This is a genomic window from Halalkalibaculum sp. DA384 (genome assembly GCF_043951955.1).
Taxonomy (GTDB): Bacteria; Bacteroidota; Rhodothermia; order Balneolales; family Balneolaceae; genus JAMQKA01.
In genome coordinates this window covers 1-57,671 of the sequence record NZ_JBINJE010000018.1, presented here as the reverse complement: position 1 = coordinate 57,671, position 57,671 = coordinate 1, and the positions used below count along the sequence as shown (strand labels likewise).

The window sequence follows — 57,671 nt, the reverse complement described above, 5'->3', positions numbered from 1 at the left end:
AGGGCGAATACACCATTAGCCGGCATATCTACGGCCAGTTTTCAGAACACCTCGGCCGTGGAATATATGAAGGTATTTGGGTTGGGGAGGATTCAGATATCCCGAATACTGAGGGGTATCGTACCGATGTGTTGAAAGCACTACAGGAGCTGGAAATCCCCAATATCCGCTGGCCGGGCGGCTGTTTTGCAGATGAATATGACTGGAGAGATGGCATCGGTCCCCGTTCGGAACGGCCCAAAACCGTGAACACTCACTGGGGCATGGTTACCGAAGATAACAGTTTCGGAACCCACGAGTTTCTTCGACTGACCGAACTGCTGGGAGCCGAGCCCTACATATCGGCGAATGTAGGCAGCGGCACGCCGGCACAGATGCAGGACTGGGTTGAATACATGACCTACGCCGGGGAGAGCGATCTGGCGAACCTTCGCCGGCAGAATGGCCGCGAGGAGCCGTGGAAGATCAAATTTTTCGGGATCGGGAATGAAAGCTGGGGATGCGGAGGCAACATGACGGCCGACTATTACGCAGACTTGTATCGCCGGTATCAGACCTACGCCAAGGACTACAGTGGAAATGAGCTGTATAAAATTGCCAGCGGCTGGTCGAATGCTGAATATGACTGGACGGAGACGGTGATGCGCGAAGCCAATGATATGATGGATGCGATTTCCCTGCACTATTATACCGTTCCCGGACCCAGCTGGGAAAACAAGGGCCCTTCCACCGGGTTTGGGGAAGAGCTGTACTTTGAAGGGCTGAAAGCCTCCCTGGAGCTGGATCGATATATTGAAGGGCACGCTACCCGGATGGATAAATATGACCCCGAAAAAAGAGTGGCCTTGGCGGTTGACGAATGGGGCGTGTGGACGGATCCGCTTCCCGGTTCCAGGTCCGGGTTTCTCTATCAGCAGAATTCCATGCGCGACGCGCTGATCGCCTCGCTCAGCCTGGATATTCTCAATGCTCACTCCGACCGGGTGCGCATCGCCAATATTGCACAAACCGTCAATGTACTGCAGGCGATGATTCTGACGGACGGTCCCCGAATGATAAAAACACCGACCTATCACGTATTTCACATGTACAAAGTGCATCATGACGCCACGCTGTTACCGGTCAAGGTAACCTCTGCCGATTACCGCTACGACGGGGAGAGCATACCTGCGATCAGCACCACGGTCTCCCGCAATAAAGAAGGGGTAATTCATATCACGGCCAGCAACACGCATGCCAGCGAATCCCAGGAGATAACATTTGATCTGCGGGGAACAGATATTGATCGAATTATTCCCGGACGCCTGCTAACGGCAGACCAAATCAATGCGGTCAACACGTTTGAGGACCCCGACAATGTATCGCCGGTGATGTTTGACGATGCGACAATAAGCAACGGCACAGTTAGTATGACACTTCCTCCCCGTTCAATTGTGGTGTTTGGCCTGCAGTAAGTGCATCAAAATACAAAAGGAGAGGCCGGGTTGACAGGTAATGTGAATTCGGCCTTTTTATTTTTTTGGAACTGTTGAGAGTCTGCAACACCGTAGGCACTAACCTGGATTTCACCACGAAATTTGTTCTTCAGCAAGGCAAAGGGGGAATGGCAGCGAAGACGCAGCTATGTACGTTGAGCCGGTGATGTTCCCTTTAACGCAGTTGAAGGGCAAATCTCGCAGCGCTTTACACCCTGTCAACTAAAAAGTTCGGTAATACATATGATGTTAGATACTGCCTGCCATCAGGGGACATGATTTTTGCATACATTATTGTGAGGGTTATTGCCAGAGCGCTCTTGCAGACGGTCGTTTACTGCAGTGGTGACTCATTTATGCATCCGAAAACCGGATTTTGTTAAAGACTACAGGCGTCTTTCAATGCGCCAGCGCTGGATATGTGGATAACATTCCCGTGATTTCAAATTTGCTATAAAAAATCGATCTAATTAAGTCAGACTATTTGCTCTTTTATTTGTTGTGTACTTAATTGCGTAAAGACTTAACAATTAATGGGATAAACGCCCTTCTGGCATGTTTTGTAATTGAAGTGTTAAAAAAAGAAAGCCTTATGAGTAAAGATAAAACTACTCCGGGCGAACCGGAAAAACAGCAAGGCACTGATGCGGGAGAGATTGGGAATCCAGAAATTGAACGGGAGATCTCCCTCGAGGAGTTTCAGCCTACCGGAACCCTTACGCTGGTCCTCCTGTATTTTGTCATCATCGTGCTTATGTGGATCTTCATGTATTTTGTGGAATTCGCAGGGAACAGCCCGTCCATCATGAATTAACAAATCATCAATATCTATGCATATACACAAGTTTGAACGGTTTTGGATTAAACTGTCGTTTGTGGTGATCGCTTTTTTCATAGCAACGGTGGTCTATGGATTTGTAGTCATGGACCTGAAAGTTATCGGTGCCAGTGAGACGCTGGATCCCCAGGATCTCGGAGGCACACCGTTTGACAACCCCGGTGTCAGGGAAGTGACCAAGAACGGGGTTACGGAGTATGAAGTATATGTGCAAACCATACAGTTTGCCTTTATACCGGGGACCAGCGAGCCGATCACAGTTCCGGCCAACGCCAAAGTTACCTTCTATATTACCAGCCCGGATGTACTTCATGGATTCGAGGTGGCAGGGACAAATTTAAATACGATGACCATTCCCGGCCAGGTGGCAAGGTTTACTACTATTTTCCCTGAACCCGCGTCCTATGGTATCGTCTGCAACGAGTACTGCGGGCCGGCTCACCATGTAATGGAAGGTAAGATCAACGTAGTTCCTCAATCTGAGTTTGACGAAAATTATCTTGTACAATGACATTCTTACAACAGTATCCCAAGGCAGCAAAGGTTGCGAAGGCAAATTTCATTGTAGCATTTATTGCACTGGCGATCGGGGGCTTTTTCGGTTTTGTACAGGCCCTTCACCGTACCAATATGTTCAGGGGCTTTTTTAATTCTGGTGAATATTATACGCTGTTGACCGGCCATGGTGTGCTTCTGGCCATCATCTTTACCACCTTTTTTATTGCCGGTCTTTTTGTCTGGGGTGTCACGCGAAGCCTGGAGCGAGAGCCTGAGAATATGGCGTTTACCTGGTCCTGGTTCTGGCTGATGGTCGTTGGGCTGGTGATGGCCACAGTTGCAATTTTGGGGGGACTCGTACCCGGCAGCTCAATCCGTGCAGCCGTGCTTTATACCTTTTACCCGCCGTTGCAGGCACATCCGCTCTTTTATTTCGGCCTGGTTTTCGTGATTGTTGGATCCTGGATGGCGGGAGCCGACTGGTTCCGGTCGTATCTAAAATGGAGAAAAGGCCACCCTTCAGAACGAATTCCCATTCTCACCTTTATGGCACTGTTTACCATGCTGATGTGGTATGTATGCACCATCGGGGTGGCGCTGGAAGTGTTGGTCCTTTTAATTCCATGGTCGTTGGGCTGGGTTACCGAGATTGATCCCCTGCTGCCCCGTACATTGTTCTGGTATTTTGGTCACGCTGTGGTTTATTTTTGGCTGCTTCCGGCCTACTACGTCTGGTATGCCATACTGCCAAAACTGTCGGGGGGACGCCTGTTTAGTGACTCCATGACGCGGGTTGTGTTTGTCATCTTCCTGATCCTGTCGACGCCGGTGGGATATCACCACCAGTATGCGGATCCCGGTATTTCAGTGGGATTTAAGTTTTATGCCATGGCTACCACGCTGCTTCTGCTCCTTCCGAGCCTTATAACCCTGTTTACCGTGGTTGCGAGCATGGAGCACGGCGCACGACAGCGCGGGGGGAAGGGCTACCTGGCATGGATCGGTAAACTGCCGTGGGACAGTCCGGCCTTCGCGGGATGCGCACTGGCAGGCATCATGTTTGCCGCCGGTGGCTTCAGCGGGATGATCAATGCCTCCATGAATATCAACCTGCTTATTCACAACACGCTCTGGGTGCCCGGTCATTTTCATCTGACGGTCGGTACGGCGGTGGCGCTCACCTTTATGGCGATCAGTTACTGGCTGATACCCCAGCTGACAGGCCGAAAGCTGAAGTTTAAAACACTCGCCTTGATTCAACCCTATACATGGTTTTTGGGAATGACGCTAATGTCGAATGCGATGCACCGGGCGGGTCTGGCCGGCATCCCGCGCCGCACTGCCGAACCGGAATACACCGGGTTTGAGTTTGAAGCCGTATTTGGGACGATTGCAGAAATGAAGTGGCAGATTGGCATTGGAGGTACCATTCTCTTTATCTCGCTGATCCTCTTCCTGTGGGTGATCACCGCTTCCTGGATGGCCGGCGAAAAGTCGGATCAACCGGTGAACGATCATATCCCGGAACCGCTTTCGGGTCCCGAGCACACGCCGGCGGTGCTGGATAATATAAAGCTTTGGCTGGGATTGGCTATTCTGCTGGTTATTCTGGCGTACTCATTCCCATTGTTCGAAATGGTTCAGGATGGGCTCTTTTCGCCGGGTGCCCTGCCCCGGCCGTCTTGATCCCGGTCATGAGAGTGATCGTTTTCTCACGGCAACAACAGGAAGAACTGGAGGAATTCCATTTGTTTGGAAAGGGCTCTGCCTATCGTAAAATCTGTGTTTGGGATGTGAATATAAAAAAGCTCTTTCCGGCTTGTGGTTTTTTTTAAAATGGCTTCCGTTCTTGAGTCGGCATTTGATGGGATAGGAGCAAAGGCGAAGTGCGGCTCCGTTCAACCTGTCAGCGTTGTCACTTTTTGCTTCGATAGATGGAATTCCAACATGCAGAATCCGGTTAAAGATAGTCTATGCAAGATGCCTCTTCCTCAAATAATGAATCGGGTCGTTCTAAAAAAGTGTGGTTGCGCGTGCTTATTGTCGTAGCCGTCGGCATTCCCGTCCTGATTGAACTTTCAACGCTTTTCAATTTATTAAAAGTTCAATTTTGGGGCGCCGAGGAACCGGCAGAAGCGCAGGTTCAAACGACAGAATCGGCTAAGGAATATGTAGAAGGCGACACCCTTTTTGTCGGGGCTGATTCCCTGTATGCCCTGCACCTCAAGGAGATGCGTGTCGATGTCAGCCCGGCAAGCTGGGAGTTCAGCTTAATCTTGAGTGCTTCAACATCTGCGGAAGCTGAAAAATACCAGGTTGAGCTTGACAGCCTGCTGCTGAGAAGTGGACAGGTGCTGGCAGGCCGGGGCGTGCTGGAGTGGAGCAGCCTTCGCGAAGGGGAGGTGTCGGAGGTAACTGAAAGATGGGAGGTCCCCAACGGGGATATCCCGGATCGCCTGTTTTTGAGAGTCTCGCAGAGGTCAGATTCGGCCGGGACTGAAGAGCATCTCAGTCTGAATCTCGGGCCGATCCCGGTACGCTATGACCAGTGATGTGGCCTGCTCAAAATTGAGGCTTCGGGTGGATAATCTTGCTTAAGTCGTGGTGTCGCCACGGCGGCTCTGCCCTTCCCAATCTCCTCTCAGTTTCATGCTGCGCGATGAGTTCGTCACTACCAGCAAGCTGCTGGCTGCCATTGCAAGTGCGGCAAAAAGCGGGTTGATTAGCCCGGCTACGGCAAGAGGAATAGTCGTGATGTTATAGAGAAACGCCCATCCCAGGTTTTGCCGAATTCGCCGTTTGGTCAGGGTTATAGCCATAAAGGCGGAAAAAATATGTTCCAGGCGATCTCCCGGAATTACGATTTGAGCTGATTCGGCAGCGATAGCTGTAAGATCACCAAATGCGATGCCGAGGTCGGCTTCAGCCAGGGCCAGGGCATCGTTGCTGCCATCTCCCACCATGGCCACGGTCCCGAAACTGGATAACTTCCGGACAATTTCTGTTTTGGATTCGGGACGCGCACCTGTAAATAAAAAGTCGGGATCCAGCTTTTGCCTGAGGGGACGAGCAGCTTCCTCGCTGTCGCCCGTAATGATTGCGAGGTCAATGCCCGCCGCTTTTATGGTGGCTGCCAGTGAAGGCGCCTCCGCGCGCAGTTGATCTCCTACAACCAGGATGCTCCGTATACGTCCCTCCCAGGCAACGGCAACCGGTACGTAGCCGTTTTTGCGGGCCCTGGTTATTTTCTCCCAATTTTCCACAGAAATATGTACCGACTGCTCCCGGAGCCATTCCGGCTTGCCAATATGTACTGCCCGGTTTTCGACAATGCCGCTTACGCCCGAAGAGTAGCTGCGAAAGTGATCCACCGGAAGGTCGATTTTCCCGGCCTGGCCGGCGATTGCCTTGGCCAGCGGGTGCGAGGAGTACTGTTCAATGGCCTGCGCGTACCGGAGAGCGGCGGGTTCGGTGCCTTTATCGAGGAGTTGCATCTGGCCGGTCGTCAGCGTTCCGGTTTTATCCAGCGCAAGGATGCGGGGCATTTCCCGGCCTTCAAAAACGGAGCCCGTTTTAATGATTATTTTTTCATTTAGCGCCTCCCTGAGGCCTGATGCCACCGCCAGCGGGGTTGCCAGGCCCAGGGCACAGGGACAGGATACAACCAGTACAGCCAGGGCAGAAAGAAGGGAGGCGGTCGATCCCATTCCCATCGAAAGGTGGTATGCAAAGGTGAGGGCCCCCAGTACCAGTACGCCAGGCACAAAATACGCAGCAATGCGGTCGGCAATTCGCTGTTTCCCGGACCGGCCGGCCTGTATATCCCACATCAGGCGAATCATCTGTTCGATAGTGCTCTTTACGGTGGAACCCGGCTCAATAGTGAGTGCGTTCTGGGTCAGGATGGTACCGCTGAGCACGTCATCCCCGGTATGTTTGGAGACCGGCTTTGACTCTCCGGTAATAAGTGCTTCATTTACCACTCCTTGTCCCTCAACCACCACGCCATCCAGCGGAATCCGTTCCCCGGCCTTTACGATGATTTGATCCTGCGGGCGGACTTCCTGGATGGCGACCGAGGCAATGGTCCCGTTTCGCCGGACCCGGGCCCGCCTGATTCTCTTTTCCATCAACTGGGACAGCAGCTTGTTTTTACTCCTTTTTATCTGGTTTTCGTAATGCTGCCCGATTGACACCACCATAACGATCGCCATTGTCACGTCAAAATATACTTCTGTTGTTCCGGTCAGCAGTGCCCCGGTACTGTACAGGTAGGCACTGAGAGCAGCAATGGCAACAAGCAGATCCATATTCGGCTTCGCAACCGAAAGCGATACCCATGCCCCACGCAATATGGGAAACCCGGTATAGAAGAGTACAAAAGAGCTCATCACAAAAATATTCGATACGAAGAACAGCTTTTCTGCCGTGGTCAGGGGCATGATGCTTTCTCCGTTGAGGTAGGTGGGATACAGGAAAAGTACATAAATCACTAGCCCAATAATGCTGAAAAATCCGCCGATCACCAGGCTTGCAATCGTGTTTAGCTCATCTTCCCGGTGTTCACTTTCCACCGGGCGCGCCCGGTATCCCATTCGGCTGAAGAGAGGGGGGAGGTCCTCCCCGGTCAGCATGTCGGGATCGTAATAAATTTTAACCAGTTCGGTAGCGTAGCTGGCCTCACATTTGTAAACCCCGGGTTGGCGTTTTGCCAGGGTCTCGATAAAAGACTCGCACGTTGTACAGTGCATGCCGCTGACTTTTAGAAACGCCTCCCGGCAGGAGTCGGGTGGTGCTTCTGCATAACGCTCCTTTTTTTTGCGCCGGGCGGCCTCTTCCCGCACCTTCTGCGCCTGCTCGGTATCCAGATCCCGCAAAAGTTGCTGAACCCTGAGACATCCTGAACAGCAAAATCGCCCCTCGACCTCTTTATCCGTAAAAGGAGATTCGGGCAGGGGAAGATCGCAAAGCGTACAATGATTATTCATGCATGACGGTATTGAAAATTGGGACTTTTACAAAAATAAAGGCTTTGATCATCACATCCATTCCTGAATTTGTAGATGACCAATGATATAGTTACTGTTAACCGAATCAAATGTTAATAAAAATGTATGAGGATGGATTTCAAAAAAATATCGGGCATAGCGGGATGGATAATGCTGCTGGCTTTTTGGGTGGTTGCTTCTCCGGTAACAGCGCAGGACGGTGCTGATGAAACGTTGATGTTGTGGCCCGGGGGCGTACCCAATGCCGAAGGGGAAACCGACCAGGATAACCCCACCCTGACGGTCTTTCTTCCAGAAAAATCGAGTGCAAACGGAACCGGGGTTGTGATCTTTCCGGGTGGAGGGTACGCGCACCTTGCGATGGAAAAGGAGGGATATAAAGTGGCCCGCTGGCTGAATGAGCAGGGAGTGGCGGCCTTTGTCGTAAAATACCGGCTTGGAATGCGCTATCACCATCCATCCCCACTCAATGATGCACAGCGAGTCATCCGAACGGTTCGCGCCCATGCTGATAAATGGGGCGTACAGAAAGATAAGTTGGGTATTCTCGGGTTTTCGGCCGGGGGACACCTGGCATCTACTGCCGGCACGCATTTTGACATGGGGGATCCCCGTGCCGCGGATTCGGTCGAGCGCCAGTCCTCTCGCCCCGATTTCATGGTCCTTGTTTATCCCGTTGTGACGATGCAGATGGACTACACGCACCAGGGTTCTCGCCGGCACCTTCTGGGCAACGACCCGGACCGTCAACTGGTGGAGTACCTTTCCAATGAAAAACAGGTGACCGGGCAAACCCCGCCCGCCTTTATCATCCACGGCACGAACGACACCGCGGTGCCGGTGCAGAACAGCCTGCAGTTTTATGAGGCACTGCTGGAACATGAGGTACCGGCGGAAATGCACCTGTTTGAGGACGGTCCCCACGGTTTCGGACTGGCCCCGGACGACCCGGAACTGTCGACGTGGACCACCCTTTGCGAGAACTGGATGCGAAGCAGGGAGCTCATAGATTGAATTATTGAATTGTTGAATTGTTGAATTGTTGAATTATTGAATTGTTGAATTATTGAATTGTTGAATTATTGAATTGTTGAATTATTGAATTGTTGAATTATTGAATTGTTGAATTATTGAATTGTTGAGAGAAGTGGGAATGTTGGTTGAAGTCTCCTTGTTTTCTGCTCAACATTCTAAATTCTAATAGATCCTGGTACTTCAAATTCAATGGAAAATCTTAAAAAAGTTTCTCGTGCTGATATTGATGGCATGCAGAAAGTGCCGCGCCTGAAGCTGGTCAATTCGCTTTCCGGGTTCAAGAGTGCGAACCTGGTGGGAACGCTAAGCGGTGAAGGGGTTGAAAATCTGGCCATTTTCAGTTCTGTCATTCACGTGGGATCGAACCCGCCGCTGCTGGGGTTTATGCTGCGCCCTGTGACGGTGCCCCGGCATACCTACGACAATATCAACGCCGGCGATGGATGGTACACTATTAATCATGTGAACAGGGATATTTACGAGCAGGCGCATCAGACTTCGGGAAACTACAGGGAGGATATTTCCGAATTTGACTGTTCGGGCCTGACGCCCTGGTATTCAGATAGCTGTCCCGCCCCGTATGTACAGGAGGCGCGTATTCGAATCGGGCTGAAGCTGGTGGAGGAACATCTGGTTGAGGCCAATAAAACCCGCCTGTTGATCGGTTCGGTAGAGGAGGTCTGGTTCCCGGAATCATCATTGGATCAGGATCACAACCTCAACATTGAGGAGGCGGGTACCATCGCGCTCAGCGGAGTAGACGGGTATCATACAACATCCCGCCTGCAGAGACTGGACTATGTGCGGCTGGAGCCCGGACAGAAACGCCCGGGAAAATAAATTATCTCCATCCTGGGTCTCTGGTGTTATGATGATTAACATCAGCTCGGGAAAAGAAATAATATCCATGCTGTTTATATAGTCGTTGGATACTTTGCTGATAGGGTTCGTTTTATCAACGATGAAAAAACGAACCCGCAACAATCACCGGCGGGTGAAATTTTCCTCGCGTTTTCTCCGCCACAGTTAAAATCATTGAACTCGATCCTAATACTGCTGCGACTGTCCGCTCCGTACCACCCAGACCTGGTTCACCTGAGGCACAAGCGAGACGCTTGCGCCAGAACACCGGTATTAAGGGTTTCTTAATGCTCCGGCTGTGGTCACTTACCGACAAAATTTTTGAGGCCGGCAAAAAACCTCTTCTCGTTCTTGTGGTATTATATTTCTTAACCCGGGTTCACGTATTATTAAGATTGTTGCGTCCCTGTTTTCCAGGTTGAAGCAGGTCGTCACCCCTGGACATCGAGGAGAGATACTCATATTCAGTCACCAAAGATCCGACCTGGCCCTGCGTTCCATACGCTTCCGGGTGACTGATTTTACCGCCTTCGTACGCGGTATAGGTCAGGGTTCCCAGTGCAATAAGCGCGGAAAGCAGGATCGCCCCCGTCAGCGTTTTTTGGTATCGCGGGTTAAGATTGGGGTTAAACAGGCAGACAAGACTCAGCACACCGGTGATGATGGTAAACCAGAACGCAATTTCAGCCGCTTCTTCATGCTCGTGGATCAGGTCGTGCGAGGCGATCGACTGCTCTTCCACAATATCTTCAGCGCTTTCGCCCGTTTCCATGGCAACATAGCCGGAGATCGCCCCGACAACCAGTAAAATATACGCTATGTTTTTTATCGATGGGTTGGCCCTGAAAATTCCCCACAGTAAAATAAGGAGTCCGAAAAGCGTACTGAAAATGGGCAGGTGATTGACGATTAAGTGATAGTGCGCAGCATTCATAGGGATAGCTCCGTTTCAGTTAAAAGTATCTTCTTCCTTTTCCAGGGTTTTGCCCTTCTCCATCCAGTGGTAGATGGTGGGCAGCACCAGCAGCGTAAGCATGGTTGAGGTGATGAGTCCCCCGATAACGACCGAGGCAAGGGGGCGCTGGACTTCCGAGCCCGGTCCGACATTAAACGCCATCGGGATAAATCCGAGGCTGGCGACAAGCGCCGTCATCAATACCGGCCGCAGCCGGTCACTTGCACCCTGTATGACCGCCGTTTTCAGGGATTCGCCCTCTTTTCGCAGGTCATTCAGGTGAGAAACAAGTACAATGCCGTTGAGGACCGCCACCCCGAACAGCGCCACGAACCCGATACTTGCGGAGACCGAAAGGTAGAGTCCCCGCAGCCACAGGATGAAAATTCCGCCGGAGAGGGCGATCGGCAGGTTCAGGAAGATGAGCATTGTAAAACGGAACTTGCCAAACATCATATACAACAGGCCCACAATAATGAGCAGGGAAATCGGCACTACGATCAGCAGGTGGTTCATTGCCCGTTGCTGGTCTTCGAAAGTACCGCCGTACTGGATGAAATATCCCGCCGGGATATGAATATTGGCATCAATAGCCTCCATCAGGTTTCCTACGTAGGTGCCGGTATCGACACCCCTGATATTGATCCCAAGGATTGTGCGGCGCCAGCCGTTTTCGCGTGCTATCTCGCGGGGTCCTTCTTCTGCATAAATGTGGGCCACCTGTTTCAGGGGAATATATCCGCCGTCCGGCAGCTGCAGGGGGACGTCCATGATATCCTGGAAATTATCCCTGAGATCTTCCGGCAGCCGTACAATAATATCGAAACGGCGCTGGCCCTCAAATATCTCCCCCGCGGTACTTCCCCCGATGCCGGTTTCAATGACATGCTGAACATTATTGACATTCAACCCGTAGGAAGCGACCGCCTCACGGTCGATCTCAACATTGAAGTAGGGTTGACCACTGCTTTGTTCCAGGTAGTGGTTGTCGGTCCCTTCAATGGTACTGAGTATGCCGGAAATCTGTTGGCCGACCGCCTTCAGCGTGTCCAGGTTTTCTCCAAAAATTTTGACCGCGAGGTCCGACTTTACTCCACTTGTCAACTCATCCACGCGCATGGCGATCGGCTGGGTAAAATTGTAGGAGAGTCCCGGTTCGGTTTCCAGGTAGGGCCTGATCTGGCTGATGATATCCTGCTTGGTTATACCTCCGCGCCACTCCTCCCTGGGTTTGAGTACAACCCACACGTCGGTCTGGTGGACGCCCATCCAGTCGTTGGCCAGGTCGGAGCGGCCTGTTTTGGGTACTACCGTTTTAATTTCGGGAATATTTTCGGTGAGTTGTCCCGCCAGCCAGTTGGCATTGGTCACCGATTCATCAAGAGTGACGGAAGGCATCCGGACCTGTTCAATCAGGATGGATCCCTCATCCAGCTCGGGCAGAAACTCCGTTCCCAGGAACGGCATCAACGCCACTGACGCGGCAAAAACGGCAACCGCCGCCCCCACCGTAATTCCCTTTTGGTTGAGGCTCATTTCAAGAAATTTCTGGTAGCGCGGGCGCAGCCAGTTGATGACATAGTTTTTGCGGACTTTGACTCCCTTGCGAAAGAATATTGCCGTTAACGCCGGGACGTAAACCAATGCAAGAATGAGGGAGCCGAACACCGCTGTGGCTACCGTAATAGCCATCGGCCGGTAGAGGATGCCCTCCATGCCTGAGAATGTCATTACAGGTACATACACCATCAGGATAATCAGCACGCCGAAAAAGATGGGGCGGGCCACTTCATGTGCTGCCTCCCGTATCACCTGGAGACGCGACTTTTCAGCTCGGTCTTTATTCAATTTGTGCACGATATTTTCCACCATCACCACCGACCCGTCTACCACCATCCCAAAGTCGATAGCACCGAGACTCATCAGGTTGGCCGCCAGCCCGAGCTGCTCCATGCCGATAAACGCAAAGAGCATCGACAGGGGAATTACGGAAGCCACAATCAGGGCCCCGGTAATTTCGCCCAGCAGAAGCAGCAGCACGGCGATGACAAAAAACCCGCCCTCCACCAGGTTGGTGACAATCGTGTCGGTCGTGCGGTCGACGAGCTCAGACTGGTCGTAAAACTTTTCAATATATACACCTTCGGGCAGGCTTCTGTTGACCTCCTCGATTTTTTCATCGATATCGCTTATTACTTCCCGCCCGTTGCCCCCGCGCAGCATCATGACGATGCCGGTCACTATTTCTCCATGTCCATCCTGGGTTACGGCCCCCTGGCGCAGTTGGCGGCCAAGCTGCACGTCGGCTATATCTTTAACAAATATCGGCCGGTTGTCGAGCTCTTTTACGATGATATCCTCAATGTCTTTCGGATCCCCGATCTGGCCAAATCCGCGTATGATATACTGCTCCCGGTTGTGCTCCAGGTAATTGCCCCCCGATACACTGTTGTTATTTTCGATGGCGCCGGTCAAATCCTTCAGCCCGATGCCGAAATTCCTGAGTTTGTCGGGATCTACCGTCACTTCATACTGTTTTACAAAACCGCCGAAGGAGTTAATTTCAGTAACGCCATGTACCGTTTTCAGCTGGGGAGCAATAAGCCAGTCCTGGATGGTTCGGAGTTCAGTCAGGGAGTGCTGGTCGCCCCGAACGACATACTGCACGATCTCCCCGAGAGCCGTTGAAATGGGACCCAGCTGGGGCGAAGAGACTCCTGCGGGGAGTTCGCCTGCAACACTCTGCATGCGCTGGCTGACCTGCTGCCGTGCGAAGTAGATATCCGTACCCTCCTCAAATTCAATGGTGACCGCTGAAAGTCCAAACTGAGAAATGGAGCGCACTTCTTTAATATCCGGCAGACCGTTCATGGCCGTTTCGATGGGATAGCTTACCAGCCGTTCCACATCGTATGGGGAATAACGACCGGCCTTTGTAATGACAAGCACCTGTACCGGGGTGACGTCAGGCTGGGAGTTGATCGGGATGTTGGATAACGAAAAGATCCCCCCGGTGGCCATCAGCACCACCAGCGACAGGGCAACAAATTTTTGTCGAAGGCTGAAATCGATAACTCGGTTTAACATAATGGCAGACAATAAAAGTTAGTCGGCAAACTGTTCAAAACGCTCCAGTGCCTTGAGACTGAATACCTGCGTAACGGCAATATTTTCCCCCGCTTCCAGTCCGGAACCGATGATTGCGTGGTCCTGGGTCATCCGCTGTATTGAGACCACCCGTTTTTCATACTCGAGGGCCGATCGCTGCACGTAAACGGTGGCATCAGAACCGTCAAACTGGATCGCTGACATCGGGATGCTAATGGCATCATTCCCGGGTTGGGCCGAGTACCGGAGGCGAACATTTTGTCCCACAATCGGCCACCCGTTTTCTGTTTTTACGATGGAGTTTAAAACGATCGATTTGTTGGTCTCGTCCAGCGCGGGATTGATACTGGTGACGGTGGCGTCCAGCATGTGCGACTGGGGAATACCGTCCGCGGATCGTTCAGTAATGACCAGTTGGCTGCCCACTTTCAGGAACGGCGCGTCGGCAGGAGATACAAATCCCCGTACCAAAACCTCGGTGTTGTCAATAATATCCAGTAACTCTTCATAGGCATTAACCGATTCTCCAAGCTCTATCAGGTGCTGGTTCAGCACGCCGCCTATGGGAGCGTAGATAGTGAGCCGGGCGACGGGGTCGGGCGTGGCGGGATCCCACTGACGGATCGTCTGCTCCGTTATGCCCACTGCCCGCAGGCGGGCCTGGGCGGCACTCTGTTTTGCCTGGGCTCTAAAAAGATCGGCCTGGGCGCGTTCCAGCGTCCGCCGTGGACTAATATTTTCTTCGGTCAGCACTTTCAGCCGTTCTACCTGCTGTTGCTGGTAGGTTATCTCGGCCCTCGCTTCAAGGTAGTCGGCTGCGAGATTGGCAAATTCCAGGCTTTCCAAGTCCAGCAGGGGATCTCCGCGTTCAACGCGTTCTCCTTCATGCACGTAAATGTTGGAGATGCGACCGTTGATGGGAGCGCTGACAACAGAAATTCGCTGGGGGGCGGCAAACACCTGGCCGGGCGCATCGATGGTAAAGGTGATCTCTTCCTGCTCAACGGAGTAGGTCCGGATATTGAGATTTTCGGCCTGCTGCTCCGAAAGCCGTACTACCTCCGCCTGATGGGAGGACAAGGAGGGAGGGGTGGCCGAAACTTCACTCCCCTGTTCTGTCTCCGTTCCACCACCGCAGCTGGACCAGAGCATGGCGGCCAGCAAAACAGCGGCTAAATGGAGCGGGCGCGGTACTTTTGTTAATAAAACATTCATAATGATATTGGTGGTTATTTACTCATTAAATATGATATCGGTCTGGAGGTACTGCTCTAGTTCAATAATTCTCAGGTAATAGTTGCGGAGCGTTTGATAGTAGGCTTCCTGGGTTCTCAGATAGGTGCGCTGGGCTTCCAGCAGCGTGAGAAGATCCAGTTCTCCCATGCGGTATCCTCGCTGCGTCATGTTAACCAGCTCAATCGATTCGTCCCGGATGTTTTCGCGGAACCGGATGATATTGGTACGGCTCGTTTCATAACCGTGCCATGCTTGTTCAGCCTGTTTTTTGATCAGCAGGTAGTTGTCCTCGAATTTCCAGCCGACCGTGCGGTACTGGGCTTGGGCCTGCTTAACTCTTTTGGACGTATTGGCCCCGAACCAGAGCGGAATGCTTACTCCCACTTCAAAGCCGTAGAAATCGTAGTTTCCACCGAAATCCTGCCGGTAATAGCTCACGCTCAAATCGGGAAAATAGGTGCTTTTAGCGGCCTTGGTCAGATAGGCTGCAGCCCGTTGTTCCCGGTTGATTTGTTTCAGTTGTGGATGGCTTTCCAGCCGTTGTAAAATCTCTTGCTGGGTAACGTTGATCTCTACATATTGAAGGGTATCTGGGAAACTGATATCGTAGGTTTGGGCTTCCGGGTCGAGTCCGATGGTTTGAAAAAGATCGTACCGGGCCTCCATAATCTGGTTGTCGGCCAGTTCAAGGCTGTTTTGTGCCTCCCTGAGCTGCAGGTTTGCCTGCATGGCATCGATCCCGGATGATTCCCCGAGATCGGCGCGCGCCCGTGCCGCCTTGTTCAGGCTCTCAAAAAGCTCGACCCGTTCCTGTGCCAGGTTGTCCTGCCGAATGGCGTACGCCAGGGTGGTATAAGCCGATTTCACCTGTCTCTTGACTTGCAGCTTCAATGCCTCAAGCTGCAACTCCAGTGAATGGGTGGTGGCCTGCTCGCTTTTATACCGGTAGTAACTGGTCAGCGGAAAATCCAGCTGTTGCGAGACCGACCACCGCTGTTCTGAAAATGTTCCTTCGCCAATCCCTTCCCGGAAGTAGGATATTTCAGGATTGCGAATGCCGAGGCCCAGGGTCTCCTGCTGGCGCTGGGCTTCAATCTGGTGCGTAAGCTGGTTTATTTTGGGATTATGCTCGTACGCAATTTGAAGGGCCTTTTCGACTCCCAAATCAGAGAGCGCCACACTGTCCGGAGGACTTATGGGTAAAGAGAAAAGAAGCGCAAAAATGACCGAAACGACCATCGGTTTTCAGCTTTGAGTGTTATCGTTTACCAATTCAAAACTAAAAACCAAATCTGTAGAGAAAATGGATTTAACCGGTATTTCGCAGCGATTAACCTATGGATGAAATTTGGCCATCCTTTAGGCAGGCTAACTATTTATTTGTCAATAGCACATCGGAAATACCCGGTGTATTTTGCCGTCTTTCGTCGAGAGAAGAATCTTCCGGTTGTAATTTGATGCTATATCCCGTTTATACAACCCGGTCCAGGTTTAACAATCGCTCGTGAGTTGACACAAAACAGACGCCGCTGTTTTTAAGGATCAGAACTGAATTCCAATTTCGGCCCCTCCCTCTACCAAGTTGCCGGCGGTACAGGTAAACCCGTGCAGCTGGCAGATACTCTGTGCGATGGAGAGTCCGAGGCCGGGACTGCTCTCCTCATCCAGTTCACTAAAGTGGTTGGATCCCTTTTTAAACCTGTCAAAAAGAGAATCCAGGAGGGGAGGTGGAATTCCCGGTCCCTGGTCTCGAATGGAAAGCCGGGGATGCCCGTCGTTCCGACCTGTAGCAATCGTTATGGTAGCGTGCTCCGGCGAAAATTTTACTGCGTTTTGGATGATGTTGTAGATAGCCGAATGAATCAGCTCCCTGTTGCCCTCAACGGTAATTTGGGTATTGAACTGCTTGTCCAGGGAAATATTTTTCAGGTTGATGAACTCGCACAGCTCCTCGAGCACCTCGTGGGTCACTTCCTGGATATTAACCTGCTCATCCAGGGTGTATTGCTTGTTTTCCACCCGGCTTATCAGCAGAAGGGCGTTGCTCAGACGGCTCAAGCGTATAGCGGTCTGCTGTATTTCGCTGGCAGACTCTACAATATTTTGGTCCAGTTCATTCGACTGGGAAAGAATTTTTTCGGACTTTTGCCGGATGATCGAAAGGGGCGTGAGCAGCTCGTGAGACGCGTTCTGAATAAACTTTTTCTGGTCTTCAAATGATGAACGGATCTGCGCCATCATGGTATTCAGCGCCTGGTTGAGGACGTTGATTTCATAGGTTGTGGTTTGTGGGAAGGAGTCCCCGAAGTCTGTCGGATCAGAAATTTTTTCCAGGGTTTCCACTGTGTTGTAAAACGGGGTGAGGATCTTGTCGAACACCACCTGGTTGACGATATAGAGAACCAGTATCCAGATAAGGAGTCCGGCAAGGAGGGTGAACAGGATAGTCATGCTGATGCGCTCCCAGGCGGCCACTTCTTCATAGATACTCACCGTGTAATGGACTCCGCTTACCGAAACGGTGGTTTTCAGCCGTCGATAGGTCTGGGGTGCTGCTTGTTTACCAGCGAAGCGCAGGGTGTCGACCGAGGTAAATGAATTGCTGTTTGGTTCCACCGATCCATCGTAGGGAACAATGTCGATCCACTCGTATGAGCCCAGTCCTCCGAGATCCTGGATATGAGAAAGGCTGGAGGGATCTTTTTGCAGCTGGTTCATAAGATCCACCTTGTGCCGCAGCAGGTGGTTGTCCAGCTCCTCGTAGATCGTCTCATTAACCAGGTAGTACATGCCGACACTGGTGAGCAGTATTATGATGGTGGTGAGCACAATATTGCTGATCAGAATTTTATTATTCAGCTTCATGTGCCTCCAGTTTGTATCCCACCCCATAGACGGTTTCTATAATATCGGAAGCACCGGCCCCAGACAGTTTTTTCCGGATATTTTTCATGTGAGAGTTGATGAAGTCCAGAGAAAAACGGTCATCAATACTGCTGCCCCAAATATGTTCTGCCAGGGCAATCCGGGTGATTGTTTTATTTTTGTTGAGCACCAGGTAGCGCAAAATTTTGTATTCCGTTTCGGTCATATCCAGCGGCTGCTGCTCATAGCGGACCTGCAGGTGATCGAGGTTTACCGTCAGGGCCCCGGCAGATATCTCATTGTCGTTGATCTTGAACCTTCGCCGCAAGACTGCGTGAATACGGGCCCGGAGTTCAGACATGGAAAACGGTTTGGCCAGGTAGTCGTCGCTGCCCAGTTCCAGGCCTTTTACCTTGTCCTCCACTTCACCCCGGGCCGTCAGGATAACGATAGCGGTATCGCTGTAAAAACGTTTGACCATCTGCAGGAGATCAAGTCCATCTCCGTCGGGCAGGCCGAGATCAAGCAGCACCAGGTCATACTCATCGGCCGCAACCAGATTCCTGGCCTCCTGCAGGGTTTCAGAAACGTCAACATTGAACTGTTCTTCGAGAAGTTGGTCTTCCAGCTCGTCATGCAACAGGGGTTCGTCTTCGACAATAAGAGCTCTCATTGTATCTTGCTTAAGTTTTTTTCATCAGATAAAGACTCCAAACTACAAAGGAGAAAACTATTTATTCCATTTTGCTGTACCTTTTTGTGAGTAGTGGAATCACTCGGAAGTTTGTGGGGGAAAAGCTTAACCTGCTATTTTCACCAGGAAATTGGTTCGTATGCAAGGTACGGTGGAAATCGGGATCGAAAGGTTTCGCTGTACGTCGAGCGAGTGATTTCCACCATCAACGCGGCTGGTGGGCCAGTTTCGCCACCTGCTACACACTGTTATAGTTATTGCAGTCTTAATATCAATGTAACTAATTGCGTATCATGGTCTTGTGTAAATTCAGACTGAAATCGTGTGAGGCACTTGAATGTCTGGCACCGAACCTGATGATGCCTGGACACATACGGTACGCTATCTGTACCGGCTTATAGTTCTACAGCTTAATCTGCGACTGGCTGGCGACGTGGGTAAGGAAATTTTGGAGCAGCATTGATCCCACATCTCCCGATTTTTCCGGGTGGAACTGGACGCCCAGATAGTTGTCGCGCTCCACCACGGCTGCAAAAGTGTTGATGTAGGAGCATTCGGCGAGCGTAAATTCATTCACCGGGGCGTAAAAGCTGTGCACGTAGTAGAAGAAATGGTCGGTTGAAATTCCCTTTAACAGTGGATGAGGCTCGACCGATGAAAACGTGTTCCATCCCATGTGGGGTACTTTTGCTTGGGAGGCATCAAATTTCTGGAGTCTTCCCGGGATTACGCCCAGCCCGCGGGTGTCTCCCTCTTCCGACGATTCATACAGCAGCTGCATCCCCAGGCAGATTCCGAGAACAGGCTTGCCCGTCTCTTTCAGCCAGGAGGTGAGCCCGTTTTCCCGCAGTGATTCCATGGCGGAATATGCGTGACCAACACCGGGAAAAATAACGGCTTCCGCTGCATTCAGCTCGCTGGTGTTACTGGTAATAACGAAGTCGGCTCCCAGCCGGTCGAGTGCGTTACTGACGGAAGCCAGGTTCCCCGCTTTGTAGTTGATAATAGCGATCATTGTTACAGGGTGTTTTTAGTGCTGGGTAGAATATTGTATTGTCGTTCACTCCGGCTTACAGAGGCGCGCAGGCAGCGGGCCAGTCCCTTGAAGCAGGCTTCAATCTTGTGATGATCGTTGGCGCCCGAAACCGAAATATGCAGTGTGGCTTTCAGGTTCATCGCCAGTGAATAGAAAAAATGTTCGGTCATTTCGGTGGGGAAATCTCCAACCATTTCGCGTTTAAAATCAGCCTCAAACACCAAGTAGGGTCTCCCGGACAGATCCAGCGCCACTTCAGCCTTTGTTTCATCCATCGGCAGCACAAAGCTGTACCGCTGAATCCCTATTTTGTGGTCCAGGGCCTCGGCGATAGCCTCTCCAAGGGCGATTGCCACATCTTCAATGGTGTGGTGCTCATCAACCTCCAGGTCTCCGTCACAGTGTATGCGCAGGTCGATAAGCCCGTGCTTTGCGATCTGCTCAAGCATGTGATCAAAAAAGTTGAGACCGGTTTGAATATCGGCATGCCCTGTTCCGTCAAGGTTCAGCGCAATCTGGATGTCGGTTTCGGCGGTTTCCCGGTTGATTTCTGCGGTGCGTTCCGGGAAACACAATATATGTGACAGTTTCAGCCAGTCGTTGACTTCGGCAACCGTTGAATCGGACGTTTCGGCCTGTAGGTGCATGCCATCCCCGGAAGAAACGGAAAGATCAGCCTCCCCGGGAGCGTTAAACTGCGATTCTATCCGTTCATTCTCCAGCAGCTGCTGTTGTGCATCGGTAAGCAGGTCAACGTCAAAGCCGATTTCATGATTCAGCTTCTGCAGGTAATGGAGGCCAAAGAGTGCTCCTGGCCACAGCAGGTTTTCCCGTCCTGCTCCCAGTGCTTCGTTGTGGATCCAAATTTTCATGCGGTTACCTCTTTGAGAGTAGAAAGGAACAGGTCGTTTTCATCGGGCGTTCCCACCGTTACGCGCAGGCAGTTGTCGCATCGCGGTTCATTGCCGCGGTATCGAACAATGACTCCCTGCTCAGCCAGCTTTTGGTAGACTGCACGGGCGTGTTCAATTTTGAAGAGCAAGAAGTTGGCATCCGAAGGATACACCTTCTTTACGAAGGGCTGCATGGAGAGAGCCTTGGCCAGCCGATCTCGTTCTTCTTTTATCTTCTCAATGTTAAAACGGACAGTCTCCAGGTTGTCAAACGCCTTGCGCGCGTAGTAGGAGGTCAGCGAGTTTACGTTGTAGGGCGCTTTGACCTTCAGCATATACCGGATGATATCTTCGGCTGCTATGGCTATCCCCAGGCGTATCCCCGCCAGTCCAAAAGCTTTGGAAAGGGTTTGCAGAACCACCAGGTTGGGGTATTGGGCGACCTCGCCGGCCAGGCTTTCCCGGTCACTGAAATCGACATACGCCTCGTCGATAACGACGATGCCGGTAAATTCACCGGCAATATGTTTCATGGCGTCTACAGACAGGTCGTTGCCCGTCGGATTGTTCGGGGAGCAGAGTAGAATCATTTTAGTATTCTCCCGCACGTTTTCCAGGACGGCCTCCGGGTCCACGTCAAATTCAGGGGTCAGCAATACCTTATCCACCGGGATGTTGTGGATGTTGGCCGACACCTCGTACATGCCGTAGGTAGGCGGCGTGATAAGGATTCGGTCTTGACCGGGTTCGCAAAATATCCGCATCAGCAGGTCAATGGCTTCATCACTGCCTACTCCCACAAACACATTTTCCGTACGGACCCCCCGAAGGTCCGCGAGCTTGCTGCGAAGCTCCCACTGGTAGGGGGAGGGATAGCGGTTCAGCCCTTCAACATGAACGGGTGAACCGTAGCTGTTTTCATTGGCATCCAGCAGGGTTCCCTTGTCGTAGTCGTCGCGCGCGCTCCGGTAGGGTTTCAGCGCTCTGATATTGGGACGAACCAGGTCGTCAATGGAGATTGTTTTCGGCATAATAATCAGTCGTTGTCATTAATTCGTATGGTGACGGCACGTTTGTGGCCCTCAAGTTGCTCGAGTTCAGCCAGCTTGGTAACCGATGGAGCAATGGATTCCAGTCCTGCCCGGTCCAGTTGCTGCATAGTGATAAATTTTTGAAATGAATCCACCGAAACGCCGCTGTACATCCGGGCATAGCCATAAGTCGGCAACGTGTGGTTGGTGCCAGAGGCGTAGTCCCCGACACTTTCCGGCGACCAGGGACCCAGGAAAACAGATCCCGCGTTTTGAATGTGATCGGTCATCGATTCGGGGTTCCTGCACTGTACGATCAGGTGCTCCGGTGCATACCGGTTGGAAAAATAGAACGCATCTTCAAGGTTTTCCACCTGGACGGCAAAACTGTGCTCCAGGGCGCCGGTGGCCGCTTCTGCCCGGGGAAGCCGGGTTAACTGCCGGTTGAGCTCATCTTCCAGGAGGTCGAAGTTAAATGAAGGCGTAGCCACCAGTACCACCTGGCTGTCGGCTCCGTGTTCAGCCTGCGAGAGGAGGTCTGCCGCCACAAAAGTAGGATTTGCGGTTTCATCCGCGATGACCAGTACTTCCGAGGGACCGGCCGGCATATCAATGGAAACACCCGCTTCGCTGTTTTGCAGCCACATTTTTGCAGCCGTCACATATTGGTTGCCTGGCCCTAAAATCTTGTCCACCTTGGGAACCGATTCAGTTCCGTATGCGAGAGCCGCTATCGCCTGTGCCCCGCCGGCCAGTAAAAGCGTGGTAATGCCAAGCTTGCGGGCGATATAGATCATTTCATCATCAACCGTCCCCTGAGCATTGGGCGGGGTGGCGGCAACAATCTGCGTGCACCCGGCCAGCATGGCGGGAATTCCCAGCATCATCAGCGTGGAGGGCAGGATGGCCGTACCGCCCGGGATGTAAAGTCCAACCCGCTCAATGGGGCGGGCTACCCGGGAGCATCGAACACCCGGCATGGTTTCAACTTCGACAGGAGCAGAAAGCTGCGCCTTGTGAAATCGATAGATGTTACGGAAGGCGGTGTCGATCGCTGACTGCACCTCTGCATTGATCTCCACCTCGATCTCATGCGGATTAATCGCAAGGGGGTCCGGGCGCACGCCGTCGAATTTTTCGGTGTGCGAGAGCACCGCCTCGTCTCCATTGGTTTCCACATCCTCAAGAATCGGCCGGACCTGCTCGAAAACGGACAGGAAATCCATCTTGGGACGCCGGCAGAGCGCCTTGATCTGGTCCTCGTCTAAATTGGAAAATTGATACGTCTTCATAACTCACTCTCTGAACATCGCTTCAGGATAAAAGCATTCCTTTTTGCAACAATTTGGAGGTTTGTCAAACAATCATGCTTTCTATAGGCAATATGACAATGCCTGAAGCCCCGGCTGCCTTCAGCTTCTCCATCACTTCCCAAAACTGTTCTACCTGGATAACGGTGTGGATGGCCACCATATCCTCGTCAGCAAGCGGCATTACGGTCGGACTTTTGAGCGAGGGGATGATATCCTTGATCTCCGGGACCGCTTTTTTGGGGGCATTCATCATGATATACCGGCTGCGCTCGGCCTGCTGGTAGCCGTCGATGCGGAGCATAAATTTTTCGATCAGCTTCTTTTTCCCCTCGGAAAGCTCCTTGTTCGTGCGGATCAGCTGGGTTTCGGACTCAAAAATGGTTTCAATCTCCTCCAGACCGTTGGCTTTAAGCGTGTTGCCGGTGGAAACCAGGTCGCAGATGGCGTCGGCCACCTCCAGGCGGGGCGCAATTTCGACGGCCCCCGAGATGGTCACAATATTCGATTCAACGCCCTTTCTCTGCAGGTAGTGCCGCGTCAGGTTCGGGTAGCTTGTGGCGATCGTTTTCCCGTCAAAATCCTGGACGGACTGGATATTCCCGTTTTTACGGGCTGCCAGGGAGAGCCGACAGACCCCGTAGTCGAGTCCACGGAGGATTGTAACATCGGCGCCGGTTTCGGCCGTAACATTGGCTCCTACAAAACCGAGATCGCAGACCCCGTCTTGCACGTATTCCGGGATGTCGTCGTCACGAATGAGCAGCAGCTCCACATCAAAATTACGACATTTCACCATCAGACTGCGCTTGTAATTGTCGAAGCGCAGTCCGATGCCTTCCAGCAGGTTAATGGTTTTATCGGTCAGGCGACCATCTTTTTGCAACGCAATGCGTAAAGAGGTCTTGGTATCGGCAGATCGATTCATAGCTTGCAGAATAATTGGTTGTATTGTGAAAATGGTTATGGAAGATGGTAAAGAAGTCGGCTGGTAGCAATACCTGTATAGATATAAAAAGTCTGTTTAGTGGTGATGGACACCACCGTGACGGGCGTGGGAGAGAATATGGGAATATCGAATTTCCATCAGTCCTGAATATACAATTTCAAACCCAAGTATGCACGCAAGAAAATGAACTGGCGGCCGAGGCTGTATCACGGTCTATGTAAACTACTGGAAGCAGCCAATAAAAAAGCCCCGTACACGATAAATTAATATGTACGGGGCTGTCTGGGTCAACAACCGTCTACAATGTTGGAGTGTGGGTATTGCGACGGTAGAACGTAAAAATAGCAGCTTGTACATACCTATACTGGCAGCAGGAAGAAATGTTCCGGAAAAATTTTTGTTTCCAGCAAAGAAGTTCGTTACCTGTGGCCAGACCGGTATGGGAAGAGAAAACATTTTCACTTCTGTATTGATCAATTTAATTCAAACGGTTATTCTTATCGCTTTGGCAAACGACAGAAATTAAATCAACAGAATACAGATTATATGATAACCACGGCCCAGTTTACCTATATTCCCCTTGAGTCTCAAAACCCGCGCGAGAGCATAGAATTTTTACTCGAGATGGTGGCCCAGCACGAAGTAGAGGTGGATGTCAATTACCTTTCCACCAGCGTGCGAGGAGAAACAGATATTATTTTTGAGTTGATCCGTGAAATTTATGACACGATGACCATCGAGGGGGAAGAGTTTCGTTTTCATATCGAGCTTCTTAACCCGGTCCCGGTTGACGACACTGAGCAGCTCAACATCCCCGAGTAGAGGTGAGTCCGACCGTTATGCGTAATATGTATTCCCGTCAGGCCAGGGATGTGGGGCACGTATTGCGCTTTTCCCACCTCCCACCTCCTCCGTTATTTGGATAGAAGCAGAGGCAAGGTGGTGGAAGTTGTTCCAATTTTATTTTTACGGGGTAATATGCAATCCCTCCACTAAATTTGTATCTTAACCGTTCTTTTTGTTAAGCCTCTATTCCACCGCAAGCAGATACAGTTATGCCTGAAATTCGCAACTTTTGCATTATCGCTCATATTGACCACGGGAAGTCGACCCTGGCCGATCGCCTGTTGGAGCGCACCGGCGCCATCACCGAGCGGGAGATGAAGGAGCAGATTCTCGACGATATGGACCTGGAGCGGGAGCGTGGTATTACGATTAAAAGCCACGCTATCAAGATGGAGTATGAGCGTCCAAACGGGGAGAAGGTGATTTTTAACCTGATTGACACCCCGGGGCATGTCGATTTTTCTTATGAAGTGTCGCGCGCGCTGAAGGCATGTGAAGGCGCTCTGCTGGTGGTGGATGCCGCCCAGGGAGTTGAGGCACAGACGATATCCACCCTGTACCAGGCGATTGACCAGGACCTGGACATTGTACCGGTCCTGAACAAGATTGACCTGCCCGGCGCCGACATCGAAGGGGTGGGCCAGCAGATTGTAGACCTGATCGGGTGCGACCATGACGAGATTTTGAAAGTATCCGGCAAAACGGGAGATGGAATTGACCAGCTTCTCGAAGCGATTGTGGAGCGCATTCCCGGCCCCAAACGAGATACGGAAAAGCCGCTGCGCGCACTGATTTTTGATTCGGTCTTCAATACCTATCGCGGTTCCATTGTGTATGTACGGGTGATGGAGGGAGCCCTGAACAAGGGCGACGGCATCCGGTTTATGGCGACTGGCAAAGAGTACGACGCCGAGGAGATCGGCTACCTTATGATGAAACAGGTGAAAACGGATCGACTGGAAGCCGGAGAAGTGGGATATATCGTGGGCAGTGTGAAATCGCTGCAGGATGCCCGTGTTGGCGACACCGTCACGAAGCCCGACAATCCCGCCAAAGAGCCGATCCCCGGGTACCAGGAGCCCAAGCCGATGGTGTTCAGCGGGCTCTTTCCCACGCAGTCGGATGATTTTGAGGATCTGCGGTCGGCACTGGAAAAACTGCAGCTTAACGATGCCTCGCTAACCTACGAGCCGGAGACCTCCGAGGCCCTCGGATTTGGATTCCGCGCGGGTTTCCTGGGAATGCTCCACATGGAGATTGTACAGGAGCGGCTCGACCGCGAGTTTGATATAGATATTATCACCACCGTTCCCAACGTGGAATACAAGGTGGAGGTCGAAAAAAAGGGGCAAAGGGAAACGATTGTTGTGGACAATCCCAGCGATATGCCGGATCCGGGAGAGCGGGAAGCGGTATACGAGCCGTTTATCAAAGCTACTATTTTGACTCCATCTGAATTTATCGGCCCGGTGATGAAGCTCTGCCAGGACAAGCGGGGGGTGTACGTAAACCAGCTGCACATGCAGGGCGGCCGCGTGGAGATAACCTACGAACTGCCGATGGCGGAAGTGGTGTTCGATTTCTACGATCGCCTGAAAAGCGGCACCCGCGGATACGCTTCGCTCGACTATGAATTTCTTGAATACCGGGAAAGCGACCTGGTTCGTTTGGATATACTGCTGAATGAGGAACCGGTGGATGCCCTCTCCAGTATCATACATCGCGACAAGGCGTATGAACAGGGTCGAAAGCTCTGCAAGAAGCTGAAGGAACTGATCCCCAAGCAGCAGTTTGAAGTCCCGATCCAGGCCGCCACCGGCTCGCGAATTATTGCGCGCGAAACGATCCGGGCTATCCGCAAGGATGTCACCGCAAAGTGTTATGGCGGAGACGTTTCCCGAAAGCGCAAACTTATCGAGAAACAGAAGGAGGGGAAAAAGCGTATGAAACAGGTGGGTACCGTTGAAGTCCCCCAGGAGGCATTCCTCGCTGTCCTTTCAATGGACGAGAAAGGTTAGAAGATTGCTTACGCTTTTTAACCAAAGTTTTACCAGATTTTATTTAGTTTGACCCGAAAAATTAAATGAAGCCAGGAATTTGCTTATGAGATTACTACGACAGATGGCGGCGGTTGCCGTGCTTTTTTTTATACTTACCAGTTCAGCACTGGCGCAGTTCAATGAACCGGAAATTCAAAAAGTGCCCCACGATGAAAGACAGCAGTTTTTGAACCGGTTTGAGGAGATAAAATGGACCGGACAGGGCTTGTATCAGGAGACCACCATCGACAAGCAAAAGACCCCTGAAGTCCGGGCACGCCTGCAGGCGGAATATGGCGATCCCACGCAAACACTGGAAGATTTGATTAACAGCGACAACTTTCGCCCTGCGGAGGCGATTCAGTTTGAATACTGGTTTACCGTGGATGACAGCATCCCGATGATGGTACTGGATATCGACGGGCCTTTTGGCAATGGCCTCGTGTATGGCGGTGCCAGCCGCTATATCGATCTGATGCCCCAGATCAAACGAACCCTTTCACAGAAATTGATGTCGGTGGACAGCCTCTCCCCGTTTCAGGACTATTTCTATTCTCCCGAAAGAGAGCAGTGGTTCGACGTGCGTTACCAGAATGGCGAATTTGTCACAAAAGAGATCGATTCTCCCGAGGGAATGACCATCAATTTCAGGTATCAATAATAGTTTAAAAAGGAAACGGCATTGGCAGACGAAGTGGCAGAACAGAACAGCGAGAAGAGCTCCCGGCGTAAACGGCGACAGGATGAACAGCGTGAACAGGCCAAGCACTGGGCCCGGGAATGGCTGGATGCCCTGCTTTTTGCAGCCGTGGCAGCGCTTATTATCCGTACATTCCTGTTCGAAGCGTATCGCATTCCCACCCCTTCAATGGAGGAAACACTGCTCACCGGCGACTTCCTGGTTGTCTCCAAAATCAGTTATGGTCCCCGTACCCCCATGGTACTTGGCGTACCGTTCACCAACATCTATCTTCCCGGCGTAAACCTGCCGTGGACGCGTATTCCCGGCTATACGGAGGTACAGCGCAATGACATCGTGGTCTTTAACTACCCGATCGATATCGCCCCGATTTCCGCTAAAACAAACTATATAAAGCGGTGTGTCGGCATTCCGGGCGACACGCTCTCTATCCGCGATAAAATGCTGTATGTGAACGGGGAACTGTCTGAACAGGCCCCGGGAATACAGAAAAACTATGTGGTGCAGGTGCGCCAGCGGGTGCGGCTGAGTCCCACCAAGGTTCAGAATGCCGGCGGTACTCTTCTCGGCTCGCAGGGAGAAAACAGCTACCGGGTCAATATGACCAGCAGCGTGGCAGAGACGATTCGCCAGTGGCCGGAAGTCCAGGACGTGCAGCTGCATGTGCTTCCCGATGATTTCGATGAATTTTCGCGTAGAAATTTTAGCTTCTCCTCCGGATTTATGAATCACGATCACCTCCCCCCCGTTGTTGTACCGTTCGAAGGACAGCAGGTAACACTGACACGCGAGAACTGGCATATTTATGAGAATATCGTCACGCGTTATGAACGGAATGACGCCGAATGGAGGGGAGATCAGCTCTATATTAATGGAGAACGAGATTCAACCTATACCATCCAGCAGGGCTACTACTTTATGATGGGAGACAACCGGGACGACAGCGAAGACAGCCGATACTGGGGATTTGTGCCGCAAGATCACGTCGTAGGCAAGGCGGGCATGATCTACTTCTCCTGGGATTCGGAGCGCTGGCTTCCCCGATTTGGCCGAATCTTCAACTTTATACACGACTAAATTCAGGGATCTTCAAATAGATATCCCGGGCCTGTTCCAAATTGTTAATTTTAGAATGGATACAATTCCTTTCCTTACGCTTGCGCTGCATTTGCCCGGGACGATTCACACATTTCCAGACCGGAAGGGATAAGGATCCATTATCTCGAATTTTTCAGGAAATTTTTAAAGGTTCTTTTTTTTCACTGAAAAATGAACACCTATCCCCAGATTACTACCCGTAACGAAACCCGGGTTCCCAATTTTTACCTGAAGGTATGCAGAGTTGATCTGCTATAACACACGGGGTACGTTTCTGCGGCCATTTCTTTTTCTCCTTGCTGGGGATTAACCTCTTGAAAGAAATCAGGACTAAAGCGGATAAATTTTATGAGAAAAAGAAAATATTTATATGTAATTCATTGTTTTTATTAAAATTAATTATAATTTGTATTCTAAATAATAAGATACGATTGAGGCTTCGCCGGCTAAAATTGGTGTAACAAGTACAAGTGGGGATAATGCACTGCCCGGTGTCAGCCGGCGGAGGATCGCATGTTTATATGTTGAACGCCGATGCAGGAAGGGTGGTAAGAAACAGAATCCTCGCTGAGTATTTTTTGAAACTTATCTAACAGGGGTAGCGATGAAAGATGAGCAGCCTTCAGAGATTTTGTTGCAGGTCAGTACCGAAGACGGGGACCCGGATGAAATCGACCAGTTAACACGCCAGTTGTTGCGGGAACTCAGAGAGGAGGAGGTAGAGTCGGCCGAGCTGGCGAAGCAAGGGGAACTGCCCGCAGGGGCAAAATCAGTGGAGGCGGTAACGCTGGGAGCTATAATCATGGCTGTGTTGCCGAAAGCCGTTCCCAAGGTTATTGAACTGCTGCAGGCCTGGATTGAGCGTGGCAGCGGACGTATTGTCAAATTTAAAGGGGAGATCGGCGGGGAGCAGGTTGAGTTTGAGGGTAATTCCAGGGATTTCAAAATTTTTTTGGAATCATTGAATCAACCCGGTGATGGATAAAGCAGCACATCTTTCAGAAAAAGGTTACCTCGCAGATTCGCCTTCTTTTGATAAATCAGAGATGAGGTTCCTCCATGGCACGCAAGTATGCTCTTTTCGTTGGTAACAGTGAGTATGAGGCCGAAAAGTTGGCGGACCTGGCCTCTCCCATTGCAGATGTGCAGGATTTGGCCAGCCTGTTTCGGGACTCTTCTATCGGCGGATTTGATGATGTGAAGGAGTTGATTAATAGTGGGGAATCAAAAGTCCGGCAGGAGATAAGCGGCTTCTTTCAGAATAAAAAGCCCGATGACCTTTTGCTGCTTTATTTTTCCGGCCACGGGATACTGGATGACCGCGGGCACCTTTACCTGGCGGTAAGGGACACACGTCCTGATTTACTGAGAGCAACGGCTATTTCAGCTGACTTTATTGCCGATGACATGGATTTGTGCCGTTCCAAACGGCAGATACTGATTCTGGACTGCTGCCACAGCGGCGCGTTCAGGCGGGGCATTAAGGGAGATGACCAGGTGTTGACCGCGGCGACGTTTGAGGGCAACGGCAGCGGGCGTATAGTCCTGACCGCGTCAGACCGGCGGGAGTTTGCGATGGAGGGCAACCAGGTGCTGGAGCAAGCGCAGACCTCCCTGTTTACCCATTTTTTACTTGAAGGTATCCAATCCGGGAAAGCTGACAAGGATGGCGACAGCCTGATTACTCTTGACGAGTGGTACGATTATGCCTATGACAAGGTGGTGAGCAACCTGCCGACCCAGACACCGCGGCGCTGGGTATACAATCAACAGGGACGACTCATCATCGCACGCAATCCCAGGCCCCTGACCCCTGCTGAACTTGATCCGAAACTTCGTGCTGCAATAGAAGATGATGACCCGGTGGTCCGTCTCGAGGCGATACCGGAGCTGGCATATCTTTTGGATGGCGGAGATAAACGGATGGCACTTGCCGCCCGCGAGGCGCTTGAAGACATGCAAAAAGATGAGAAGCGCAAGGTCAGGGAAGCCGCTGCCGGCATACTTTCAAACTATGACCCGGATCGCGCAACACCAGGTAAACCACCCGCTGTTCAACTCGGGGAAGAGCGGGCTGCTGAAAAAGCCCGGGAAACCGATAAAAAAGTTTCAAAAAAAAGACCTGAAACACTTCTGAAGAATATTTGGACCTACGTAAGGTCTGTTTTTTGGCAACAAGGGATGCGTTGGCCAAGGGCCTGGGTAATTGGAGCGGGAATAGCGTTGGTCGCGGCAGTGGTAAGCTGGCAGTTTTATGGCATACCCGGCAGCAGTATTGCTGATGAAGATAAGTCCTCAACCGAACAGGCTGAAGTAGGAACCGCCGGGGGCAATATCGGCACTACCCTGGATGAGCCTGAGCAGGCAGAATCTCTCCCTCCATTGGATGCTGAAACACAATCTCCGGTAGATCCAAAAGCGGTAAACACGCAGGAATCCACCACCTCTGGGATGGTTGATTCGCCGGGAGATCAGCGGCAAATTGACGAGGAGCAGTCTGCGAACCTGGTGAGCAACAGGCAGCCCGTTGGCAACCGGGGAGACAGAGAAGAGTCGGAGATCTCTACTGCAGGAACCAACTCATCAACAAATGTTGAAGATCAACCGGGGCCGGGGGATGAATCACTTGCCGCATCAGAGGTGCCGACGGAAGAGGAGGAGCCCGCCGCCGAGATTCCGACAATCGAACTTGTGCGCGGGCAGATAGATCAGCTTCAGAATGCGGTCAGCCAGGCGATTATGGACCGGCAGTGGAACGACGTTGCCCCTCCGCTTGCGGATTACTATGGGAAAATGCTGGAGGGGTTGTACTCCAGGTTCAATGTTGTCAGTGTTGAAAGCAGGGCTGGAGAATTGCAGGAATCTGGCGGTACCACTGCCACACTGGCTGTTACGATGGATATCCACTACCGTCAAAAGGGAAGGGAGGAGGTGAAAATACTCCCCGTTCCGGCTAACTGGATATGGAAAAAAAACGAGGAGCGATATGTGCTGAGTGAGGTGGAACCGCACTGAACCACAACCTCCCGATTATGTAAACAGGAAACGTAATAAGGAGATGCCATGCGAGATCTTTATTTTGTACGTGGAAAATCAATTTTGCTGGTCTTAGTCATAAGTATCACGGGATATCAATCGGCGCGGTCCCAGTCATTATTGGAGAAATCGCTGGCGGATCTCTACGCAACTTGTCTCTTTGAGCCGGTGGAGGGCAATCCATTTAGCCAGGCGGCGGAGCTGGCGCGCCAGTCTTTTGCCCCGGGCATCAGTGGGTTTATAGAAAGCAACCTGGCGGCCATTCCGCTGACACCTCCGGCCCTGGAGGCGGAATTCACCGAAAACGGGGTTGTCAATGTCGTAACCGGTTTTACGCCGATATACACCGAGAGCGGGGCTACTGTGGGTCGGGGACTCTTTTTAGTTGGGGGAAACGCCTCATATTTTGATCTTTCCAAAATCAGAGGAGAAGATTTGAGTGCCCTGAGTTTTACCTTTGTGCAGAATGGAGGGGGAGACCGGGTGGTTGCAAGCATGCCGTGGGATATCAATGCCACGGTGTTTACCCTTCACGGGACCTATGGGGTCACCGATCGTTTCGATGTGGGGTTTGCCCTGCCGGTTGTGAATGTTGCAATCGAAAATGTAAATACAACATTCAGTATAGAAGGGGATAATACCGGCTGCCGGTACCGGCCGGGATCGGAAGGGGGCCTGAATTGTGAAGGAGTGGGGAATAGGGAGGTGAGTCCGGCGCTGTTTAACTTTGTGGACGATGCATCCGAACGGGAGACTTTTATGGAGACGCTTGCCCTGCGGGCGAAGTATCGCTTTCCGGTTACCGTACAAACGGTACGTCTTGCGGCAGTTCTGGATATACGATTGCCGCTGCGAACCCGCGATAACATGCTGGGAAGTGGGAATTTTGGGACCCGCTTCACTTTTATCAGTGAATTTAACCCGTCAAATACATTCCAGCCCTATGTAAATGTGGGAGCACAATTTTGGAACGGTCCCAACAGCAACAGCTTTAATGTAGCTACCGGGTTCAACCAGCAGCTTGCTGAAAACCTGTTTTTTTCATTTGATCTGCTTGGTAATATCGACCTGGAACCCGATCCCTTTTTGGCCCCCATTGGTGGAGCATTGTCGCCGGAAGGTACGATGGGAGGGAGCACGCTGACCGATACTTCGATCCCGGCCATCAGCCGCGATCATACGCTTAACGCCGGGTTGGGATTCCAGTTCGCCCTCTCGCCGAGCCTGTACGCGTACGGCAGTGCACTGTTTGCGTTGCTGGATCACGGCTTGCAATCCAACATAGCGCCCACGGCGGGAATAGCAGCACATTTCTGATGAGATCATATTTTTCGGAAAACCGTCCCGTCCGCATAGAATCCATATTTTGGGTCGGTCCGATCTGAATGTGATGGATACTACCGTCACATTCACCGAAACGTTTACCTATGGGCTATTCCGGGTCTGCAGCGATGTTGTTTTTGACTGGCCCCTACTTGGAAACCGCCTGCAGCTCACCCGGCGGCCCTGCAGTCCGAGTGCGATGCGATTGTTACACGAGACGAACAGGATTTTAAAAATGCTGATCTGCCTGTTCTTTCGCCGTATCAATTTTTACAACGATTGTCTGAAAAATAGAACTCCTGTTCTGCCAGCGTGGACCAGCAGCGGAAGGCTGGGACTTTCAGCTCATTCCAACTACTGCCAAACAGGTAGTCCAATTATGGAAAAGGCAGCTTAAGCCCGATTTTTTTTCAATCTCTCGTTGTTTGCGAAACAAGCTTCTTGCCCTCAAATGGGTATATCTGTTCGTCACACTACTGGATGAATGTCCGGCCATATGCTTGGGCTTCTGAGGTGTTATCCCCTTCCTCCATCTGTCTTAATGCTTCCTGGGCCTGCTCTTTGTACCGGGTTCCCAGGCTTTTGGTGGACTCGATCTGCTTGCCATTGACTACTTTTGTGAAACGGATGTAGTAAAATTTTCCTCTCTTTTTGAGTGATGCCATAAAACGGTCCTCTGATATTGCACCCAAATTGTACCATATCTCTAAGAACAGAGTAGAATGAACCGTTCTATTCATTACTATCGATGTGCGTGAAATAGAAACAAAAACGGCCTAAATGACAAGCTAACCAATAAGTGGGCCCGGCAAGATTTGAACCGCGAAACACTGTTTCGCAACACGTAGGCTGGATTGGTCGGACCAGCAGCTGCCCATGAAGGGAATAAAAAAGGAGGGAAGAGCAAAATAGTGTTGTAGAGATAAATAGTGTGGGCCCGGCAGGATTTGAACCTGCGACCAATCGATTATGAGTGTAGTTCAGAATTGTCTATATGGATCATATAGGCCGATTTTCAATTACTATGTACCCACTAATGTACCAACTTTGAGTATCACTAGTGAAGAAAGTTAACAATAAATAATGGCAAGTTTACCAAGAGTAGGTATTTGAATATAGATGGTTTTTCCTTAGATGAAGGAAGTGTATTCACTACATGGTATAGTAACAGTATTGAACACGCCATATACTGAAACTAACCGTATTGATATACAAAGTCTTACGAAAAAGGAAGAATAGAATTAAGAACCGGAATAAATGGGTTTGGTTCCAACATAGCCTCAGAAGTAAATAAACTTTAATTAGAAGAACGGTACGAGATGGTAAACATCGTATTGGATGAGGTAAGTAACCGATTCCAATTATAGTTGGAGCAGTAGCTGAAAATATAGATACAGCACAGTATATTATAGAATTATATATCGAGATGGGTTGTAATAATATTCTATTTTAATTTCTGTATAAGAAAGAAGGTAAAATATATAATAATTTTATGTGATTAGCTGAAATGGGGCCCAAGGTGATCATGTTGCAAGACTGGGACCCTAGTGGATATACCTACCTGAGGCACTAATCTACAAACTTATAAAGACGTAGAAGTTCTTCGGTGTTTGAAAATAGAAACCAATCTTACAAGGTATAAAATATATCCAGAATATACTTGATCAAAGGTTGTTTAAGTGTCAGCGGAGGATAGGTTGTTACACAGATGTTAGAAGATTTGAAAAGTGGGGTGCTTATATTTATGCCAACTGGTATGCATTATATAAAGGTGATGTATACTTGCAAATTTAAGATTTACCATAAAAATGGAAAGCTTTATGAAGATGAATAGTTAATTCATGATGTCTTACCAGTTTTAGTTTTCTTAAATAAGCACTCAAATATTTCTGTTCACTTTTTAAAAAAGTTGCTTCACCAACAAGGTATTTAAAGTATATTATCCTCTGTTATAAGAAACTTTACCATTTCCCTCACATAAAAATATTAGTTGTTAAAATAGTTTTAGTATTGGGGAATTTCCAAGTAGCCATTCTTCTTAAGATCCTATTTAATAAAGTAGGCTAGTTAAAAGCACTACCCATCAAGTTTTTACTTGATATATGAGTAAAAGGGGAAATTCAACTAAAAATTTGAAAAAATGAAACAACGAAACAGTTGTGGGACTATGTGGTTGGAAAAGTTTATATCGGAATATGCTTTAAGGAGTATCCTATTTTTACTATTGGGGACGTTAGTTACTCTTGCTACAAATAATTATACAGTCGCCTTTCAAGTAAACCAAGCTGAGACTGTCAGTGGAATAGTGACAGATGCCGAAACAGGTGAACCTCTTCCCGGGGTTAATATTATTGTGAAAGGTACAACAATTGGCACCACTACAAATACAGAAGGTAAGTACTCATTTGACGTGCCTTCCCTAAATGATACGTTAGTAGTTTCTTTTGTTGGTTACCAAACTGAGGAAATAGCAATTAATGGTCGACAGACAATTAATATAAGTTTAACTCAGACTACAGTTGGTAGTGAAGAGTTGGTAGTAGTAGGGTATGGTACTCAGGAAAAAGTTAATCTAACCGGATCTATTGGTACAGTTTCTTCAGAACAGATTGAAAATCGTTCGATAAGCTCCGTTGAAGAAGCATTACAGGGAGAAGTGGCAGGATTAAAGGTTTTAAGAACAACTGGGCAACCAGGTAACCAGAATATTGATTTACAAATTAGGGGTACCAGTACGTTCAGTAATAATCCGGTGCTGGTACTAGTAGATGGAGTTCCATCTTCATTAGATAGAGTTAATCCTAATGATATCTCAAATATTAGCGTTCTGAAGGACGCAGCATCTACAGCCATTTACGGTTCACGAGCTACTGGCGGAGTAATACTGGTTGAAACCAAATCGGGTCAGAGTGGTGACCTAGAAGTTAATATAAATAGTTCAATAGGAGTGCAGAGGCCATCCCGATATCCTGAAAAAGTATCTGCATTAAATCATGCTTTATTATCAAATGAGGCAAGAGCAAATGATGGGAATTCCCCGAAATATAGCCAAGAACAAATAGATCGATTTTCTTCCCCGGATTGGGAGGATAATGTATGGGATGATTTCTTGTTGAGGGATGCTCTTCAGACAGACCATAATATAAGTATATCAGGAGGGAGTGAATCTCATAGTTACTATATGTCGGTAGGATATCTTAAACAAGATGGTATTGTTATAAATTCTGATTACGAAAGAATAAATATACAATTAAATCAGAATTTTCAATTAACTGATCAACTGAACATTAGTTTTAAAGCTGGCTATATACCTTCAGATAGAACTGCCCCTATAGGGTTAGGAAATATACTTACCAGTGTGCATAGGCAAAATAATATCGATGCTTATAAAACATCTGATGGTAGATGGCTTGCGAATTCTACTGGGACTGGAGGGTTTAACCCAACGGGAAATGCCTTAGCACGAGGATCAGAAGATGGAGGTGAAGAGGTTTTTGAAAGTAATAGAATCACAGCCAATGTAAATGTTGATTACGAAATTTTTCCAAATTTAGAACTTACTGGTACTTATGGACTGGAAATAAATAATAATAAGCTAAATGAGTTTGAAAAAAGACTAACTTTATATCAGCAAGACAATCCTGATCAAGTTGCGGCAACATCTGAAAGTAATTTTTACCGTGTAAATAATTCTGATGATATACTTCAGACCACTAGTTTAATAGCAAATTATCAAAATACCATTAATGAGAATCATAACTTCTCAGTGTTAGCTGGTGGTACAGCAGAATGGTTTGAGCAAGAGAATGATTTCGTAGAAACAAGAGATTTTATTACAGAACTTCGGGCAATTAGTGCGGGTACAGGGAATACAACTTTATGGAATATCTCTGGCGGAGCAGGAGATTGGGCTCTGGCCTCACTAATTTCCAGGGTTAATTATTCATTTGATGATAAATATCTATTTGAAGGTAGTTTTAGATATGATGGCTCATCACGATTTGCCGAGGACATTAGATGGGGTTTTTTCCCAGCTGTCTCAGCAGGTTGGGTCGTATCCCAGGAAAATTTTATTGAAGACAGTGATGTACTCACATATTTGAAAATTCGTGGCTCTTGGGGACAAGTTGGAAATCAAAATGTTGCGGGATTTTATCCCTATATAAACACTCTTTCTCAGGACGTGTACTTTTTTGGTGGATCTCCTCAGAGAGCAGTTGCTACTGCTGGCGGTGCTAATCCAGATTTGACATGGGAGACTAAAGAAACTTTTAATTTGGGGATAGAAGCGAGTTTGTTTGGTCCTCTATTTGAGTTTGAACTAGATCTGTTCAAGGAGAGAACAGAAGATATACTTTTACAACTACCTTTACCTACAACTTTCGGTCAACCGGAACCGGTTCAAAACGCTGGAATAGTGGATAACAGGGGATGGGAGCTGAGAATACAGCATAGAAATAACTTTGAAGATTTCAGTTATGGTATTTCATTTAATATTTCTGATGCAACAAATGAAGTAGTGGATATGGGTGGTATTAGTCCCGTCATTCAAGGAAATACTATAACAGAAGTAGGTCACTCCATGAATGATTGGTATGGATTACTTGTCGATGGTACTGTCAACGAAAATAATGAAAACAGCTTTTTCCAATCAGATCAAGAAGTTGAAAATAGTGCAACTGTAAGTCCCCAAGTATCTCCTGGAGATATAAAATATCAAGATATAAACGGAGATGGTGCAATCAACAGTGAAGATCGAGTCAGGCTGGATCGTTCAGATCAACGGTTTCCTTACGGTATCAGAATTAATCTAAATTACAAAAACTTCGATTTTACTGCATTTGGGCAAGGTGTAATGTTTAACAAGGTATGGAGCAATGGCTGGACTGCTCAGATTTTTGATCGGGAGATTTCGACACTCCGCACTTTTCATCTAGACCGGTGGACCCCTGATAATCGTGATGCTAAATTCCCTAAGCCAAGAATGGGCAGTGGTTCTTCCGATGATGGCATCAATGACCGGTTCTCTAGTTTTTGGCTAGAAGATGCCTCCTATTTCAGGGTAAAAAATATTGAAGTGGGATATAGTATACCCAGTGATATTATGTCTAGGATGAATTTGAAACGTGCACGAGTTTATGTGAGTGGTGAAAACTTATTCACCTTTACTGATTATCTGGGTTATGACCCAGAACAGCCGACAGGGACAGGTTCCAGATTACTTGAAAGTCGGTATCCACTAGCGAAGGTTTTTAGTTTTGGAATTAACCTCAACTTTTAAATCCATTGAATGATGAAACGACTGTTCACAAGTTTTTTTGGGTTAGTATTTGGAGTTTTGGCAATTGTCTCCTGCGAAGATTTTTTAGGGAGGACACCTCTCGATACCCCTTCTTCAGAAACCTTTTGGCAATCTGCGGATCAGGCTGAGATGTGGGTTAATAATCTCTATAATGGGCTCGGAGATGTCTCAGAAGCTTATTTTGAAGGATTTAGTGATAATGCTCATGGGCGTGCAGGAGCTTCCGCAAATAATATTGCAAACGGAACCTTTGAACCCAATTCTTCCACAATAGAGGGAAATTGGAGTTACAGATTTATAAGGTTATGTCTTGAATTTTTTGAAAATATCGAACAGGTACCCGATATCTCACAAAGTAAAATGGATGAATTGTCTGGACAAGTGAGATTCATTCTTGCTTATAGATATTATAAACTAATTACGCTATATCGTGATGTACCTTTGGTGACCGAACCTTTAAGTATAGAAGAGAGTGATGTGGGTAAAACATCAAAATCGGAAGTTTTGGATTATATTCTTCAGCAGCTTGATATGGCTATTCAAGAACTGCCTGAAACGTGGCCACAAGCACAGACTGGCCGCATTACTAAAGGAGCCGCACTTGCTTTAAAATCCAGAGTATTACTCTATAATGAACGATGGGCAGAAGCCGCGGAAGCTGCCAAACAAATAATGGATTCGGGGATTTATGAATTACACCCGAATTTTGATGAGTTGTTTGTGAGTGACTTTAATAACCAGACCGATGAAGTAATTTTAGCCAGACAGTATGTTGAATTTCAAGAAGAAAGTTTTCTAAATCGAATTTACGAACCGGTTTCTCACACCGGTTTTGCACTTGTTCTTCCAACCGATGATTTGCAAGCTTCATTCAGAATGGAAGATGGATTACCTATTGATGAATCGCCATTGTACGATCCCACTAATCCTTTTGAGAATAGAGATCCAAGGTATTATGATACTTTTCTCTGGCATGGAGAGGAATTAAATGGGAAACCACTTGATCTTACAGGATCAGAATTTAATTTCGCAAGAACATACATCTATTTCAAAAAGTATACACAGGAACCTAATGAAAGATGGCAATCTCATGTGAACTGGAAATTGTTTCGATATGCGGAGGTATTGTTGAATTATGCTGAAGCTAAAAATGAGGCTTCTGGTCCTGAAGATTCAATTTATGACGCATTGGATTTAATACGAGAGCGTGCAGGTATGCCTCTCGTCGATAGAAATCGATACAGCGATCAAGAGTCATTACGCCAACTCATTAGGAATGAGAGAAGAGTTGAGCTAGCAGGAGAGGGTTTACGCTACTTTGATATCATTCGATGGAGGATTGCCGAAGATAAAATGAATATAAACCTTACAAGCATGGATCTTTCAAACTGGGAGGATGGTCCAGTTGATGAAAATGGAGATCCGATACTTACCGAGAGACCAATAGAGCCAAGGACGTTTGATCCGAGTAGGCACTATGTATGGCCCATTCCACAGAATGCTATTGATCAGTCTACTCAGTTAGAGCAGCATGCCGAGTGGCAATAGGATAATAGAATCTTATTTGCCAAGTAATGTTTCATAAAAAGCTGCTAGTAGGTTGTGTTGTCATTATATCAATGAGCGGTATAACACAACCTGCTTTTTCACAAGATCGGGAAAATAGTTGGTTCCGTGGTAACCTGCATACCCACAGCTTTTGGAATGGGGGACGCGATTTTCCCGAAAATATTGCAAAATGGTACAAGGACAATGGATATGACTTTATCTCTTTTACAGAACACAATACTATTCAAAAAGGAACGAAATGGATTCCATTACCTCAAGGCCATTCTACAATTGAAAGATACCGTAAAAATTTTGGAAATGATTGGGTGCAGATTAAGCATGCAAATGATGATATCGATAAAGGGGATTTGCCACGCTTTATCGAAGGTAGTAAACCTTATATACAGGTTCGGGTAAAACCGTTAAGTGAATATAGAACCTTATTTGAAGAAGCCGGTGAGTTTTTACTCATGAACGGAGAAGAGATAACTGATCAGCATGGGGTGCATGTTCTAGCCAATAACGTTGATGAAGTAATTCCAACTGTAGGGGGGAGTTCTAATGAACGGGAGCGGATGTTAAGAAAAATAGTAAGTATGGTTGATACCTACAGGAAACGGGGTGAATCTAATGTCTACCCAATATTAGCACATCCCAACTATAACTGGAACATCACTGCTGAAATGATAATGAATACGCAGAACCTTCGTTTTTTCGAAGTATATAATGGAGTTCCAGAAGCAAATAATGAAGGTGATACAATTAGACCGAGTACCGACCGTATTTGGGATATCGTTTTATCTTTTAGGTTAGGAAAAATGGATGTGCCACTTATATATGGGATAGCAACTGATGATGCACATGATTATGACGGAGGAATTGATGGTAGAAATGTTGGACCTGGAAAAGGTTGGGTTATGGTTCGCAGTAAGGAATTAACTTCTGAATCTATAATGAACTCACTGAAAGAAGGGGACTTCTACTCTACTACTGGTGTAATATTAAAGGATATACAATTTGACGGAGAGTCCATATGTATCGAGATAGAACCCGAAGAAGGTGTAAGTTATTCAACAAAATATATTGGAACTAGAGATGGGTTTAAATTGAAAAGTAAGCCTAGACTAGACTCCGACGGTGAGAAAATATCTAACGCTACACGAGTATACAGCAAGCAGATTGGTAAAGTACTTAAGAAAAGTGAAAATATTCGTTCTTGCTACAAATATTTGGATGAAGAATTATATGTGAGAGTGGTTATTGTTTCAACAGCAAATCAAATAGATCCTTTTACCCGAGAAGTAATTGGAATACAAAAGGCTTGGGTACAACCAGTTATACCGGGTAAAAGCTGAAAGGAAAAAAGAGATCGTATGTATACCAAAACATTTTTCTACTTAACAGTCTTATGTATTTGGTGTTTCTATAGTAGTTCCGGTTATGCTCAAAGTAAAAATATTAATAAGCCCAATATTGTAATAATTTTGGCCGATGATCTTGGTTATGGAGACTTGGGAGTGTATGGTGGTGAGGCCAAAACACCTAATTTGGACCGTCTTGCAAAAGAAGGTATTCGCTTTACTGACTTCCACAGTAATGGAGCTAATTGCTCACCAACTAGGGCAGCACTACTTACTGGTCGTTATCAGCAAAGAATAGGAATTGAGGGAGCACTCGGAGAAGATGCATTGGGTTTAGGCGCTCCGGAAGCGAAAGATGAAATTACTATTGCAGAATATCTTCAAGAAAAAGATTACAGAACAGGAATTTTCGGCAAATGGCATTTAGGATACAACTTGAGACAAAGCCCGATTTATTTCGGTTTTGACGAATTCCGAGGAATGTTACATGGAGCTGTCGATTATCATTCTCATGTTAATACTTTTGGTCGATTTGATTGGTGGTACAATGATAAACGTGTTAAAGAAGAGGGGTATGTTACTAATTTAATTACAGAACACTCTCTTAAATTTATAGAATCACATCAAGAAGATCCTTTCTTTTTGTTTGTATCACATTTAGCTATTCACTTTCCATGGCAGACACCTGATGATGAATCACATAGGGAAGTAGGGAAACGCTATAGGGCTGTTAGTGGAGATTTGAATAGGTTAGGCCCCCATACACCGGATGAAACCGGTAAAGTTGTGCAAGAGATGATTGAGGTGATGGATTACAGCGTTGGAAAAGTCATAGATAAGTTAAAACAGCTAAATATTGATAACCGTACGCTGGTGTTTTTTATGTCAGATAATGGAGGAATTACTGAATATAGAGGTGGTTATACCGAAATTTCTTCAAATGCTCCCTTACGTGGAGCTAAACATTCAGTTTATGAAGGAGGGCATCGTGTCCCTGCTATTGCTTGGTGGCCAGGAATGATTGAGGAAGGTATAGTTACAGATGAAATAGCTATGACTATGGACATTCTACCAACAGCATTAGAGCTGGCGAATATTAAAAGACCTAAAGAAAATGGGCCCAATTCACTGGATGGAGTTAGTTTACTGCCTCTACTTCTGAAGGAAAAGTCTCTGTCATCACGCACTCTCTTTTGGCAAACAAATGATAAATCAGCAGCAGTAAGAAAAGAAGAGTGGAAACTTGTAGTTAACTCCAATGAAGATGAAAACTCATCAGAACTCTACAATCTTAAAATGGATATTAATGAGAGTAATGATTTATCAGAAGGCTATTCAGATTTAGTGAAAGAGTTACAAAATAAATTAAATACATGGCGGCAGACAGTAAATCAAGAATACTAAAATACTAAATATTATGAAACTGTTGAATACTAAATTAGCAGGACCCATCAGTACTATAAGTATGGTTTTCTTCATTATAATGATAATGGGATGTGAGAAAAAATCCGATAATTATCCGGATCCAGCTACAAATCCAGAATCACCTGTAATGCTAAAAGGTGACTGGTTTGATCATCCTCACGATATTGACGCAGATCGTCTACCCCGTGTCCCCAAAGAACACGTGGTGATCAGCGATGTAACGGATGAAAATGGTGTAAACCAGCATAATTACTTAGTTCATTATAATGATCGTTTTTGGGCAATGTGGAGTGACGGCCCTGCCATTGAGGATCGTGTCGGACAGGTAGTAAAGTATGCAACAAGTGAAAATGGGTTGGATTGGAGTAAACCGGAGTTCCTGACCGATTTTCCTCCGAATTCCGGACCAGATTCCCCTCATTACGGTAAGCGTTCCAGCGAAGGATATCGTTACATAGCACGTGGTTTCTGGGTACGGGAAGGTGAACTGTTGGCCTTGGCCTCACTGGATGAAGCCGGGGACTTTTTTGGTCCAAGTCTTGAACTTCGTGCTTTTCGGTGGAATGATGAAAAAGATACGTGGGAAGATTATGGGCAAGTACATGACAATTCGATTAATAATTTTCCTCCTAAACAACTACCAACCGGTGAGTGGTTAACCTCACGTCGTTCTCATGACTATAAAGAAAGAGGTGTTGATTTTATGGTGGGAGGTGTAGAGGCATATGATCAATGGGAAACATATCCAGTTTTAGGATCAAATACCGAGCTTGCTGCTGAAGAACCCTACTGGTGGATATTGCCTGATGGGGAGAGTTTAATGGCGCTATTTCGTGATAACAATCGTAGTGGTTACTTATATCGTTCATTTTCAATAGATAATGGGCGAACCTGGAGTAAGCCTGTTCAGACTGATTTTCCTGATGCCCGATCAAAGTTTCACGGTCTGCGCATGAGTGACGGGCGATACGTTTTGGTCTCAAATTCACATCCCAAAAACCGTGATTATCTCACGCTTGCTATCAGTGATGATGGAATGGTATTCAACGAGCTTTATTATTTAGTGGGAGGCCAACAAAATGGAGTTGATTATCCAATGGTTATGGAACATGAAGGATACCTGTACATTGCTCATTCCGGTGGATATGGAGGTAGAAAGCAGTCGGTTGAGGTCCAGAAGGTCCGAATTTCAGATCTGAATGATCTTGATATGTCACAAATGAAATGAATATAAGTACTTAAACAAGTTTTCATAATCAAATAGTCGGGAATAAAATATGCAAAAACTGAAATATTTGACATCTATTCTTCTAGTGTGTGCTTCCTTGATGATTTTCTTTGATAATTCTAGTGCACAAAATTCAGAATACCCGGATCCGGTAAAAAATTCTGATTCACGTCTGATGCTGTCCGGTGATTGGGTTCCGCATGACACCCATAATATTGCTTTTGATAAGCTCCCTAAAGTTCCATCCGAGCATTCCATCGCTAGTGATGTCCGCTATGCCTGGGGCACCAAGGTACATCAACACAGTTATCTTGTGTATTATGATAACCGATATTGGGCAATGTGGAGCGATGGGCCCGGCTTGCCGCGTGAAGGGGTATCTGCAGAAAAGCATCGAGACGTAGTGCCAGGTCATGATCGGCCAGGACAATTGGTTTCTTTTTCGACGAGCAAAGATGGAGAAAACTGGAGTGAACCCAAAGATCTTGCCGGTCCACCGGATACAGGTTTCGGTTGGATAGCACGCGGATTCTGGGTACGCAATGGGAAGCTTTTGGCCTTGGTCACCCGGTATAATGCACCAGGTTATCGGGGAAAAGGCTTACAGTTGCATGCTTACGAGATGGTAAAATCTACTAAAGAATGCAAGTGTTATGACTGGAAACACCTTGGAGTTGTTGCAGATAACGCGATGAATAATTTTCCTCCGAAAAAATTGCCAAGTGGTGAATGGTTAACGTCTCGACGAGACAGTGTAGGCAATGTTCACATGCTTGTCGGAGGTACCGAAAGTTTCGACCAGTGGGAATCATTTTCTGTGATAGATTACCAGGATGAAGATCTTCATGCTGAAGAACCCTATTGGTGGGTACTACCTGATGGAGAGAATTTGGTTTCATTGTACCGGGATAATAAAGGAAGTGGTTATCTATTTCGGGCATTTTCTACGGATAACGGTCGTACTTGGTCTGATCCGGTTCGTACAAATTTTCCGGATGCCAGATCGAAGTTTAATGGAGTGCGGCTGCCTGATGGACGATATGTACTCGTCTCAAATGCAAATCCTGACGATCGTGATCCGCTTACTATCGCCATAAGTGATGATGGATTAGTGTTTGACAAAATGGGTTATCTGGTTGGAGGACGTCATGTAGATTATCCTCACGTTATTGAACATAATGGACATATTTATGTAACCTTTGCAGGTGCTAAACAGACTGTAGAGGTGTTAAAAATTGATATTTCTGATCTGGATAATCTTGATATGCCGCCAAAAGAGGAGCTGATCAAGAAGTAGTTTATAAATCTTTTCATTTTGAATCATCATTATATTTAGGCTTGGACTTATCCATACGAACGTCTGATGTAGTTACTGTTTTAATTTATCTGTTGTGTATGATTGCGGCTGGCTTCTACTTTGCCCACCGTAATAAAACAACGGAAGATTACTTTGTCGGGGGACGGGCTTTTTCAGGTTGGGTGATCGGTTTATCGATGCTTGGGACGATTGTGAGTTCTGCAACCTTTCTTGCACTGCCTGCTGCAGCTTATGTTCTGGATTGGAGGCAGCTGACAGTTAATTTGGTTGTTCCCTTTATTGCAGTTCTGGCGGTGGTCATTTTTATTCCTTTTTTCCGTAGAGGTAACTTGACATCAGCGTTTGAATATTTGGGTGAACGCTATGGAATGATACCAAGGATGTATGGGACTTTTAGTTTTGTCATTTTACAGCTTATTAGGATGGCTCAAATCTTGTTTCTTGTTTGTTTAGTAATTCAGTTCTTGACTGGATATCCAATTGTTTGGGTAATCATAGCAACTGGATTATTTATAGGTTTTTATACCGTAATGGGAGGAATTGAAGCTGTCATCTGGACTGATGTTCTACAGGCCATCATACTGCTAATCGGCGGTGGACTATGCATTTATTGGATAGCATTTGATCTTCCAGGTGGTATAGAACAAATCATAAAAGTAGGAAGCGAACATGACAAGTTTAGTCTTGGATCTATGGATTTTGATCTTAGTAGACGTACATTCTATACCGTATTTATACTGGGTATAATAAACTGGTTGGGAATTTTTGCGGGAGATCAGAATATGGTACAGCGATATGCTTCAGCTCGATCCACAAGGGAGGCTAGAAAAGCAACTATCGTTTATACGGCAATTGCGCTGCCAATGTGGACACTCTTTTTTTTCATTGGGACAGCTCTATTTGTTTTCTATTTGTATAGTCCCGATACAGTTGTAGCAACTCTGGAAGCAGATCAAATTCTGCCATATTTCATTCTAACCGAACTTCCTCCATTTATATCAGGTATCATAATCTCAGCAGTTATTGCGGCAGCCATGAGCACCATGGATTCTGGTATAAATGCTATATCTACAGTCAGTGTAGTTGACCTTATGAAACCTTGGTTGGCCAAAGGGAAACTCGACTCATATTACCTGAAATCTGCACATTATATAGCTGGATTTGTGACTATATTAGTCATCCTCGGTGCCATCCTGTTTAGCCAAATGGAAAAAGAAAGTATGAACGATATTAGTTTAATAGTGGCCAGTGTGTTCGGTGGTTGTTTAATGGGACTTTTTATAATGGGATTCTTTACAAAAAAAGTGGATGGGACCTCTGCAACCATAGCGTTGATTATAGCAGTAATTTTCAACATCTATCTTGGGATCAGTGCTCTTGGAGTTTTGCCCTCTAGTTTGGCAATCCCGGTTCATAGTTATTGGATAGGGGCATTGGTAAACGGTGCTTTTATCGTCTTGGCATATGTGATCGGAGGAATACGTAAAGGTGACAGGAGATCTTTAAAAGGATTGACGGTATGGACAATGAAAGAATCTGAGTAATAAAGTTTTATTAATAAGGTCATATTGCTTTTAAATGGTACTTTCAACAGAAAATTGAATTTATTTTGTAATTAAACCTACTTATGAATTTAAATTCGAATAGTTTCTCAATTATTGTGGTGGGGGGAACTCCGGGAGGAATTACAGCAGCAATAACTGCAGCCAGGCTGGGACGAAAAATTGCTATTATTGAAGCACAAGATCATATAGGCGGGATGACCACAAGCGGTTTAGGAAAAAGTGATGTAGAGCAAAAACAGTATATAGGAGGACTATTTCTAGAATTTACTAATCGGGTGTACCAGCACTACCGTGATACCCTTGACCCAGATTCAAAGGATTTGGAGTTATGTATGGAGGGGTATTATTACGAACCTTCGGTGGCAGAAAAGGTTTTAAATGAAATGATAGAAGAAACGGGGGATATTACGGTCCTTACAGGACATAGACTCAAAGAGGTGAAGTTGAAAGACTCTGCCGTACAAAATATTATAATTCAAAAAAAAGATGAGGAAAGTCTACGTACATTAAAAGCTGAAATCTTCGTTGACGCCACTTATGAAGGAGATTTATATGCAAAAGCAGGTGCTGATTATAGAGTTGGCCGGGAAGCAAGAAGTGAGTATGGTGAACCTCACGCAGGGATAATTTATTATGATTATGAAAATGGTGAAGTTCTACCAGGTAGTACGGGAAAAGGAGATAATGGTATTCAGGCGTATACCTATAGGTTTTGTCTCACAACGGACCCTGATAATAGTTTTATATTGGAAGAACCACCACCTGAATACAATCGAGAGACCTATACCCCATATTTTAAAGATTTGGAAGCCGGCAGGCTTAGTGCTCCAAAAGATTTTCATGAGGGCTGGGGTTACTACGCAGACCATTTCGACACCTTGGTAAGAGCATTATCAGTTACAGAATTACCAAATTCAAAAATTGATGCAAATATCAATCCACGTCCGCTAGCTTTTCCATTCCCTGAAGAGAATGAGGGATATATTGACGGAGATTCAGAAGAGAGAGAAAATATAGCAAAGCGACATCGAAATCTTTCTCTTGGGTTACTTTGGTTTTTACAAAACGATAAAGAAATACCGGAAGAGCATAAAAAAATTGCACAGCAATATCATCTTCCGTTAGATGAGTTTGAGGATAATAATCATTTTCCATACCAACTTTATGTGCGTGAAGGCAGGCGTTTAAAAGGGGAATATACAATCACTGAACATGATGTAGCAATTACTGAACAATCACCTGAATTTCAGCATCATGATGATACCATAGCTGTTGGAGAATTTCCTATTGACAGTTTTCCAGTACATAAGAAAGAGCGAGAAGATCAAAAAGTTCTAGAAGGATATCTGGGGATGCTGGCACATCTTACTAGGCCTTACGAAATACCTTACCGATCAATGATTCCTCAGAAGATTGATAATCTAATTGTACCGGTTGCATTGTCGGCTACACATGTTGGATTTAGTTCTATACGTATGGAACCTACCTGGATGACCCTTGGACAGGCTGCTGGTGTAGCGGCACATATTTGTTTGAAAAATAATCAGTTGCCCAGAAATGCTTCTGTTTCAGAGATCCAAGAGCTACTGGAAAAGCAGGGCCAGGTTTTGGATCCAAAATTAAATGACGAATAATCATTTAGATTAAAAAATTCAAGCAATTATTATGACTGCTAATTTCAGTTTAACAAATAAAATTATAGCAATAACTGGGGGCTATGGTCACTTGGGAAGGACAATAACCAAGAATTTTTTGAGCTATGGTGCTAAAGTTTGGGTGCTTGGACGAAACAAGGACAAATATGAAATGGCATTTAAAGATCTAAAAGAAAAAGATAGTCATAGACTCTTTTTTGCAAATTGTGATATATCAAGTACTTCCTCAATACGAGCGGCATTCAAATTGATTTTCGAAGAGTCAGGTAGCTTCGATGTATTGATTAATAACGCTTTTTACATGGGTAATCGAGAGTCAATGATGGTAAGTGATCAGGATTGGAATACAGGAGTAGATGGGATTTTAAGCAGCGTGTATCGATGTATTCGCGAAGGGATTACTTATCTAAAAGAAAGCCCTTCCGCAAGAATTATAAATGTTGCATCGATCCATGGAATGTCTGCTCCTGATTTGGATTTACTAAAACCACCTCATTACGGTGTTCCCAAGGCAGGTGTAATACAACTGACAAACTATTTCGCAAGTTTTCTGGGTAAAAAAGGAATAAATGTAAATACTGTTACTCCGGGTCCATTTCCCGCAGATGATGTTCAAAAAGATGAAGCTTATTTAGATAAATTAAGTCGGGAAACCTGTCTAAACCGAATTGGTAATCCAGAAGAAGTTGCTGGTGCATTTGTATTCTTAGCCTCGGATGCATCCAGTTACATTACTGGTCATAATTTAATTGTTGATGGAGGATGGACTGTAGGATAAACCTAGTTTTAAAATTCAATATAAAATAGTGGTTGTGTATATATGTATAGGCATTTATTCGTAAATGTATTATTAGCAACTTTGTTATTAATTAATAATCCAGAATCTGGGGCTTCGGCCTCACTATTTGGGGATACAAATAATCAAAAAGAAGAGCCATCCCATCCTAATATAGTTTTAATTGTTGTCGATGACTTGGGATACGGAGATCTAGGTATATATGGCAATAATATTCATGAGACACCAAATATTGATCAGTTGGGAAGAGAGGGTATGGTCTTCACTGATTTTCATTCCAATGCTCCAGTCTGTAGCCCTACGAGAGCGGCTTTGATGACAGGACAATATCAGCAACGATCTGGTGTAGAATACGCAATAGGTTTTAACCAGGATATCGGAATGCCATTAGAGAAATTAACAGTTGCTGAACTATTAAATGATGCGGGATATAAAAATGGAGTGTTCGGAAAATGGCATCTAGGGCACGTAAGAAACTATGGACCGAATGATCAAGGTTTTAATCAGAGTATAGTAAGTAATAATACCCCTGATTACCATACACATGTATCAAGAGTTGGTAAGTATGATTGGTTTAAAAACCATGAAAGATTCAAAGAACCTGGTTATCTCACTAATTTGGTTACTAAACATTCTCTTGATTTTATACAGGATAATCGGAAAAATCCATTTTTTTTGTTTATCTCGCATATAGCAGTTCACTTTCCATTTCAGGGGCCGGAAGATCCACCACATCGGAAATTGGGACAAATATGGCACGAGACCAAATATGGCCCGTTACCGGAGAGTCAATATCGGAGGGCATATCGGGATATGTTAGAAGCAGTGGATAAAAGTGTTGGACAAGTAGTGGATAAACTTGACGATTTAGGGCTTCGAGAAGATACTTTAATATTTTTGACATCTGACAATGGAACATATTCTTGGGTAGGTAGTAATTATCCATTACGTGGTCAGAAGGGAGATCTTTTTGAAGGAGGACATAGAATCCCCGCTATTGCAAATTGGCCAGGGTTTGTACCTGGAGGTGTTATTTCAGATGCGACTTCAATAACGATGGATCTTACACCAACTTTTTTATCTATAGCGGGAGTTACTCCTCCTGAACATCTAACATTTGATGGTTTAGACTTGAGCCAGGTATTGTTAGAAAATAAAGATATCTCCGATCGAACGCTGTATTGGAGATTTAATAACTTTTACGATAACACTAAAGCCTATGCAGTACGTGATAAAGGTTGGAAGTATTTGGTAGATGAAGAGAAAAGGTATCTTTTTAATTTAAATCAGGATCTGACTGAAAGTAATAATTTGATAAAATCATATCCGGACAAAGCAAAACATCTAGAAGAGTTATACGAAGAATGGCTAAATACTATCGAAAAGTAAATTAATTTCAATAATTTTGATTATTTAGACTTATAGTTGGCTTGCAAAACCCTTTTTATCACAAGTTGTCATTGCTAGCATACGAATGGCATAACAATATTATCTTGGAAGACCCGCCCGGATAGTCTTCATATCCAGCCGTGATTCAATTGGGCAACGGAATGGTTCACATTACTTATATTTGGAAAAGAAAGCGGATAACACAGGTAGTACTGGGTCTTGCTAAACTTGATTACTAGAATTAGTTTGTCAATACTGTCTTCGATTTTTTCCTAAACTCACTGGGAGTCATCTTTTTTAGCTCTTTAAACTGGGTGTTAAAATGAGCCAGAGTGTTATATCCAGATTCGAAGCAGATTTCGGTTATTGTTTTGTTGGTCACACTTAGCAATTTGCAGGCATATCCTATGCGTACCTCCTTTAAAAATTCAAAGAGAGTCTGTCCTGTTTTGTTTTTAAAATATCTGCAAAGAGAACCCGGGGTAATATTGACAAGCTCTGCAACTTCTTCCAGTGATATATCATGCTGAAAATTCTTAAATACATATTCATAAATTTTGTTGACTTTCTGGAAATCTGATTGGTTAGCTTGTTTAATATAACCCGGTGTGGAAAGGTACTCATAGTCCTCAATTTCTAGTAGTATGTTGAATACTTTTAACAGTGCTATCAGGTTATTTAATCCCTCCAATTGCAGCATCTCCTCCATGAGTTCCCGGACTCTTATAATTTGGGAACCTTTGAAATGTAATCCCTGAGCTGCTTTATTCAACATCTCTCGAATGGGTTCAAGTTCGGGGACATGTGTAAAGACGGAGTCTAATAAATTCTCCTGAAAGTGAATTACTATACATTTTGGACTCTTGTCATTATAGGTCCCTTTTACTTCCCAGCAATGTGGTAGATTGGCCCCCATAAGTACCAGATCTCCCGGATGGAAACTGGAAATATTATCTCCAACGTATCTTCGTCCCCATCCTCGTTTGATGAAATTTAACTCACAATTACAATGTGTATGAACTTTTGAAGTATGTGATCCCAAATCATGTTCTGTTATTTGGAATGACTTTTTTTCAGGTACAAGTATTCTTTCAACAAGAAAGTCCATAGGAGTGAGGCCTTAACTTCAGAATGGTATTAAATTCAATAAAATGTTAATATAGTTTAATTTTTAGTGAAAATTGATTAAAAAGTAATTGTATTACCTTATTTATTATAATAAAATTAACATATAAATAAAATTTGTGCGACAAATTTATCTGGCAAGTTTTAGGTTTACTGGGTAAAGGGATACTTGTATTAATATGCTGTTCTGATCTGATTTGTTACTTATATCATTTAGTGAAAATAGTTTAACCATTAGGGAATTTCCGCGTGGTTTTTTCCCTGTATGATTATGTAATTAACTACTGATTTATAAGAGAACCGCATGGAGCCATAATTTTTAGTACAGAAACCAATTTTATTAAAATGAGAATGATAATCGGTTGTTTAATTTTAGCTAAGCAAATATGACAACCATAGATGTAGTTATATTTTTTGGCTATTTAATAGGGATCACCATTTTTGGCGGTTCGATTTATAGGGAAAATAAAACCTCATCTGCTTTTACCCTTGGGGACAATCAAATCTCAGGCTGGGTGATCGGGATGTCAATATTTGCGACCTTTGTTAGCAGTATCAGTTATCTTGCCCTGCCGGGTGAAGCCTATATGGCCAATTGGAATGCGTTTGTCTTCAGCCTCTCCATTCCTATTGCGATCGTGGTTGCACTATACGTTTTTGCACCACATCATCGTAAAATAAATAGTCCGTCTACCTATACATATAGGGGGAACCGACTTGGTTCTTGGGATAGGAAGTATGTATCCACCTATTACTTTCTCACCCAGTTAATGCGGATCAGTTTGAACTTGTACCTGTTAGCACTGGCTATCCATGTCATTTTAGGGTGGAATATTGCCACAATAATTATCGTAACGGGACTTACAGTCATAATCTATTCAGTACGTGGGGGAATTCAGACCGGAGTATGGCCTAGTGCAATACAGGCCATTATTCTCTTAGCAGGTGCTTTCTTTTGTATCGGATATATCCTGATTTATTTGCCGTATGGTCCAGAACAGTTATTCGTGGTTGCAATGGAGCATACTAAATTCAGCCTGGGTAGTTTCGATCTGAATGTATTTGAATCCGCGTTTTGGGTGGTCCTGATCTATGGCTCGTTTATAAACTTGCAGAATTATGGGATTAATCAAAATTATGATCAGCGATATGTAGCTGCGGAGAACTACAAGGAGGTATGTTGTTCTGTCCTGTATGGCGGACTCCTTTACATACCTGTTGCTGCATTTTTCCAGTTTATTGGTACAGTGCTGTACACGTTTTATGGGAAACTTCCTGCTGATTTGGTGGAAGCCAGCGGGAGGGACCATATATTTCCATATTTCATTTTTGATGAGCTTCCGGCGGGTATTACAGATCTCCATTGCCTCTATTTTTTCGGCGAGAATGAGCACGATTTCAACCAGCCTGAACAGTTCGGCAACCGTATTCCTTACTGACTACTATGAGCGATTCTTTTAGCGTGAGGCTACCGACAAAGATTCAATGCAGGAGGTACTGTATATCTCCTCACTGTTGGTGGGAACCGTTGGAATAGGACTTTCTTTGATCAATGTCACTAGTGCACTGGTTGCCTGGTGGAAACCCTCATCGATATTCAGTGGGGATATACTCGGAGTATTTCTGTTGGGCATATTTTTACCTCTAGAAAGAATGTAAAAGGCTCAATAGCAGATATACTAGTAATATTATGGCTGAGCCTCTCCAAATAATTTCAACCTAGAGGCAACGCTGGTCAATCAAATTTATTCAATTTAACAAATTCTTGGAACCACCGTAATCTTTCTGGTTGGATTGTAAATTTTATTTATAAAAGGCAGTTCTAAATCTCCTTAAGTAATGAAAATGCCTATACCCGTGTATCTAATTATGCATTTATAATAATTATAATTTATAACAATATTTCAGTTTAATATGTATTGTATTGAAGGAATAGTCCCCCCAATGATTACTCCACTTCTAAATGAAGATGCATTGGACCATAAAGGAATAGAGAAGTTGGTAGATCATCTCATTTCCGGAGGAGTAAATGGTTTGTTTCTTCTGGGGACTACAGGTGAGAGCCCAAGTTTAACGCAATCACTGCGCTATGAATTATTAGAAATTGTTTGTAGCAGGGTAAATAGCCGTATCCCTGTTTTAGTAGGGCTATTGGATACTTCTTACAAGGAGTCTGTTGATTTGGCAGAAAAAGCAGAGGAATTAGGTGTGAAAGCAGTGGTACTGGCCCCTCCAAGTTTTTATAAAATAAATCAGGAGGAGTTGTACAATCTGGTTGTTAATATGCTTGATGATATTTCCTTACCAATGTATTTGTACAATAATCCTGGTGTTACGCAAGCCTCTTTTGACTTGGAAACGGTGGGTAAACTGTTAACAAGAGAGGAAATCCTGGGAATTAAAGACAGCTCGGGAGATATGAAATACTACCAGCAATTGATGGAGTACACGCAGAATTCAAATACTGCTTTGTATATGGGACCGGAAGAATTATTAATGGAGTCACTGCTTTTGGGCGGTAACGGAGGAATTCCAGGGGGAGCTAATATCTTCCCAAAATTATATGTCAACATGTATACATCTGCATCATCTGGAGATTTGAAAAGGGCACTGGTATTACAGCGAGAGATCATGAAAATAAGCAAAGTAGTGTATAGCGGAGCTGGATATGGAGCCGGTAATGTGATTAATGGCATTAAATGTGCGCTAAAAAGCCTGGATATTTGTAATGATTATGTTGCCAAACCACTTAGTCAAGCTGATGCTGAGAAGGTAGAAGGAATCAAGAATTCAATTGGTACTATACTAACAACTGTGGAAGACTTGGAATCTGAGGTTGAAAAATAAATTAACCTTCTTAATAAAATGTCTGGTACGTATTTCATAGGCTGTGATGTTGGTACCGGCTCGGCCAGGATTGGCATATTTAATCAGGTGGGTGAAATGGTTGCCATGCATTCCCATACTATTAAGATTTGGCGTCCCAGACCAAACTTTGTTGAGCAGTCTTCCGATGATATATGGGATGCATGCTGTAGGTCAATAAAGGAGGTGCTTAATAAAAGCGATATCAGACCCAAACAGGTAAAGGGTGTAGGCTTCGATGCGACTTGCTCATTAGTGGCTTTAGGAGAATATGACAAACCAATACCGGTAAGCCCAGATGGGCCGGATCATCAAAATGTAATGGTGTGGATGGATCACAGGGCAAGTAAAGAAGCTGATGAGATTAATAATACCAATCACGAAGTACTCCGCTATGTGGGTGGAACCATCAGTCCGGAAATGGAACCCCCTAAGCTCCTGTGGTTAAAAAGGAATAATCCGGATACCTGGAATAAGGCAATCAGGTTTTTTGACCTGGCTGACTATTTGGTGTATAGAGCTACCGGAACTGATGTAAGATCGGTATGTACGAAGACGTGCAAATGGACCTATCTGGCTCATGAAGACCCGGTTTCAGAGGACAATGTAGGCAGGTGGGACAATAGCTATTTCCACGGAAACCGATCACCCAGAGCGGATCCTTCCCTGCTTGGCAGTATTTGTGGATTGCGCTTGTCGAATACTATAGAAGACCTGGCACTTAAATATTTGGCCACCATCCAGGCCATAGCCTATGGTACCCGTCACATTATTGAGACTATGAATAATAATGGGTATTCAATTGCGAAGATAATGGCCACAGGCGGGGGAACGAAAAATGACCTGTTTCTGAAAGAACATGCAGATATATGCAGATGTGATATTATACTACCCAGGGAGAGAGAAGCAGTTTTGCTGGGCGGTGCCGTTTTGGGTTCTGTTGCCTCAGGACATTACACGTCTGTTACTAAAGCCATGGTGGAGATGAATCATGCGGGAAGAAAAATCACTCCTGATAATAATGGGGTGCAAGCATATCACGATGCTAAATATGAGGTGTTCCTGAAGATGTATGATGACGAAATTTCTTATTTCAACATTATGGATCAGAAATTGCAGAAAGCATAAAGACAATTTAAAACAACGAGTTCAACTATGTCTGAAGTAACAATTTCAAAGACGATGGAACCGCACCAGAGATTAATCGGATTACAGCCGAAAGTAGGAATACGACCCGTTATTGATGGCAGGGAAGGAGGGGTTCGTGAGTCAATGGAAAATCAAACCATGAATATGGCTAAACGAGCGGCTGAGTTTGTATCTGCGAATGTGACCCATGCCAATGGTCTGCCGGTTGAATGCGTTATTGCGGATACCTGTATCGGAGGGGTGGCTGAATCGGCTCAGGCAGCCACGAAATTTGAGGAAGAAGGTGTTGGTTTGACATTAACCGTTACCCCATGTTGGTGTTATGGCTCAGAAACGATGGACATGGATCCGTTGCGACCGAAGGCCATTTGGGGTTTCAATGGAAGTGAGCGCCCCGGTGCCGTGTATCTGGCGGCAACTAAAGCGGCACATGATCAGAAAGGGTTGCCCGTATTCAGCATTTATGGGAGCGAAGTACAGGATAAAGATGATGAAACAATACCGGAAGATGTCCAGGAGAAAATTTTACGATTTGTAAAAGCTGGATTAACAGTCGCCCAGATTAAAGGTAAATCATACCTCTCTATTGGTTCCGTCTCAATGGGTATAGCCGGATCTATGATACAGCAGGATTTTTTTGAAGACTACTTGGGAATGCGGTGTGAGTCGGTCGACATGTCGGAACTGACCAGGCGTATTGAAGAAGAGATTTATGATAAAGAGGAGTTTGAACTGGCCATGCAATGGGTGCAGCTGTACTGTGAAGAAGGAGAGGATATAAATCCTGCCGATAAGCAGTTTAGTCGAGAGCAAAAAGATAAAATATGGGAGACCGTTGTAAAGATGACACTCATTATTCGGGATCTGATGGTTGGCAATCCCAGCCTGGAAGATATGGGCTATGGAGAAGAAGCGCTGGGCCATAATGCAATAGCGTCCGGTTTCCAGGGACAACGCCAGTGGACCGATCATTTTCCAAATGGTGATTTCTCAGAAGCGATATTGAATTCCTCGTTTGACTGGAATGGAATCAGGCAAGCCTACATCGTGGCTACGGAAAATGATACGCTGAATGCTGTATGCATGTTGTTTGGGCACCTGTTGACTAATCGGGCTCAAATTTTCGGGGATATTCGTACTTATTGGAGTCCTGATTCTGTAAAGCGAGTTACTGGTAAAGAGTTAACAGGAAGAGCTAGTAACGGAATAATTCATTTTCTTAATTCGGGATCAGCAACACTTGATGGAACCGGCCGACAAACGAAAAATGGAGATCCGGTCATGAAACCATATTGGGAGATTGAACCTGAAGAGGCCGAGGCATGCCTGGAAGCAACTCGATGGTGTCCTGCGAACCAGGAATATTTCAGAGGTGGAGGTTTCTCCTCTCAATTTCTTACAAAAGGCGAAATGCCGGTAACCATGACGCGGATTAACATTATAAAGGGACTGGGACCGGTTTTACAGATTGCTGAAGGATTTGCTGTGAACATAGATCCTGATATTCATGAAACATTGAACAGGAGAACTGACCCGACTTGGCCAACCACATGGTTTGTACCAAACCTGACAGGTACCGACGTCTTTAAAGATGTGTATTCAGTAATGAATAACTGGGGAGCCAATCACGGGGTTTTGAGCTACGGCCATGTTGGCGATGAATTTATTACACTCTCTTCTATGCTTCGAATTCCTGTAGCCATGCATAACGTTCCAAGAGAACGCGTTTACAGGCCGAGTGCATGGGCGGCTTACGGTACTAAAGACTTAGAAAGTGCCGACTTCCGGGCATGCAAAGGATTTGGTCCATTATATGAGAAATCGTAACTATTTCAAATAAATTTCTGATATCATAACCTTTTCTCTGGTATAGCAATTATCGCGGCAGCAATTTGTTTATCCAAGGGTTCCTCGGTAGGCAAATTTTCCCATAAGTACTGCAAATCCTTTTTTTCGATCGGATTTTTTAAAAGCCACGACTTTAACTCTCTAAGGCTGTTAATATTTCTGCCTCGTCTGGAGAGTGTAAATCTAACTCTGTCTAAGTTTAGTAATTCAAATCTCACTAACTTAGACAATTATGACACAAGAAGAATTAAATAACCTGCAA

42 protein-coding genes (1 of these 42 running past the window's edge) are annotated in these 57,671 nt (G+C 46.3%); 28 read left to right on the top strand and 14 right to left on the bottom strand.

Going from position 1 to position 57,671, the window contains the following annotated elements:
* The 5 genes from ACG2E4_RS11450 to ACG2E4_RS11430 all read left to right on the top strand — a co-directional run.
* On the top strand, positions 1 to 1,454 hold the 3' portion of the coding sequence (locus ACG2E4_RS11450) for an alpha-N-arabinofuranosidase (RefSeq protein ID WP_395276642.1). 100 nt of this gene lie to the left of the window's left edge; the window shows 1,454 of its 1,554 coding nt (coding positions 101-1,554); its start codon lies off the left edge, out of view; it ends in the stop codon at positions 1,452 to 1,454.
* 613 nt (positions 1,455 to 2,067) lie between these two features.
* Positions 2,068 to 2,289 carry a hypothetical protein gene (locus ACG2E4_RS11445; protein WP_395260294.1) on the top strand — a complete coding sequence of 74 codons (222 nt, stop codon included), beginning with the start codon at positions 2,068 to 2,070 and terminating at the stop codon, positions 2,287 to 2,289.
* 16 nt (positions 2,290 to 2,305) lie between these two features.
* Positions 2,306 to 2,824: a cytochrome C oxidase subunit II gene (locus ACG2E4_RS11440; RefSeq protein WP_395276641.1), complete on the top strand. Its 519-nt coding sequence runs from the start codon at positions 2,306 to 2,308 to the stop codon at positions 2,822 to 2,824.
* Positions 2,821 to 4,497, top strand: a complete 1,677-nt coding sequence (locus ACG2E4_RS11435) for a b(o/a)3-type cytochrome-c oxidase subunit 1 (RefSeq protein WP_395276640.1) — start codon at positions 2,821 to 2,823, stop codon at positions 4,495 to 4,497. Before ACG2E4_RS11440 ends, ACG2E4_RS11435 begins: the two co-directional genes overlap by 4 nt.
* Positions 4,498 to 4,784: 287 nt before the next feature.
* A complete protein-coding gene (locus ACG2E4_RS11430; protein ID WP_395276639.1) occupies positions 4,785 to 5,363 on the top strand; it encodes a hypothetical protein in 579 nt (192 codons plus the stop codon).
* 42 nt (positions 5,364 to 5,405) lie between these two features.
* Here ACG2E4_RS11430 and ACG2E4_RS11425 read toward each other — a convergent pair whose 3' ends face one another.
* Entirely contained in the window at positions 5,406 to 7,799 is a 2,394-nt protein-coding gene (locus ACG2E4_RS11425; RefSeq protein WP_395276638.1) for a heavy metal translocating P-type ATPase, read from the bottom strand.
* A gap of 132 nt (positions 7,800 to 7,931) precedes the next feature.
* Here ACG2E4_RS11425 and ACG2E4_RS11420 point away from each other — a divergent pair, with 132 nt between their 5' ends.
* Both ACG2E4_RS11420 and ACG2E4_RS11415 read left to right on the top strand, forming a co-directional pair.
* Complete coding sequence (locus ACG2E4_RS11420) at positions 7,932 to 8,834, top strand: alpha/beta hydrolase (protein WP_395276637.1); 903 nt, start codon at positions 7,932 to 7,934, stop codon at positions 8,832 to 8,834.
* A 210-nt stretch (positions 8,835 to 9,044) separates the two neighbouring features.
* Positions 9,045 to 9,695, top strand: a complete 651-nt coding sequence (locus ACG2E4_RS11415) for a flavin reductase family protein (RefSeq protein ID WP_395276636.1) — start codon at positions 9,045 to 9,047, stop codon at positions 9,693 to 9,695.
* Positions 9,696 to 10,095: 400 nt separating this feature from the next.
* Here ACG2E4_RS11415 and ACG2E4_RS11410 read toward each other — a convergent pair whose 3' ends face one another.
* The 11 genes from ACG2E4_RS11410 to hisG form a co-directional block, all read right to left on the bottom strand.
* Positions 10,096 to 10,650: a DUF2231 domain-containing protein gene (locus tag ACG2E4_RS11410; protein ID WP_395260307.1), complete on the bottom strand. Its 555-nt coding sequence runs from the start codon at positions 10,648 to 10,650 to the stop codon at positions 10,096 to 10,098.
* Between the two features lie 15 nt (positions 10,651 to 10,665).
* The gene (locus tag ACG2E4_RS11405) at positions 10,666 to 13,758 is read right to left on the bottom strand and encodes an efflux RND transporter permease subunit (RefSeq protein ID WP_395276635.1); all 3,093 of its coding nucleotides are present in this window, start codon (positions 13,756 to 13,758) and stop codon (positions 10,666 to 10,668) included.
* Between the two features lie 18 nt (positions 13,759 to 13,776).
* Positions 13,777 to 14,994: an efflux RND transporter periplasmic adaptor subunit gene (locus ACG2E4_RS11400; protein WP_395276634.1), complete on the bottom strand. Its 1,218-nt coding sequence runs from the start codon at positions 14,992 to 14,994 to the stop codon at positions 13,777 to 13,779.
* Between the two features lie 18 nt (positions 14,995 to 15,012).
* Positions 15,013 to 16,254, bottom strand: coding sequence for a TolC family protein (locus ACG2E4_RS11395; protein WP_395276633.1), 1,242 nt, complete (start codon positions 16,252 to 16,254; stop codon positions 15,013 to 15,015).
* A gap of 303 nt (positions 16,255 to 16,557) precedes the next feature.
* Complete coding sequence (locus ACG2E4_RS11390; RefSeq protein ID WP_395276632.1) at positions 16,558 to 17,880, bottom strand: ATP-binding protein; 1,323 nt, start codon at positions 17,878 to 17,880, stop codon at positions 16,558 to 16,560.
* On the bottom strand, positions 17,867 to 18,553 hold the full coding sequence (locus ACG2E4_RS11385; protein WP_395276631.1) for a response regulator transcription factor: 687 nt from the start codon (positions 18,551 to 18,553) through the stop codon (positions 17,867 to 17,869). Before ACG2E4_RS11385 ends, ACG2E4_RS11390 begins: the two co-directional genes overlap by 14 nt.
* Positions 18,554 to 18,977: 424 nt before the next feature.
* The gene (gene hisH, locus ACG2E4_RS11380) at positions 18,978 to 19,589 is read right to left on the bottom strand and encodes an imidazole glycerol phosphate synthase subunit HisH (protein WP_395276630.1); all 612 of its coding nucleotides are present in this window, start codon (positions 19,587 to 19,589) and stop codon (positions 18,978 to 18,980) included.
* Between the two features lie 2 nt (positions 19,590 to 19,591).
* Positions 19,592 to 20,482, bottom strand: coding sequence for an imidazoleglycerol-phosphate dehydratase HisB (hisB, locus tag ACG2E4_RS11375; protein WP_395276629.1), 891 nt, complete (start codon positions 20,480 to 20,482; stop codon positions 19,592 to 19,594).
* Positions 20,479 to 21,534 carry a histidinol-phosphate transaminase gene (gene hisC / locus ACG2E4_RS11370; RefSeq protein WP_395276628.1) on the bottom strand — a complete coding sequence of 352 codons (1,056 nt, stop codon included), beginning with the start codon at positions 21,532 to 21,534 and terminating at the stop codon, positions 20,479 to 20,481. The genes hisB and hisC overlap by 4 nt, the downstream gene beginning before the upstream one ends.
* Positions 21,535 to 21,539: 5 nt before the next feature.
* Complete coding sequence (gene hisD, locus ACG2E4_RS11365) at positions 21,540 to 22,826, bottom strand: histidinol dehydrogenase (RefSeq protein ID WP_395276627.1); 1,287 nt, start codon at positions 22,824 to 22,826, stop codon at positions 21,540 to 21,542.
* Positions 22,827 to 22,890: 64 nt separating this feature from the next.
* On the bottom strand, positions 22,891 to 23,772 hold the full coding sequence (gene hisG, locus ACG2E4_RS11360; RefSeq protein WP_395260322.1) for an ATP phosphoribosyltransferase: 882 nt from the start codon (positions 23,770 to 23,772) through the stop codon (positions 22,891 to 22,893).
* 567 nt (positions 23,773 to 24,339) lie between these two features.
* Between hisG and ACG2E4_RS11355 the strand changes: the two genes are divergently transcribed.
* The 7 genes from ACG2E4_RS11355 (at position 24,340) to ACG2E4_RS11325 (ending at position 32,829) form a co-directional block, all read left to right on the top strand.
* A complete protein-coding gene (locus tag ACG2E4_RS11355) occupies positions 24,340 to 24,615 on the top strand; it encodes a YkoF family thiamine/hydroxymethylpyrimidine-binding protein (protein ID WP_395276626.1) in 276 nt (91 codons plus the stop codon).
* 233 nt (positions 24,616 to 24,848) lie between these two features.
* Complete coding sequence (gene lepA / locus ACG2E4_RS11350) at positions 24,849 to 26,657, top strand: translation elongation factor 4 (protein ID WP_395260327.1); 1,809 nt, start codon at positions 24,849 to 24,851, stop codon at positions 26,655 to 26,657.
* Positions 26,658 to 26,742: 85 nt separating this feature from the next.
* Positions 26,743 to 27,339: a hypothetical protein gene (locus ACG2E4_RS11345; RefSeq protein WP_395276625.1), complete on the top strand. Its 597-nt coding sequence runs from the start codon at positions 26,743 to 26,745 to the stop codon at positions 27,337 to 27,339.
* Positions 27,340 to 27,360: 21 nt separating this feature from the next.
* Positions 27,361 to 28,455: a signal peptidase I gene (lepB, locus tag ACG2E4_RS11340; RefSeq protein ID WP_395276624.1), complete on the top strand. Its 1,095-nt coding sequence runs from the start codon at positions 27,361 to 27,363 to the stop codon at positions 28,453 to 28,455.
* A gap of 625 nt (positions 28,456 to 29,080) precedes the next feature.
* Positions 29,081 to 29,461, top strand: a complete 381-nt coding sequence (locus ACG2E4_RS11335) for a hypothetical protein (RefSeq protein ID WP_395260334.1) — start codon at positions 29,081 to 29,083, stop codon at positions 29,459 to 29,461.
* 74 nt (positions 29,462 to 29,535) lie between these two features.
* The gene (locus ACG2E4_RS11330) at positions 29,536 to 31,491 is read left to right on the top strand and encodes a caspase family protein (protein WP_395276623.1); all 1,956 of its coding nucleotides are present in this window, start codon (positions 29,536 to 29,538) and stop codon (positions 31,489 to 31,491) included.
* 48 nt (positions 31,492 to 31,539) lie between these two features.
* Entirely contained in the window at positions 31,540 to 32,829 is a 1,290-nt protein-coding gene (locus ACG2E4_RS11325; RefSeq protein WP_395260338.1) for a hypothetical protein, read from the top strand.
* A 479-nt stretch (positions 32,830 to 33,308) separates the two neighbouring features.
* On the opposite strand, the gene ACG2E4_RS11320 is transcribed toward ACG2E4_RS11325, so the two are convergent.
* Positions 33,309 to 33,500, bottom strand: coding sequence for a hypothetical protein (locus ACG2E4_RS11320; RefSeq protein ID WP_395260342.1), 192 nt, complete (start codon positions 33,498 to 33,500; stop codon positions 33,309 to 33,311).
* Between the two features lie 1,475 nt (positions 33,501 to 34,975).
* On the opposite strand from ACG2E4_RS11320, the gene ACG2E4_RS11315 reads away from it, so the two are divergent.
* From ACG2E4_RS11315 to ACG2E4_RS11270, 10 genes are all read left to right on the top strand, one after another.
* Positions 34,976 to 38,116, top strand: a complete 3,141-nt coding sequence (locus tag ACG2E4_RS11315; protein WP_395276622.1) for a SusC/RagA family TonB-linked outer membrane protein — start codon at positions 34,976 to 34,978, stop codon at positions 38,114 to 38,116.
* Between the two features lie 9 nt (positions 38,117 to 38,125).
* Positions 38,126 to 39,685 carry a RagB/SusD family nutrient uptake outer membrane protein gene (locus ACG2E4_RS11310; protein ID WP_395276621.1) on the top strand — a complete coding sequence of 520 codons (1,560 nt, stop codon included), beginning with the start codon at positions 38,126 to 38,128 and terminating at the stop codon, positions 39,683 to 39,685.
* Between the two features lie 26 nt (positions 39,686 to 39,711).
* The gene (locus tag ACG2E4_RS11305; RefSeq protein WP_395276620.1) at positions 39,712 to 41,040 is read left to right on the top strand and encodes a hypothetical protein; all 1,329 of its coding nucleotides are present in this window, start codon (positions 39,712 to 39,714) and stop codon (positions 41,038 to 41,040) included.
* 18 nt (positions 41,041 to 41,058) lie between these two features.
* Positions 41,059 to 42,450: a sulfatase-like hydrolase/transferase gene (locus ACG2E4_RS11300; protein WP_395276619.1), complete on the top strand. Its 1,392-nt coding sequence runs from the start codon at positions 41,059 to 41,061 to the stop codon at positions 42,448 to 42,450.
* A 13-nt stretch (positions 42,451 to 42,463) separates the two neighbouring features.
* Positions 42,464 to 43,699, top strand: a complete 1,236-nt coding sequence (locus ACG2E4_RS11295) for an exo-alpha-sialidase (RefSeq protein ID WP_395276618.1) — start codon at positions 42,464 to 42,466, stop codon at positions 43,697 to 43,699.
* 49 nt (positions 43,700 to 43,748) lie between these two features.
* The gene (locus tag ACG2E4_RS11290; RefSeq protein ID WP_395276617.1) at positions 43,749 to 44,996 is read left to right on the top strand and encodes an exo-alpha-sialidase; all 1,248 of its coding nucleotides are present in this window, start codon (positions 43,749 to 43,751) and stop codon (positions 44,994 to 44,996) included.
* A gap of 41 nt (positions 44,997 to 45,037) precedes the next feature.
* Positions 45,038 to 46,561, top strand: a complete 1,524-nt coding sequence (locus tag ACG2E4_RS11285; RefSeq protein WP_395276616.1) for a sodium/solute symporter — start codon at positions 45,038 to 45,040, stop codon at positions 46,559 to 46,561.
* Between the two features lie 83 nt (positions 46,562 to 46,644).
* A complete protein-coding gene (locus ACG2E4_RS11280; RefSeq protein WP_395276615.1) occupies positions 46,645 to 48,216 on the top strand; it encodes an FAD-dependent oxidoreductase in 1,572 nt (523 codons plus the stop codon).
* A 31-nt stretch (positions 48,217 to 48,247) separates the two neighbouring features.
* Complete coding sequence (locus tag ACG2E4_RS11275) at positions 48,248 to 49,015, top strand: SDR family NAD(P)-dependent oxidoreductase (RefSeq protein WP_395276614.1); 768 nt, start codon at positions 48,248 to 48,250, stop codon at positions 49,013 to 49,015.
* A gap of 42 nt (positions 49,016 to 49,057) precedes the next feature.
* Positions 49,058 to 50,422, top strand: coding sequence for a sulfatase-like hydrolase/transferase (locus ACG2E4_RS11270; protein ID WP_395276613.1), 1,365 nt, complete (start codon positions 49,058 to 49,060; stop codon positions 50,420 to 50,422).
* A 241-nt stretch (positions 50,423 to 50,663) separates the two neighbouring features.
* On the opposite strand, the gene ACG2E4_RS11265 is transcribed toward ACG2E4_RS11270, so the two are convergent.
* Positions 50,664 to 51,530, bottom strand: a complete 867-nt coding sequence (locus tag ACG2E4_RS11265) for an AraC family transcriptional regulator (protein ID WP_395276612.1) — start codon at positions 51,528 to 51,530, stop codon at positions 50,664 to 50,666.
* A 403-nt stretch (positions 51,531 to 51,933) separates the two neighbouring features.
* Between ACG2E4_RS11265 and ACG2E4_RS11260 the strand changes: the two genes are divergently transcribed.
* The 4 genes from ACG2E4_RS11260 to ACG2E4_RS11245 all read left to right on the top strand — a co-directional run bounded on the left by ACG2E4_RS11260 (position 51,934) and on the right by ACG2E4_RS11245 (position 57,388).
* A complete protein-coding gene (locus tag ACG2E4_RS11260) occupies positions 51,934 to 52,986 on the top strand; it encodes a hypothetical protein (RefSeq protein WP_395276611.1) in 1,053 nt (350 codons plus the stop codon).
* Between the two features lie 475 nt (positions 52,987 to 53,461).
* Positions 53,462 to 54,394, top strand: coding sequence for a dihydrodipicolinate synthase family protein (locus ACG2E4_RS11255; RefSeq protein ID WP_395276610.1), 933 nt, complete (start codon positions 53,462 to 53,464; stop codon positions 54,392 to 54,394).
* 18 nt (positions 54,395 to 54,412) lie between these two features.
* A complete protein-coding gene (locus ACG2E4_RS11250; protein WP_395276609.1) occupies positions 54,413 to 55,540 on the top strand; it encodes an FGGY-family carbohydrate kinase in 1,128 nt (375 codons plus the stop codon).
* A 27-nt stretch (positions 55,541 to 55,567) separates the two neighbouring features.
* The gene (locus ACG2E4_RS11245; RefSeq protein WP_395276608.1) at positions 55,568 to 57,388 is read left to right on the top strand and encodes an L-fucose isomerase; all 1,821 of its coding nucleotides are present in this window, start codon (positions 55,568 to 55,570) and stop codon (positions 57,386 to 57,388) included.
* Positions 57,389 to 57,671: the final 283 nt, after the last annotated feature.

Coding starts and splice junctions, on each gene's coding strand:
- ACG2E4_RS11445 (WP_395260294.1), top strand. CDS start 2,068: ATGAGTAAAGATAAAACTACTCCGGGCGAACCGGAAAAACAGCAAGGC.
- ACG2E4_RS11440 (WP_395276641.1), top strand. CDS start 2,306: ATGCATATACACAAGTTTGAACGGTTTTGGATTAAACTGTCGTTTGTG.
- ACG2E4_RS11435 (WP_395276640.1), top strand. CDS start 2,821: ATGACATTCTTACAACAGTATCCCAAGGCAGCAAAGGTTGCGAAGGCA.
- ACG2E4_RS11430 (WP_395276639.1), top strand. CDS start 4,785: ATGCAAGATGCCTCTTCCTCAAATAATGAATCGGGTCGTTCTAAAAAA.
- ACG2E4_RS11425 (WP_395276638.1), bottom strand. CDS start 7,799: ATGAATAATCATTGTACGCTTTGCGATCTTCCCCTGCCCGAATCTCCT.
- ACG2E4_RS11420 (WP_395276637.1), top strand. CDS start 7,932: ATGGATTTCAAAAAAATATCGGGCATAGCGGGATGGATAATGCTGCTG.
- ACG2E4_RS11415 (WP_395276636.1), top strand. CDS start 9,045: ATGGAAAATCTTAAAAAAGTTTCTCGTGCTGATATTGATGGCATGCAG.
- ACG2E4_RS11410 (WP_395260307.1), bottom strand. CDS start 10,650: ATGAATGCTGCGCACTATCACTTAATCGTCAATCACCTGCCCATTTTC.
- ACG2E4_RS11405 (WP_395276635.1), bottom strand. CDS start 13,758: ATGTTAAACCGAGTTATCGATTTCAGCCTTCGACAAAAATTTGTTGCC.
- ACG2E4_RS11400 (WP_395276634.1), bottom strand. CDS start 14,994: ATGAATGTTTTATTAACAAAAGTACCGCGCCCGCTCCATTTAGCCGCT.
- ACG2E4_RS11395 (WP_395276633.1), bottom strand. CDS start 16,254: ATGGTCGTTTCGGTCATTTTTGCGCTTCTTTTCTCTTTACCCATAAGT.
- ACG2E4_RS11390 (WP_395276632.1), bottom strand. CDS start 17,880: ATGAAGCTGAATAATAAAATTCTGATCAGCAATATTGTGCTCACCACC.
- ACG2E4_RS11385 (WP_395276631.1), bottom strand. CDS start 18,553: ATGAGAGCTCTTATTGTCGAAGACGAACCCCTGTTGCATGACGAGCTG.
- hisH (WP_395276630.1), bottom strand. CDS start 19,589: ATGATCGCTATTATCAACTACAAAGCGGGGAACCTGGCTTCCGTCAGT.
- hisB (WP_395276629.1), bottom strand. CDS start 20,482: ATGAAAATTTGGATCCACAACGAAGCACTGGGAGCAGGACGGGAAAAC.
- hisC (WP_395276628.1), bottom strand. CDS start 21,534: ATGCCGAAAACAATCTCCATTGACGACCTGGTTCGTCCCAATATCAGA.
- hisD (WP_395276627.1), bottom strand. CDS start 22,826: ATGAAGACGTATCAATTTTCCAATTTAGACGAGGACCAGATCAAGGCG.
- hisG (WP_395260322.1), bottom strand. CDS start 23,772: ATGAATCGATCTGCCGATACCAAGACCTCTTTACGCATTGCGTTGCAA.
- ACG2E4_RS11355 (WP_395276626.1), top strand. CDS start 24,340: ATGATAACCACGGCCCAGTTTACCTATATTCCCCTTGAGTCTCAAAAC.
- lepA (WP_395260327.1), top strand. CDS start 24,849: ATGCCTGAAATTCGCAACTTTTGCATTATCGCTCATATTGACCACGGG.
- ACG2E4_RS11345 (WP_395276625.1), top strand. CDS start 26,743: ATGAGATTACTACGACAGATGGCGGCGGTTGCCGTGCTTTTTTTTATA.
- ACG2E4_RS11335 (WP_395260334.1), top strand. CDS start 29,081: ATGAAAGATGAGCAGCCTTCAGAGATTTTGTTGCAGGTCAGTACCGAA.
- ACG2E4_RS11330 (WP_395276623.1), top strand. CDS start 29,536: ATGGCACGCAAGTATGCTCTTTTCGTTGGTAACAGTGAGTATGAGGCC.
- ACG2E4_RS11325 (WP_395260338.1), top strand. CDS start 31,540: ATGCGAGATCTTTATTTTGTACGTGGAAAATCAATTTTGCTGGTCTTA.
- ACG2E4_RS11320 (WP_395260342.1), bottom strand. CDS start 33,500: ATGGCATCACTCAAAAAGAGAGGAAAATTTTACTACATCCGTTTCACA.
- ACG2E4_RS11315 (WP_395276622.1), top strand. CDS start 34,976: ATGAAACAACGAAACAGTTGTGGGACTATGTGGTTGGAAAAGTTTATA.
- ACG2E4_RS11310 (WP_395276621.1), top strand. CDS start 38,126: ATGATGAAACGACTGTTCACAAGTTTTTTTGGGTTAGTATTTGGAGTT.
- ACG2E4_RS11305 (WP_395276620.1), top strand. CDS start 39,712: ATGTTTCATAAAAAGCTGCTAGTAGGTTGTGTTGTCATTATATCAATG.
- ACG2E4_RS11300 (WP_395276619.1), top strand. CDS start 41,059: ATGTATACCAAAACATTTTTCTACTTAACAGTCTTATGTATTTGGTGT.
- ACG2E4_RS11295 (WP_395276618.1), top strand. CDS start 42,464: ATGAAACTGTTGAATACTAAATTAGCAGGACCCATCAGTACTATAAGT.
- ACG2E4_RS11290 (WP_395276617.1), top strand. CDS start 43,749: ATGCAAAAACTGAAATATTTGACATCTATTCTTCTAGTGTGTGCTTCC.
- ACG2E4_RS11280 (WP_395276615.1), top strand. CDS start 46,645: ATGAATTTAAATTCGAATAGTTTCTCAATTATTGTGGTGGGGGGAACT.
- ACG2E4_RS11275 (WP_395276614.1), top strand. CDS start 48,248: ATGACTGCTAATTTCAGTTTAACAAATAAAATTATAGCAATAACTGGG.
- ACG2E4_RS11270 (WP_395276613.1), top strand. CDS start 49,058: ATGTATAGGCATTTATTCGTAAATGTATTATTAGCAACTTTGTTATTA.
- ACG2E4_RS11265 (WP_395276612.1), bottom strand. CDS start 51,530: ATGGACTTTCTTGTTGAAAGAATACTTGTACCTGAAAAAAAGTCATTC.
- ACG2E4_RS11260 (WP_395276611.1), top strand. CDS start 51,934: ATGACAACCATAGATGTAGTTATATTTTTTGGCTATTTAATAGGGATC.
- ACG2E4_RS11255 (WP_395276610.1), top strand. CDS start 53,462: ATGTATTGTATTGAAGGAATAGTCCCCCCAATGATTACTCCACTTCTA.
- ACG2E4_RS11250 (WP_395276609.1), top strand. CDS start 54,413: ATGTCTGGTACGTATTTCATAGGCTGTGATGTTGGTACCGGCTCGGCC.
- ACG2E4_RS11245 (WP_395276608.1), top strand. CDS start 55,568: ATGTCTGAAGTAACAATTTCAAAGACGATGGAACCGCACCAGAGATTA.